A 57,671-nucleotide genomic window follows, 5' to 3' on the forward strand; every position below is an offset into this window, starting at 1 on the left:
CATAGGCTCTGGCCTGCGCCTCTCTCGCCGTGGGGCCGCGGGCGGTCACGGTCAAAACGCGCCCGCCGCTTGCGACAATGTCGCCGTCCCGTTCGCTCGTGCCGGCATGAAAGACATGGGCGCCATTGGCTTCGGCGGCCTCGATCCCGCGAATCACGCCGCCCCTGGCCGGTGTCCCTGGATAACCCTTTGCCGCCATCACCACGGTCAGAGCGGTGTCCTTGCTGAACCGGACCGGGTCCGCCTCCGCCAGCCTTCCCTCGGCGGCATGCAGCATCAGCGAAACCAGGTCACCCTCATATCGGCTCATCAGCACCTGGCATTCGGGGTCGCCGAACCGGCAATTATATTCGACCAGCTTGGGCCCTTCCCCGGTCAACATAAGCCCGCAATAAAGCGTGCCGGTATAGGGCATCCCATCGCGGGCCATCGCTCGGACAGTCGGCTCGATGATCTCGGCAAAGGCCCGTGCTTCCAGTTCCGGCGTCAAAACCGGAGCAGGCGAATAGGCGCCCATTCCTCCCGTGTTCGGGCCCGTGTCCCCATCGCCCACCCGCTTGTGGTCCTGTGCTGACCCAAAGGGAATGATGGTTGTGCCGTCGGTGATGGCGAACAGGCTGACTTCCTCGCCACGCATGAACTCCTCGATCACCACTTCGGCGCCGGCATCGCCAAAACCGCCGCCGAACATATGTTCCAGCGCCGCTGCTGCATCTTGCGCTGTCTCGGCAATCACCACGCCCTTGCCGGCTGCCAGCCCGTCCGCCTTGATCACAACCGGCAGGCCGAACCGGCCGATGTCGGCGAGCGCTTCGGCCTTGCTGCGGTGGCGGGCATAGGCTGCTGTCGGGATGTTTTCCCGGGCGCACAGATCCTTGACGAAGCCCTTGGACCCTTCCAGCTGCGCGGCAGCCTTTGACGGGCCATAGACAGCAAGTCCATGCAAGGCGTCAGCCAGCCCGTCGACCAGCGGTCCCTCGGGTCCGACCACGACGAGACCGATTGCCTCGGCCTCGCAAAAGGCGCGAACCGCAGCATGATCATTGACATTGATCGGCACCAGTTCCGCATGCCGGGCAATGCCGGGGTTGCCCGGCGCGGCGAACAGCGTATCGCACAGCGGTGATTGCGCCAGCTTCCAAGCCAGCGCATGTTCGCGCCCGCCGGATCCGATCAGGAGAATGTTCATTGCCGCAATCCGTCCCGTTTGATGATGTGCCCGATGAAAGCGGGCGGCTGGTAGCGCAGCCGCGCGGCGGGGACAATGCCGCGCCCCTTTCGGTTGGCGAATTGTCGATGGCACTCAAGCGGATGGTTGAGCAGGGGTTCGGCCATGTCAGGGTGCGTGGTGAAATATCCGGCTTCAAGCGGGCAGCGTCAGGCCATGTCTACCTTGCGCTCAAGGATGCTGACGCGCTGATCGACGGCGTTATGTGGAAAGGGCAAGCGGCGCGCATCCCCTTCCGGGCCGAAGACGGTCTGGACGTCATCGCGACCGGAAAGCTCACTACCTATCCCGGTCGCAGCAAATATCAGATCGTCATCGACAGCATGGAACTGGCAGGGGAGGGCGCCTTGCTCGCCTTGCTCGAAAAGACCAAGGCAAGGTTGAAGGCAGAGGGCCTGTTCGATCGCCCACGCAAACGCTGGCCCTACATCCCGCGAGTCATCGGCGTCGTCACCTCGCCAACCGGTGCTGTCATCCGGGACATTCTCCACCGCCTTGCCGACCGGTTCCCGACCCGGGTGCTGATTTGGCCGGTCATGGTGCAGGGTCCCGGCTCGGCCAACCAGATCGCGGAGGCCATTCGCGGATTTGATGCCTTGCCAGCGGAGGGGGCGATTCCGCGTCCGGACCTGGTGATAGTCGCGCGCGGCGGCGGCTCGATAGAGGATCTCTGGTCATTCAACGAGGAAATCGTTGTTCGTGCCGCTGCCGACTGCTCGATTCCCCTGATCTCCGCCGTCGGTCATGAAACCGATACGACCCTGATTGACTTCGCGTCGGACCAGCGAGCGCCGACGCCGACAGCAGCGGCCGAGATGGCGGTGCCGGTTCGTGCTGATCTGGTCGCGACGGTCAACGACCTGTCGGCCCGCGCCGCGCGCGGCTGGGCGCGCATCACGGGGCAGCAACGCGAACGGCTCGACGCCTGCGCCACCCGCCTGCCCGGGCTTGACCGGCTTGTTGCCCCGCATCGCCAACGGCTCGATGACTGGGGTGAACGATTGCCACAGGCGTTGCGCCTGACCCTCGCTCAAGGGGAGCAGCGATTCGCGCGCGCCGCCTCCGCCCTGCGTCCCTCGCTGGTGGAACAGCGTATCATGTCCGGCCGGCAACAGCTTGATGGCTTGTGGCGTCTGGCAATGTCGCTGGATCCGCGCCGTATGCTTGAACGCGGCTATGCGCTTGTCGTGGATGGCAATGGGCATGTGCTGACCAGCGCCGCGAGCGCGCGCGCTGCGGGCAGCTTGTCGCTTACCTTTGCTGATGGCGATGTGCCTGTCATCATTGCTGAAAATGCGTCCGACGCATCGGCGCCTGGCCACTCCGCTCCCTCGCCCCGGCGCCCGCGTGGCAGTGGGGGGGCAGGGGTGCCGGGCCAACCGGGGCTATTCGATTGATCCTGCGGCTGGGCTGCTAGAGCGGCAACATGGTTAGCGCGGCTTGCAATTCCGTGGCGCGATAGCCAAAATCGGCAGTATGTTGATGTCTTCGGCTTCGCGCCTCGCCAAACTTTTTTACCAACCCGGCAGCTATCGCATGCTGTCAGCCGGTGACCATGTCGTTTGCGCCTCCTCTGGCGTGAAGATCCCGCTGGACGAATTGCGTTACTGGTCGGCGGATCGGCAGGAAGCCTATGCCAGCTGTGAACTGGCGGTCCGTGCGTTGACCGGTCGTGGTCCGGCATCGGCCGGGGATTGACCGATGGCTGGAGGACGAGCGGGATTCATGTCCGATATGCGTTCCTCCTCGCTCGCGCTGGGGCTGTTCGGCGTGCCGCTGACGATGGTGCTGGCCAGTTGCATTCCGCCGGTCTCGGCGGCTTCCCCGCCATCTGCGGCCAACCCGGCCACCACGCACTCTGCGCCTCCGCCTGCGCGCCCCCAGGTGCAGCCGGCGATCCATCTTGACAGTGCTGCGATCCGCCAGGGGGATCTGGTGCGCGGTCGCATCGAACCCGCTGACGCCAGCCTTTTGCTCAATGAAGAACGGCTCAGCGTTGCGCCGGATGGTTCGTTCATTTTCGGTCTGGATCGGGACGCGCCCGCCACCGCCGCGCTGGAGTTGCGCGTGGCGGATGTGGTTGTGGCCCGGCGGGATCTGACTGTGGCGCCCGGCAACTGGTCGATCCAGCACGTCAACGCCCCCATGCGCGGCGCGGCACGCAGCAATGCCGAATTTGAAAGCCGTCGTCCCGGCGAATTGGCCCAAATGGCCGCCGCGCGGCGGACTGTGGTGACCAGTGATGGCTGGCGGCAACAGTTTATCTGGCCGGTGCGCGGCCGTATCTCCGGCGTGTTCGGTTCCCAGCGCGTGTATCAGGGCACGCCGGGCAACTATCACAATGGTGTCGATGTTGCCGCCCCCACTGGGACGCCTTTGCTGGCGCCGGCCGACGGCGTCGTCATCCTTGCCGCGACTGAACCCTTCACGCTGGAGGGATATTTGCTGATGATCGATCACGGCAATGGCCTGTCGAGCGTCTTTCTCCACAACAGCCGGCTTGATGTGCGCACCGGGGACAGTGTCCGGCAGGGGCAGGTGTTGGGGGCCGTTGGCATGACCGGTCGGACAACCGGGCCGCACATGCACTGGGCGATGCGCTGGAACGGCCGGAAAATCGACGCGCAACGGGTCGCCGGGCCAATGTAAGCGGGTGCCGCTTGCAGAGAGGCATGGCAAAACCGCTATCACCGCCTTCGTTGCCCGCAAACGGGCCTGCAACTGTCTTGCGCAATAAAATAACACCAATCCGGACATGGTTGTAATCTCAATACCCCGCCTGTCCGATGCTGTGGCAAAACGGCCACAGCTGGTAAAAATGGACCCCCGCCAAGGCCCTTGTCCCTTTACTCCCCCGGCCTGAACGGCCAATCGTGCACGAATCCGGACGACCGCGCTCTGAGCGTGCGCCGTTCAGGGGGAAGTAACCAGACAAAGGAACTGGACTGTGAAGACATCACGCATCGCGCAATTCAAGGCGGGCTCCGCCCCGCTGGTGCTCGGTTTGGCACTCATTGCCTCGCCGGCATTCGCTCAGGATGCGGCCGAAGACGAATCGAATCAGGACATCGTCGTCACCGGCTCGCTCATCACCAACCCGAACCTTGAGCAGGCTCAGCCTGTCACGGTCGTCGGCGCTGAAGAAATTGATCTGCAGCAGTCGAACGTCGCCGAAGAACTGCTGCGCGAACTGCCGGGCGTCACCCCGTCGGTCGGCTCGGCCGTTAACAACGGCAACGGCGGTGCGTCGTTCGTCAACCTTCGTGGTCTCGGCTCGAACCGCAACGTCGTCCTGATTGACGGCTATCGTCTGGCTCCGGCTGAACTGAACGGCCGTTTCGACCTTAACAATATTCCGCTGGCCCTGATCGAGCGCGTCGACCTGCTGACCGGTGGTGCTTCGACCACCTATGGTGCCGACGCTGTTGCCGGTGTTGTCAACTTCGTCACCCGTCGCAACTTCTCGGGTCTCGAAGTCAACCTGTCGAACCAGCTGACCGAAGAAGGCGACGGCCACACCATCCGTGCTGACGTCACCATCGGCGCCAACTTCGACGACGGCCGCGGCAATGCCGTGTTCAGCATTGGCTATCAGCAGTCGGACCCTGTCTATCAGGGCGCTCGTGACTATGGCCGCTTCGGCCTCAGCTCGGCTTCGGGCGGCGGCGGCGGTTCGGGTACGGCTGTGCCTTCGCGCTTCACGCTGGGCACCGGCGGCACCCGTCAGATGCTCGAAGATGGCTCGGCCTTCTCGGGTGTTTCGCTGTACCGCAACTTCAACTTCAACCCGTACAACGTGTATCAAACGCCGTTTGAGCGTTACAACATGTTCGGCGCTGCCAATTATGAAATCAGCGACGCTGTTGAAGTCTACACCCGTGGCATCTTCTCGAAGAACACGGTTGACACCATCATCGCTCCGTCGGGTTCGTTCGGCGTTGCGGTTCAGGTGCCGATCAACAACCCGTTCCTGACCACGGCCATCCGTAACAGCTTCTGTAACGGCAATGGTATCTCGGCTGCCGACTGCGCCGCCGCTGCCAACCCGGCCCTGCGTCCGGGCGATGCCGCCTACCGTCAGGTCACTTCGGCTCTGTTCCGTCGTGCCACCGAAGTGGGTCCGCGTATCAGCGAATACACCACCACCTACTTCGACTATCGCCTCGGCTTCCGTGGCGGCGTGACCGACACGATCAACTGGGATGTCAGCGGTTCGTACGGCCAGTCGGAAAACCTGCAGCAGATCAAGGGTTATACCCTGAACTCGCGCGTTCGTGACAGCTTCCTTGCGTCCAACACCACGAGCTGCTTCAGCGGCACGGCTGCTGGCTGCGTTCCGATCAACTGGTTCGGTCCGGAAGGCAACTCGAGCTGGACGCCTGCGGCTATCGACTTCCTCAATGAAGTTTCGACCGTTCGCACCACTTCGACCCTGGCCCAGGCCCGCGCCACCCTGAATGGTGACTTTGGCGTCGCCAGCCCGTTCGGCAGCGATCCGATCTCCTTCGCCGTTGGTGGTGAGTATCGCGAATATTCGGCTGCTCAGAACTCCGACCTCCTGGCCGCCGGTGGCGACCTTGGTGGTGCAGGTGGTGCGGCTCCGAACATCGACGGTGGTTACAACGTCTATGAAGCCATCGGCGAAGTCATCATCCCGCTGGTCCAGGATCGTCCGTTCTTCCAGGATCTGACCATCGAAGCTGGTATCCGTTACTCGAGCTACAGCATCGACGCGCCGACCAGCCCGTCGTACAACACCACGACCTGGAAGGTCGCTGGTAGCTGGACTCCGGTCGACGGTATCAAGTTCCGCGGTAACTATGCCCGCGCCGTCCGCGCTCCGAACATCGCCGAGCTCTTCTCGCCGGTGAACACGGGCCTGACCAACCTGGCTGACGATCCCTGCGCCGTGTTTGACGACGCCGGTGTCCGCATCCGTGCCAACCCGACCGGTGAACTGCGCGCAGTCTGCTTGGCTCAGGGTGCAACGGCTTCGACCATCGACAGCATCGCCCAGCCGATCGCCGGCCAGGCGAACTCGACGGGTGGTGGTAACCTCAACGTTGGTCCGGAAGTCGGCAAGACATGGACCGTCGGTGCGGTGTTCGAACCCGACTTCGTGCCGGGTCTGACCATGACGGTTGACTACTACAACATCACCATCACGGGTGCGATCACCTCGCCGACCCCGGGTGATGCCATCTCGGCCTGCTTCGGCACCAACCCGACGTCGCCGGCTGCCGGTGCTTCGGCCACCGACGCCTGCCGCATCATCCGTCGTGACCCGCTGACCGGCGGTCTCAACGGTGACCCGAACACGACCCCTGGTCTGTTCCTGTCGCTGTCGAACCTCGGCCGTCTGGAAGCCAGCGGCATTGACTTCCAGCTGAACTACACCCGCGACATCGGCTTCGCCGACCTCAGCGTGGCTGGCGTTCTCAACTGGCAGGAAACCTCTTCCTTCCAGTCGGCTCCTGGTGGTTATGTCCGTGACTGCGTCGGCTACTTCTCGTCGAACTGCGGTCAGCCGACTCCGGAAATCCAGTGGTCGGTCCGCACCACCCTGTCGTTCGAATCGTTCGACGTGTCGCTCCTGTGGCGCCACATCGACGGCACGGTCTACGAAGGTCAGGCTGCTGACTTCGCTGCCCGTGGTTTCGCCGCCAGCGGTCGCGCCCTGTTCAACGGCACGCTGCCGGCTTCGGCTGGTTCGCTCGCCGGCACGCAGGAAAACTTCACCACCATCGGTTCGGCTGATTACTTCGACCTGACCGCTCGCGTGAATGTGAACGACAACCTGACCATCGTTGGCTCGGTCCAGAACCTGTTCAACACTGCTCCGCCGCTGGTGGGTGGTGAAGCCGGTTCGACCTCGTTCAACAGCGGCAACACCTTCCCGTCGACCTACGACTCGCTGGGTCGCCGCTACGTGCTGAGCGCGAAGATCCGCTTCTGATCCTTCGGACCAGAAACGACCACAATCAGGAGGGGCGGACAGCAATGTCCGCCCCTTTTGGCTTGGTTGAGATTTCAAGGCGGAAATGAAACTGACCCGACCGAAAACCGGTCAGCCACAGGCAGCGAAACCTCCTGCCGCACTAGGAAAATGTTGGCCTTCAGCTGACCAAGGCGTGTGGCAGGGTCATCGCAATGCCCGCCCGGTCGGCAACGGCGTGCGCCCAATGTTCGACCTTGTCGATTTCATCACCATGCGCCGCTTCCGCGGCCTGACGCTCGGCGGCTCGGTCCGCTGCTGAAAACCTCTGCCCGGATTTGCTGTGTCGGGTGAAGGCTGGCCCATCCGCCACTTCCGCCGCCACCTGCGCACCCATCGGCAGGGCAAACAGCCTCCCCGTCGCCTCGACAACTTCGGCGGTTCGTCCGGTCAACAGGTCAGAATTCAGCGTCGCCATCTGGGCCGGCCCAAATTGTCCGGCAAAACGATGAAACATCGCATGCTGGGCCAGCCAACCCACGGCTGCCACTTGCAGGTCAGTCAACCGGAAATAGTCTCGGTCCTCAAATCCCAGCTGCACCGCGCCCTCACGCAACAGACCCTCCAGCAATTCACGAACCCACAGCCTGCACCACAAGCCCTTGCGTGCGACGGAAGAGAGGAACTGACGCAGGGGGGCGTGCAGGAGCACCGCCCGACTTTCTGGGCGAAGGGCCATGATTGCCGGGATCAGTCCGTTGACGATGTTCGACGGCTTGATCGCCACCGCATGCGTATCCGGCCAGCGGCGGCCCAGCAAATGCAACGCATCATCAGCCAGCCTGGCAATGTCGGCCCCGCGCATCTCTGCTCTGCGCCGGATACCCACTATGTCATTCAACAACACCGGTTCGGACAGGCTCATCGCAAGGCCGGGCCTGTCCAGTCCTCTGGCCAACAGCGTTGACCCGCAAAAGGCCGAATGAAAAATGAAATGGACCGGGCCCGACAGGTGCCGCGCAGGTTCCGCCAATGCACTGCGCTCGATCCATTCGCCGGGCCGATCACCGACCAGTTCGTCGGTCAGAAACGGCCCTTGGCTGTGCAGTTGCTGGGGAACATGGCGAAACAGAAACCGGTCGCTCGAACGGTCATACCGGTGGGCCAGCCAAGTGGAGTCGGCCAGATCGAACGAAGGTGTACCCGCTGCCATCAGCGCTGCTTGCCGCAGCTTTGCAATACTGGCAAGCCGCTTGGAAACAACGGATCGGAACGATAGAGACACGATATGGCATCCACACCGCCCCCAGCAGCCCTAGAGGCAAACAGCCGCGGCCTTGATGCCATGCGCCGTCAAGCTTTTGCCGAGGCAGCCTCCCATTTTCGTAAGGCACTGGAAGCTGACCCCACGGCCATCGGTCTTTGGGCCAATCTCGCCCATGCCTGCCGCGAAGCCGGGGATCCTGCCGGTGAACAAGCGGCACTGGAATCGGCTCTCGATCTCGACCGCCGCAATATTCCCACGCTGATCAGGCTCGCCCAGTTGCATGAACGGTCGGGCCATGGCCGCGAAGCAATGATCCAGTGGGAAGCGCTCCTGCAACTGGCCAAGGGCATTGACAATCCGTCGTCTGAACTGCTGGCCCTCCTCGACCATGCGCGAAGCTATGTCGATCAGCACAAGGCCACGCTGGAACAGGGGCTTGCGCGGACCCTGCGCCAAAGCATAGCCGACCTTGACCCGACCGCGCGCCGCCGCGCCACCGCCTTTGTCGACCATTCACTGGGATTGCGGCCCATTTACACCAATGAATGCGCCGGCCTGTGCTATCCCTTTTTGCCGGCCGACGAATTTTTCGATGAATCCCATTTCCCCTGGTTCGCCGATCTAGCCGCTGCAACCGATGCCATCCGCGCGGAACTGCGCGCCCTGCTGGCCGATCCGGGCGATGCGCTGCGGCCCTATGTCAAACTCGATACGGGGACGCCGCAAAACAAATGGAGCGCGCTCGACAATCAGCTCGATTGGGGCGCCTGCTTCCTGTGGGAATATGGCCAACCCAACCAGCCGGTGCTTGATCGGTGCCCGGCCACTGCGGCGGCGCTTGCTGCTGTGCCTGCGGCGCACATTCCCGGTCGTGCACCCAGTGCTTTTTTCTCGATCCTCAAACCGCACACCCGCATCCCGCCGCATACCGGCGTCAGCAACACGCGGGCGATCATCCATTTGCCGTTGATCGTTCCTGACCATTGCGGTTTCCGGGTTGGCGGCGAAACGCGGCCCTGGGTGGAGGGTGTGCCCTTCGCCTTTGACGACACCATCGAGCATGAAGCATGGAACGAAAGTGACGAAGTCCGTGCCGTTCTTATCTTCGATGTCTGGAACCCGCATCTCAGCCAGGCAGAGCAAAAGGTCATTGCTGATTATTATGCCACTGTTGATGATCTGGCCAGTTAATCGGGCAGAATCATTGCCTATGGCGCTTTGACTTGTTTCCACGCGGCCGCTGCATTATGGACATCACACACTTGCACCGGAGTCTCCCCATGCGCATCCGCCTGTTGACCTGCCTTGTCCCGGCCATTGCGGCAACATTTGCTGCCGTTTCGCCAGCCGTTGCCACGGCACAGGCCGCACCAGCCACGCCGGCCAATGCCACGCCCGCCGCCCCCGCGACACCGGCCAATCCGGATGATGTCATTCGCTGCCGCAGCATGGAAGTGACTGGCTCGCTCGCCCGCCGAGAACGCGTCTGCAAGACTGTTGGCGAATGGCGCCGTCTCGCTGATCGCGGCAACGACACTGCGCGCGAAATCATCGATCACAGCCGCGGGCGCCCCAGCGGCATGTAACGTTGAATGGCGGGCGTCTCGCCATGCCCGAATCACGCCAAAAAACTGCCATTATGGCAGCGTTTTCAGTCGCTTAGCGGGAACGAATTGCTCGTTCACGCAGGGTCAGCCGCGACAGCCGCTGCCTATCCAACTGGTTTAGATTGAAACTTTGTAACAACTGAACATCGGTTCATGAAATCATGTCACACCAATGTGGCTACTGCGCCACATTGGGTTAAAATATGGCTTCAGATCAAGCCATTACACTTTACTCCTAACATCAGCGAAAGCACGGTCGCCCCAATCTGTTCCGGTAGGGTCAATTTTGCGTGCCCGGTACAGGGGGGAAGCCTAAAAATTAGGGGAACAAGCTGTGAAAATTTCGCGCATTTCTCGTTTCAAGACGGGCGTCGCTCCGCTCGTGCTTGGCGTCGCTCTGCTCGCCACTCCGACGATGGCTCAGGAAGCCCCGGCTGATGAAGAGGAAGCGCCTGCCGCATCCGCTTCGGCCGGCAACAACGACATTGTTGTCACCGGTTCGCGAATCCGTCGTCCGAACCTCGAATCAACCGTGCCGATTACCTCGATCAGCGGTGAATCCTTCATTCAGCAAGGTCAAACCAACATTGGTGACACTCTGAATGATCTGCCACAGCTGCGTAGCACCTTTGCCCAGCAGAACCCCGGTCTGGGTATCGGTATCGCTGGTCTCAATCTTCTCGACCTTCGCGGCTTGGGCACCCAGCGCACGCTGGTGCTGGTGAATGGGCGTCGTCACGTTGCGGCAGACATTCTCGCCAACGCTGTGTCGCCAGATATCAACACCATTCCGAACGATTTGATTGAACGCGTTGACATCGTCACCGGCGGCAACTCGGCCATCTATGGTTCGGACGCCATCGCCGGCGTCGTCAACTTCGTTCTGCGTCGCAGCTATGAAGGGCTGCAACTGCGCGCTTCGGGTGGCATCACCGAACAGGGCTTCGGCGGCAACTATTATGCGTCCGCCATGTGGGGCAAGAATTTCGCTGACGGTCGCGGCAACATCACCCTGCATGGTGAATATGCGCACAGCGAACGTGTTTTCGCTTCGGACGTTGATGCTTTCCGCAGCAACGACAACTTCGGGGTTGTGGACACGGACGGCGGTGCGGGCATCGTCTTCGGTGGTGACGGCGTGCCTGATCGCCGGTTCTTCCGTAACCTCAGCAGCACCACGATCCATTTCGCCGGTCTGATTCCGATCAACCAGCGCAACATTCCGGGTGCCGGTGCCTGTGGCAATGCGACCACGCCCAACAATGGCGCCCCCAACAATCTGGGTGCTGCGTTCAACTGCACGTACATTTTTACACCGGAAGGTCGCCTGATCCAGCAGACTGGCACCCGTTTCGGCACCGGCATCAACAGCGGCATTTATGACAGCAACGGCCAGACCGGTCGTGAAGGCAAGACTGTTTCGGTCCTGCCGTTCACCGAACGCTACAACTTCAACCTGCTGACGCGCTATGAATTCTCGCCGGCGGCCGAAGTGTTCCTTGAAGCCAAGTGGAACCGCGTCAACGCGCTGGGCAACAATGCCGGGCCGTCCTTTGTCCAGGGCACGGGCGGCACGGTTGACTTCCGTGAACGTCCCCGTCTCGACAACCCGTTCCTCAACCCGGCCGATCGTACCACCCTTGCGAACCTCCTTCTCGCATCGGGTTGTCGCTCTGACTTGCTGGTTACCTGCCCGGCTGGCGGGAACCTGACCGCTACCGATATCACCAATATCAACAACGGCAGCTATCGATTCGTTCTTGCGCGCAACCTGCTTGATGTCGGTTTGCGTGATGAGCGGTTCCAGCGTGATACCTGGCGCGTGGTTGGCGGCATCCGCGGCACGTTCAACACTGATTGGTCGTATGAGGTCTCGGCCAACTATGGCCAGTTCCGTGAAGATGTGACGACGAACGGCTTCATTGATCGTCAGCGCTTTGCCTTGGCGATGGATGCCGGTCGCAATCCGAATACCGGTCAGATCCAGTGCCGTTCGCAGTTTGACCCGGCATCGGCGGTCCAACTCGTCGGCTTTGCCGGCTCGGCAGCCACCAATGCTGCCCGTCTGGCTCAGGATATCGCTGCCTGCGTGCCCTACAATCCGTTCGGCACCCAGGACAATTCGGCCTCGGTCGCCTATTTCGCGCGTACCTTCACAGCCAACTCGGGCCTGTCGCAATTTGTCGGTTCCGCCTTCGTTTCGGGCGATACCAGCGGCTTCTTCAACCTCCCGGGCGGCCCTGTCAGCTTTGCTGTCGGCGCTGAATACCGCCGTGAAACGGCGTTCTACCGTCAGGATCCGTTTGTCACCGGTGGTTTCACCAATGGCGTCTCGATCCCTGCCTTTGAACCCCGTGCGTTTGACGTGAAGGAAGCCTATGGCGAATTGCGCGTACCGATCCTTTCGGACGTGCCCTTCTTCCATGAACTGACCCTCAGCGGTGCCGCCCGTCTTGCCAAATATCAGGGCAATGTGGGTACGGTCTGGTCATATAATGGTGGTGTCGACTGGGCTCCGGCCGCAGACATCCGCTTCCGTGCCAACTACAGCCGCGCCGTCCGTGCTCCGAACGTGTCGGAAACCGGCTTCCCGCTGGTGCCGAACTTCTCGAACGGCTTCGTTGACCCGTGCAACCCTGACCGTATTGGCACCGGCCTGCGTCAGCAGAACTGCTTGGCAGATATCGGCGCCGCCAATCTGGCGGGCTTCACCAATATCACCCAGTCGCTGCCGATCGTCAGCGGGTCCAACCCGAACCTGATTTCGGAAGTGTCGGATTCCTACACCATCGGTGTGGTGTTCCAGCCCAGCTTCATTCCCAACTTCAACCTGTCGGTCGACTTCTATGACATCACAGTGAATAACGTTATCGCGAGCATTGCTCCGAATACGTTGGTCAACCTGTGCTACGACACCCCGCGCCCGAACATCTTCTGTGGTCAGTTCGAGCGTTGGGCTGGTCCTGGCACGGGTCCGTTGGGTGAGCAGCCTGGTCGCCTTCTCGGCAACTCGCTGATCAATGCGCCGGTCAACTTCGCCAAACGGGTCCGTCGCGGTATCGACGTCAACTTCAACTACCGCCGCGATCTCGGTTTCGTCGAGTTCAGCACCGATCTGGTCTACACCCACAGCCTGATCAACAGCAACTATCAGGACCCGACCCGCCCGAACTTCGAAACCCGTCTTCTGGGTCAGTTGGGCGATCCGAAGGACGAGTTCCGCTGGGACTTCAACTTCAGCCGTGGACCGGTCACGCTGGGCTATCGTGCGCGTTACATCGGCCCGATGTTCTTCAACGGTTACAACACCCTGTTCCCGTTGAACGGTCTGGATCCGACCGACGTCGATGCCTTCCCCGACACCAAGTTCCCTGCTGTCTGGTATCACGATCTGCGTATCGACTACGAAATTGACCGTGAAGGTGGCAATTCATACCTGCTCTACGCTGGCGTCGACAACGTCCTCGACCGCGGCGTGCCGGCGGGTGCCACCACCGCTACCGGTTCGGGTAGCGCGATCTACTCGTTCCGCGGCCGAACCTTCTTCGCGGGCATTCGCGCCCGCTTCTGACGGGTTTTGCGCGGACAAGAACAGGAAGGGGCCGGAACGAAAGTTCCGGCCCCTTTTGCCTGTCGGTCATGCCGAACGGCTTCAGTCTACCACCATCATCAACGCACCATCGCCCTCATCGACCTTGATCGTAGCACCGTCGGGCACCTCGCCTTTCAGGATCAGGTCGGCAAGCGGGTCCTGCAGATGACGTTGCACTGCACGTTTCAGTGGCCGCGCGCCATAGACCGGGTCATAACCGACCCGCCCCAGCCAGGCCCGGGCGCCATCGCTCAGTTCCAGCCTGATCTTGCGATCGGCGAGCAGCTTTTGCACCCGCTCGACCTGGATATCGACGATGCCGCCCATATGCGCCTGCGCCAGCCGGTGGAACAGGATGATCTCGTCGAGCCGGTTGAGGAATTCGGGGCGGAAATGCCCCCGCACCACATCCATCACCTGCTGCTCGACCTTGTCGACATCCTCATCTTCGCCAAGGCCGGCGATGAACTGGCTGCCGAGGTTGGAGGTGAGCACGATGATCGTGTTGGTGAAATCGACAGTGCGGCCTTGACCATCCGTCAGCCGCCCGTCGTCGAGCACCTGCAACAGGATGTTGAACACATCGCCATGCGCCTTCTCGACCTCGTCGAACAGCACGACCTGATAGGGGCGCCGCCGTACTGCCTCGGTCAGCACGCCACCTTCCTCATAGCCGACATAGCCGGGAGGGGCGCCGATCAGCCGGGCGACGCTGTGCTTTTCCATGAACTCCGACATGTCGATACGGACCATCGCCGTGTCGTCATCGAACAGGAATCCGGCCAACGCCTTTGTCAGCTCGGTCTTGCCGACACCGGTCGGGCCGAGGAACAGGAAACTGCCGAGCGGCCGGTTCGGGTCCTGCAATCCGGCGCGTGAGCGGCGTACCGCCTTGGCAACCGCATCGACCGCATCCTTCTGACCGATCACCCGGCCACCGATGATCTCTTCCATGCGCAGCAGTTTCTCGCGCTCGCCGGTCAACATCCGCTCCATCGGGATGCCGGTCCATTTGGCGACCACGGCGGCAATGTCATCGCCGGTCACTTCCTCGCGCAGCATCGCGCCTGCGGCTGCGCCTGCGGCCTCGGCCAGTTGCTTTTCGAGCTGGGGAATGCTGCCATATTGCAGCTCGCCGGCGCGGGCCAGGTCGCCGCTGCGTTGCGCCTGTTCAAGCGCCACCCGGGCGGCATCCAGTTCGGCCTTCAACGAGGCCTCGCCGGCAATCTTGTCCTTCTCGGCCTGCCAGCGCGTGGTCAGCTCGGCCGATTGCTGCTCCAGATTGGCGAGGTCGGCGCGCAAGGCGTCGAGCCGGTCCTTTGACGGCTGGTCGCTTTCCTTGGCCAGCGCCATTTCCTCGATCTTCAGCTGGATGATCCGCCGGTCGAGGACCTCAATTTCCTCGGGTTTGGATTCCACTTCCATGCGGATGCGGCTGGCCGCCTCGTCCATCAGGTCGATGGCCTTGTCGGGCAGGAAACGGTCGGAGATGTACCGGTTGCTCAGCGTCGCCGCCGCGACAATCGCCCCATCGGTGATGCGCACGCCATGGTGCAGCTCATATTTCTCCTTGAGGCCGCGCAGGATGCTGATCGTGTCCTCGACCGTCGGCTCGCCGACGAATACCGGCTGGAACCGCCGCTGCAACGCCGCGTCCTTCTCGACATATTTGCGATATTCGTCGAGCGTCGTCGCGCCAATGCAGTGCAGTTCACCACGGGCGAGCGCGGGCTTCAACAGGTTGCCGGCGTCCATCGCGCCTTCCCCCTTGCCCGCACCGATCAGCGTGTGCATTTCGTCGATGAACAGGACAACGTCGCCCTCGGCCGCCTTGACCTCGTCAAGCACGCCCTTGAGCCGTTCCTCGAACTCACCGCGATATTTTGCCCCGGCAATCAGCGCGCCCATGTCGAGCGCCATCAGGCGGCGGCCCTTCAACGTGTCGGGCACGTCGCCATTGGCGATGCGCAGCGCCAGTCCCTCGGCAATCGCCGTCTTGCCAACGCCGGGGTCGCCGATCAGCACCGGGTTGTTCTTGGTTCGCCGGGCGAGGATCTGCACGGTGCGGCGGATTTCCTCGTCGCGACCAATGACGGGATCGAGTTTGCCGCTCTCCGCCGCCTCGGTCAGGTCACGGGCATATTTCTTGAGCGCGTCATAGCGGTCCTCGGCGCCCGCCGTATCGGCGGTGCGGCCCTTGCGCAGATCGTTGATCGCGGCGTTGAGTGCTTGGGCGGTCAAGCCTGCTTCGGTCAGGATTTTGGCAACCGCCGTCCCCGACGCCATCAGCATGGCCAGCAGCAACCGCTCGACGGAGACAAAGCTGTCGCCCGCCTTTTCCGCGACCTGCTCAGCCTGATCGAGCAGGCGCACCAGATCATTGTCGACGCCGGGGCTTGCCTGTGCGCCACTGCCGCTTACCGCCGGCACCTTGGCCAGGGCGGCATCGACGCCCGCGAGCGCCATCCTGGCATTGCCGCCAGCCTTGGTGATCAGGCCTGCGGCCATGCCCTGCTCATCGTCAAGCAGTGCCTTGAGCAAATGCTCCGGGCTGATCCGCTGGTGGTTCATGCGGATGGCAATGGTCTGGGCGGCCTGCAGAAAGCCCTTCGCGCGGTCGGTCAGTTTCTCGAGGTTCATGTGTCAGTCCTGTCTTCCTGTCCCCTGCGCCTGCTCATCGAATGTAGGCGCGACTTGCGGCCTAGGTAGTGTTGCATTTGTGCAACACAAGGGGGTGCAGGGCAGTGGCGCGCATCAAAGTCTTCAAAACGTAATCGCCAGGCCACCGAACTGTCGCGGCTTTGGCAGGCTGGCTGTCACATACGGATCCTAGTGCGCTCGCAACCGGGCGGACGCCAACAGGTCGCTCCCGGTCGATTCACTCCAGAACCTGACAGGGGGTCTCCCACATGAAATTGTCGTTCGCATCCTTGCTGCTGACCAGCTGCGCAGCTTTCTCTGTCCCCGCCTATTCCCAGGCCGTTGCCATACCGGCGGACGAAATGGCTGAAGCCGTCACTGATGACATTGTCGTTTTTGGTCGCGGCGAAACCCGGCAAGTTCAGGAAATCAGCGCGCAGGACGTCACCATCCTCGCGCCGGGCACCAGCCCGCTTAAGGCGATTGAGATGTTGCCGGGGGTCAATTTTCAGTCGGCCGATGCGTTCGGCACCTATGAATGGTCGCAGCGCATTTCGATCCGCAGCTTCAACCAGAATCAGCTCGGCTTCAATTTTGATGGCGTGCCGCTTGGTGACGGCAGCTACGGCAATCACAATGGCCTGCACATTTCCCGCGCGATCATCGCCGACAATGTCGGATCGGTCCGCGTGTCACAGGGTGCAGGTTCGCTCGGAACGCAGGCGACCAATAACCTCGGCGGCACGATTGAAACCTTTTCGTCGGACCCGCTGGGGGAAAGCGCCCTGCAAACCAATCTGACCTATGGCAGCAACGAAACACTCAGAGGCTTTGTCCGGGCCGATTTCGGCAGTGACAATGGCGCATCGGGCTATGTCTCTGGTCTGTTGGGCAACAGCGACAAATGGAAGGGTTTCGGCGAGCAGAACCAGCGCCAGGTCAACGCAAAACTGGTCGTGCCAGTTGACAACGTCAATCTTGATGCATGGTACAGCTTCTCCTTCCGCGCGGAGCAGGATTATCAGGATCTCTCGCTCGAACAGATTGGCCGTCTGGGCTATGACTGGGACAATTTCGGCGTCAATCAATATGATCTTGCACTGCGCGTTGCAGATATCGCCAACAACCGTGGTGACACTGGCGCACCGGTCAGTAACGCTGCTGCCGGTACGGTCTATCCCGGTGCCATCATCAGCGTCGATGACGCCTATCTGGATGCCGCCGGTATTCGCCGGGACCATCTCGCCTATGTCGGCGCCCATGGCGACATCGGTTCCAATGGTTCTTTCCTGCTCCGTGGCTATTATCACAACAACAAGGGGCAGGGCCTGTGGGGAACACCCTATGTGCCCAGTCCGTCGGGCGTGCCTTACTCCATCCGCACGACCGAATATGACATGGATCGCACCGGAATTTTCGGTACATTGACCCTGCCCTTGGCCATGACCGAACTCACCGTGGGCGCATGGTATGAGAACAATGATTTTCGTCAGGCTCGCCGCTTCTACGGCCTGACCAGCCGCACGGACATTGGACGGAGCTTTCAGGAGTTCCAGGAAAATCCCTTCTTCACCCAGTGGGAATATGAGTTCAACACCGAGACCCTCCAATATCATGTCGAAGACAAGATTGATCTCGGTGCATTGACGATCAACCTCGGCTGGAAGGGTTTCAGCGTCACCAACACCGCGACGCCTGTTGTTGCCGGCAATCTCGCGTCGGGCACGGTGAAGGTCGAAGACTGGTTCCAGCCGCATGTGGGCTTTGCCTTGGAACTGGGTGCCAATGCTGAACTCTTCGGCGGCTTTACCCAAGTCACCCGCGCTTTCGCTTCGGCGAGCACAACCGGACCCTTCGCGACGACTCAGGCCGGTTTCAATGCCATCCGCACGACATTGAAACCCGAGGAATCGGATACCTATGAAGCCGGCATCCGCTACAATAGCGGTGCGTTCAACGGTGTGCTGGCGGCCTATTATGTCGACTTTCGCAACCGTCTCCTCGGCTTTGCCAGCGGAGCCGGCATCGTCGGCAACCCCGCTGTTCTCCAGAATGTGGGTTCGGTGCGTGCTGTCGGATTTGAAGCGGCTGGTGAAGTACGCCTTGGGGGTGGTTTCCGCCTTTATGCCTCTTATGCCTACAATGACGCGACCTATCGCAACGATGTCCGGAACGCTGCGGGCGTCCTGATTGCCGCGACCAATGGCAAGCGGGTTGTTGACTCGCCCGAACATATGCTCCGTGCAGAGCTTAGCTATGACTCGGATCTGCTGTTTGGCCGGATCGGTGCCAACCATATGTCGGAACGCTTTTTCAACTATGAAAACGACCGGTCGGTTGGCGCCCGTACGATCGTCGATGCAACGTTGGGCGTTCACCTCAGCGACCGGATCGAGTTCCAGTTGAACGTCACCAACCTGTTCGACGAAGAATATGTGGGGACCGTCGGGTCGAACGGCTTTGGTTCGCGCGGCGACAATCAAACCCTGCTCGCTGGCGCCCCGCGCCAGATCTTCGGCACGATCAAGGTCGGCTTCTGATCATGCGGCGTGATGTTTCGCGCCGCGCTGTCATCGCAGGGGCGGCAGCCAGTGCCGCCCTTGCCACTACCCCCTTGGCAGCGGCGCTGCCGGGGGGGCGCGCGCTTGCGGGCGAAGGGCGGGCACTGACCCGCATCGCTTTTGGTTCCTGTGCCCGTCAGGATAAGGATCAGCCCATTTGGGACGTGGTCAATGCCTGGCATCCTGACCTGTTCATCTTTCTTGGTGACAATATCTACGGCGATACCGAGGATATGGCTGTCATGCGGGCCAAATATGACATGCTCGCCGCCAAGCCCGGCTTTCGCACTTTGCGCCGCCAGAGCATGGTGATCGCGACGTGGGACGACCATGATTATGGCGTCAATGACGGTGGCAGCGAATATCCCAAAAAGGTGGAAAGCGCCGCGCTGTTCCTCGATTTTTGGGGTGTGCCGGCCGGGCATGAACGCCGCAGCCATCCCGGCATCTATGGCAGCTACATGTTCGGACCAGAGGGGCGCCGGGTTCAGGTCATCCTGCCTGACAACCGCACCTTCCGAACGCCTTTGCTCGGCTATAGTGTCGAACCTGAGGACAAGGGCGGCTATGTCGTCAACCCAGATCCGCACGCGACGATGCTCGGTCAGGCGCAGTGGGACTGGCTTGAAACCGAACTGCGCCGGCCTGCTGATCTGCGCATTCTTGCCTCGTCGACCCAGGTCCTTCCTGACGCACCGGGTTATGAGGCGTGGATCAACTATCAGGCGGATCACCAGCGGCTGCTGGACCTGATCGATTTTGCTGCGGTCGACAATCTGGTCATCATTTCGGGTGACACCCATTATGCCGAACTGTCGCGGCTAGAGGAGCGTATGCCATATCCGCTCTTTGAACTGACCTCGTCCGGCCTGACCGAAGTCTGGCCGGTTTTTGGTCCCAATCGTCATCGCATGGCGCAGGCTCCATTGGCACCCAATTACGGCCGCCTGACAATCGAATGGGACAGCATCGACCCCAAAATTATCATGGAAGTACAGATGCTTGATGGCAGCATCGCGATCCAGCATGCGGTCCCGTTCAGTGCCCTCAAGCAGGGGGCAGGTCGTTGATTCAGCGGGCTTTTGCTTGCGCCACAAGCCCCGGCGGCATAGCCTGACCCCAACAGCAAATACCCGCTCTGACTGGGTATCACTTTCGGGGGAGAAACGGCCATGCGCCGCTGGTTCAAACGCGTCGGATTCAGTCTCCTCGCGCTGCTCATCATCACCGCCATCGGCCTCGCCGTGTGGGAACCACTGACCGCCCGCGCACCCGCCGCTGTCGCTTATACCCCCACCGACATTCGGATCGCTCGCGACAGCTATGGCGTGCCCCACATCTTTGGCGAGACCGACGCCGACGTCGCCTATGGCGTTGGCTACGCTCATGCCGAGGACGACTTTTCGACGCTGCAAGAGGTGCTCGCCATGACCCGCGGCCGCCTCGGCGCCATGACGGGTGAGGACGGAGCAAAAGTTGATTTCGCTGCCTATGTCATCGACGGTCGCGGTACCACCGATCGGCAATATGACAGCCTGCCCGCTGACGTGAAGTTGCTGTTCACCGCCTATGCCGCCGGTCTCAACCGCTACGCCGATAAACATCCTGAGGAAGTGCGCCTGACGGGCCTCTTCCCTGTGACGCCGCAGGATGTGGTTGCCGGCTTTGTGATTCGCTCGCCCTTTTTCTTTGGGCTCGATGGCGTGCTTGGCAGTTTGGTGGAAGGTAAGCCGCTCCCGCGTGAAGGCGGTCCCGCCATTCCCGGTTTTCCGGCGCCCACGTCCAAAACTGCAGCGTCGACCTTTTTTGATCAAACCCTGTTCGGCAACCGGGAGCAGGCCAATGGTTCAAACGCCTATGCAGTCGCACCTTCGCGCACGACCGATGGGTCGACTTGGCTCGTGTCCAATTCGCATCAGCCCTGGCGCGGGGGTGTTGCTTGGTATGAGTTGGTCGTCCACTCCAATCAGGGTTGGGACTTTGCCGGCGCAAACTTCCCCGGTTCGCCCTATCCTTTTCTGGGCCACAACCGGAACCTTGGCTGGACCAACACCGTCAACCGGCCCGATCTGATCGATATCTACCGGCTGACTATTGATGACAGCGGCTCCCGCTATCGCTTCGACGGGCAATGGCGTGATCTGGAAAGCAAACGCGTCTGGCTTCGCGTGAAATTCGGACCGTTCACCCTGCCTGTACCCCGCACAGTCTATCGCTCGGTCCATGGCCCGGTGATCATCAACGACGAGGGCGCCTTTGCCATCCGTTATGCCGGCATCGACCAGATTGACATGGTCACCCAATATTACCGCATCCAGAAAGCCCAGAGTTTTGATGAGTGGCGCACCGCCATGAGCGGGCAGGGCGTACCGGCGACCAATTTCATCTACGCCGACCGGGAAGGGAATATCGGCCTTTTCTACAACGCCATGATTCCGGATCGCCCGGCCGGCCATGACTGGCGGACGGTTCTGCCCGGAGACAGTAGCCGCAACCTGTGGACCCGCACCTTGGCGTTTGACCGACTGCCGCAACTGGTCAATCCGGGGTCCGGCTACGTCATGAATGCCAACAACACACCGTTTACTGCTGCCGGGCCGGGAGACGAACTGGACCCGGCCGCATTTGACCCACGCATGGGTGTGGAGCTTGACGAAACCAACCGGTCGCTGCGTTCCATCGCGCTGTTTGAAGCCGCCGGACTGATTGACGAGGCAGGCCTCAAGCGCATCAAGTTCGATACCGGCTATGAACGCGCGGGTTATGCCGGTGCCTTCATCAATCGCCTGCTCGCCTTGCGGACTGACGATCCGCAATTGCGGCAGGCCCAGGCCATTCTGGCGCGATGGGACTGGACACTGGATGGCCTAGGGCAGGGTGACGCACTCGCCTTGATGGTGCTCCGTCCTGCGAACCGCGCCCATTATCTGCGCAATGGCGAAGTCCCGGATGCGCTGGCCATCCTCGCTGAATCGGCATCGCACCTCCAGCGCCACTTTGGCACGCTTGATCCGCCGCTCGGCAACGTCCTCCGGTTACGTCAGGGGGAGGGCGCGACCCGCGTCGATCTCCCGCTCGACGGCGGCAATGACACCATCCGGGCCTCGACCCTGTGGGATGTTGACGATGACGGCCGGCTGTCGGTCCGTCACGGCGACAGCTTCCTGATGTTTGTCCGGTGGGATCGCGACGGGACCTTGCGCAGCGAATCCATCCAGCCGTTCGGCGCTGCCACCACCCGCGTCAATTCGCCTCACCACACTGATCAGGCCCGCTTGTTCGTCCAGCATCGCTTGAAACCGGTGCTGTTCGACCGGGCCGCCTTTCTGGCCACCGGTCCACGCTTCTATAGACCTTGAGCGGCAATTTGTTGCTGTTGCAACGGGTCGCGCTTGCCAAGTGCGGCTGTGCCGTCATAAACCCTTCCTATGGCTGCGCCTTCCCCCCGGTCCGTGCGCGCCCTGACCCAGAATATAAGGGATCTGCCTCTATGCGTCTTGTCGCTCTCCGCCTGTCTCTGCTTGCCCTGGCTTCAACTACCATGCTCACCTCGGTGTCGACGGCCACGGCACAGGATCGTTCGACTGCGGCGGCCACTGCGGCGCTGGTCGAAAGGATCAATATTCCATACGAGCGCTTCACGCTCGACAATGGCCTGACGGTCATCGTCCATACTGACCGCAAGGCGCCGGTTGTCGCCGTGTCGGTCTGGTATGATGTGGGATCCAAAGACGAGCCGGCCGGCAGCACAGGCTTCGCGCACCTGTTCGAACATCTCATGTTCAATGGCAGCGAGAATGCGCCGGGAGACATCTTCACCTATCTTCAGGATATGGGCGCCACCGATACCAATGGCACCACCAATCCTGACCGCACCAATTATTTCCAGACTGTCCCGACCGGTGCGCTGGACAGGGCCCTGTTCCTTGAAGCCGACCGCATGGGTCATCTGCTCGGCGCGGTAACGCAGGAAAAGCTCGATAATCAGCGGGGCGTTGTCCAGAACGAAAAGCGTCAGGGCGACAATCAGCCCTTTGGTTTGCTGCGCTACTACATCTTTGAAAATCTGACCCCGCGCGGCCACCCCTATCATCACAGCACAATTGGCTCGATGGCCGATCTCAATGCCGCCAGTCTGGAAACGGTGCACAGCTGGTTCCGCAACAATTATGGGCCCAACAATGCCGTCCTTGTCCTGGCGGGTGACATAGATGCCGCTACCGCCCGTCCGATGGTGGAGCGTTGGTTCGGCGGCATCCCGCGCGGTCCCGATGTGGTCGAACGGCCAATCGAAGTGCCGACGCTGCCAGCCCCGTTGGCCCGGGAAGTGACTGACCAGATTGCCACGACGCGCATTTTCCGCATGTGGGCGGTACCGGGCTGGACCAGTGAAGATTCGCCCACCCTCGAAGCGGCGGCATCGATTCTCGGCGGTTTGTCCTCGTCCCGGCTCGATAATGCGCTGGTGCGTGACGAACAGATTGCTCTCAGCGTTTCGGCCGGTTCCCAGCCTTTTGAGGACATGGGCCTGTTCATCATCTCAGCAGACGTCAAGCCGGGTGTTGACCCGGCGCTGGTCAGTCGGCGGCTGGATGAAATCACCAACCAGTTCCTCACCGAAGGTCCCACGGCTGACGAAGTGCAGCGGGCTGTGATGTCGGGCCTGTCTGGCGAAGTGGATGGACTGGAATCGGTTGGCGGTTTTGGCGGCAAGGCTGTCGCCTTGGCTCAGGGTCAGCTTTACACTGGCGATCCAGCCTTTTTCCGCACCCAAATTCAGCGTTTCGCTGCCTCGACGCCGGAAAGCATCAGGGCAACCGCCCAGCGCTGGCTTTCGCGTCCTGTCTTTTCACTGACCTATCGCCCCGGTCCTCGCACTGACAGCGGTGATGGGCGTGGCGGTGCTGCCGTCGGGGCGGATGCGGCGGTCGCCGCTGCCGTCAGCGGCAACTATTATCGTGCACCGACCAGCGCGACCGAACGTCTGATGGCATCGCCCGGCGGACTGTTGCGCTTTAGCACCCAGCCCGCGCCTGAACCTGTGGCGCCGCCTGCGCAACCGGCGGCCGACCCGGCACCTGCGCGTCCGGCCATCGCTATGCCCGACCTTCGCCCTATCGGCGATCTGGACTTTCCGGAGATTGAACGGGCCACGCTGCGCAACGGCATTCGCGTCTTTTTTGCTCGCCGTTCCGCGGTTCCCGTGATCAGGGCTCTGGTCAGCTTTGATGCAGGCGCCGCGGCCGATCCTCGTGATCGCATGGGTACGCAGACGCTGATGCTCAATCTGATGGAAGAGGGTACGACCAGCCGCGATTCACGGGCGCTGGCGGAGGCCCAGGAACGGATTGGTGCCAATATATCGACCAGCTTTGACAGTGATCGGACCAACGTTGGCCTCTATACACTGTCGACCAATCTTGGTCCGGCGCTTGATTTGCTGGCTGATGTTGTACGCAACCCCGCCTTTGCGCCAACCGAGATAGAAAGGTTGCGCACCCGTCAATTGGCGGGGATCGCCCAGGAACTGAACAGCCCCAATGGCCTTGCCGGGCGGGTGACAGCCCCGACCCTCTATGGGCCCAATCACCCTTATGGGGCGATCGCGGGTTCGGGCACCGTGTCAACCGTGCGCGCTATCACCCGCGACGATCTCGTCAGCTTTCACCAACGCTGGATCAGGCCGGACAACGCCACCATCTATGTGGTGGGCGATACTTCGCTGCGCCAGGTTGTGCGGCAACTGAACCGCAGCTTCGGTGATTGGCGTGCGCCGGCAGTGCCCGCTGGTTCGCGGGACTTTAACGTCCCAATCCCTGAACAGACCCCGCGTATCCTGTTCGTCAATCGTCCCAATTCGCCGCAGTCGGTGGTGATCGCCGCCCAGGTGCTCGGCGTGCGCGGCCGTGACGATCTGCTTGCCCTGCGCGCGGCCAATGATGTGCTGGGCGGTAACTTCCTGTCACGTATCAACATGAACCTGCGCGAGACCAAGGGTTGGTCCTATGGCTCGCGCAGCGCCATCGGTGGCCAGGAAGACAGGGTCAGCTTTCGCGTGATCGCGCCGGTTCAGGCGGACCGGACTGCTGATACGATCCGTGAAATTCAGTCGGATGTAAGCGCCTTTCTGACCGATCGCGGCGTCAGCAGCGAAGAGTTGGCACGCACGGTCAATGGCAGCATCCGCGAATTGCCGGGCGAATTTGAAACGGCCGGTTCGGTGCTTGGCGGCATTCAGGCGATCGTCCAGCTGGGTCGCCCCGATGATTATTATGAACAGCTGGCAGCCCGCTATCGGGCCATGACGCCCGCCGATCTTGACTCTGCGTTGCGCGCGCAGGTTGATCCTGCGCGTTTCGTCTATATTGTCGTGGGCGATGCCACTGTCGTTCAGCCCCAGCTGGCCGGTCTCGGTCTTCCGGTGGAGACTGTCGATCCGGCAACGCTGGGTGGACAATAAGCAGCATTCATCAACTACGCTTTGGAGAGGACTAGAACATGTCGATTGATGGCAAGTGGGACTGCATTACCAAGACCCCGATGGGCGACCAGAAGTCGGTCCTTACCCTGACGACCAATGGCAACACCTTCACCGGCGTCAACGCCGGTGCCATGGGTTCGATGGATATCGAGGAAGGTCAGATTGACGGCAACACCCTCACCTGGAAAATGGAAATGAAGGTGCCGATGCCGATGACACTCAAGGGCACCGCCACGATTGACGGTGACACGCTGACCGGTTCGGTCAATGCCGGGGCCTTTGGCAATATGGCTATGACCGGCACCAAGCAGGCCTGAAGCACCCGCCAAGACCAGTTTGAAAGGCGCCGCTTCCGCATTGTCGGGGGCGGCGCTTTTTTTTCTAAACCGGCCGCGCCAACAGCCGTTCTTTTGCTTGTCCTGTCTCGGGGGACGGGAAAGGAGCAAGCAAGGTGCAGCAGTGGAGGTCCCTCCCTGCGGCCGGGGCGGCGCATGACCGGTGCGCAGTCACGGGCCGCCGAACTGTGTCTGACCATGGTTGTGATAGGGTGCAGACCGATACTGGCCGCGCCCTATCCGCTTTGCCAACCGGCCTGTCCCCTGATGCGGCCGCCCGACCCGGCGCCATGGCACGCCTCATCCTGCGCCGGGTCGGCATTACCCCCTTGCTGTCCCTGCTGGCCGGATCGCTTCTGGTCATTCTCCCCGCTCATCCGGCGAGCGGGCAAACCATGGCAGCCCACGCCCTTGCCCGGGTGGTGGTCCTGCCCCATGCCGTCCGGCTGCAACGGGGACAGGTCACGATCATGCGGCAGGGCCAGCCTGCAACGATCACGCCGCCGGAGTTGTCCCTCCCGGTCGCTCGGCCCTGCCTGATTGATCGGGATCAACTGGTGAATGGCTCCTGTCGCATGGTCATCGTTGATCTTCCCTGATCATCCTGCGTTCCGGCCTTTCTTTGCGCGCCGGGACAGCCTATCTGGCCCGGATGCCGCCGGATCACCCCTCAACTTCCGCGACGCTGCCCAGCGCCGATCCTCCGGCGATGGAGACGCTGCGCCGGTTTCTTCCCTATCTCTGGCCCAAGGGTGAGCCGCGCCAGCGGTTGCGCATAGTCGGTGCAGGCATGCTGGTGCTCGCCTCCAAGGCGGTTCAGCTGTCGATGGGCTTTCTCTACGCGGCGGCCATCAACCGGATGCAGCCCGGCATGGAGCCGTCGGTCGCCCTCGCTATCGGTTTGGTTGTGGCCTATGCGGGCGCCCGCTTTGGTGGAGTGTTGTTCGACAATCTCCGCAATACGGTGTTCGAAAGGGTCGGGCAAAACGCCACGCGTCATCTTGCGGAGACGGTCTTTGCCCATCTGCACCGGCTCAGCCTGCGTTTCCACCTCTCCCGCCGCACCGGGGAAGTCACAAAGATCATCGAACGGGGCACAAAGAGCATCGATGTGATGCTTTACTTCATGCTCTTCAACATCGCCCCGACCGTCATCGAACTCGCTGCGGTGCTGGTCATCTTCACGCTCAAATTCAGTTGGGGGCTGTCATTGGCCACAGCCGCCATGGTCGGCGCCTATCTTATCTTCACCCGCAAGGTCACCGACTGGCGCAATGCCCTGCGCGTCCGGATGAATGATCTCGACACGCTGACCATCGGTCGTTCGGTCGACAGCCTGCTGAATTATGAGACGGTGAAATATTTCGGCGCCGAAGAGCGAGAGGTGGCTCGCTATTCCGCGGCCGTCCGCCGCTATGCCGACGCCGCGGTCAAATCGGAAAACTCGCTCGCCTGGCTCAACATTGGCCAATCCTTGATCACCAATGTGATGATGGCCGGCGCCATGGCCTATACCGTCTGGGGCTGGTCGCGCGGTCAATTTTCGACCGGCGATGTAGTACTGGTCAACACGCTGCTGGCCCAGCTGTTCCGCCCGCTCGACATGCTCGGCATGGTCTACCGTACCATCCGTCAGGGGCTGATCGACATGAGCGCCATGTTCCGCCTGATCGATACACAGGCCGAAATCGCTGACGCGCCCGACGCACGCCCGCTTGCCGTGCGCGGGGCCGAACTGGTCTTCGATGATGTCCGCTTTGCCTATGATCCAGAGCGGGAAATCCTCAAGGGCGTCAGTTTCCGTGTGCCCTCCGGCGGCACCCTTGCCATCGTCGGTCCCTCGGGTTCGGGCAAATCGACCATCGCCCGGCTGTTGTTCCGCTTCTTTGATGTCTCGTCGGGCCGCATCCTGATCGACGGTCAGGATATCCGCACCGTCACCCAGTCCAGCCTGCGTGCAGCCATCGGCATCGTTCCGCAGGACACGGTGCTGTTCAACGACACGATCGGTTACAATATCGCCTATGGCCGCGAAGGGGCGGATGAGGCTGCCGTCCGCGCCGCCGCCCATGGTGCCGCCATCGGCAGCTTCATCGAAAGCCTGCCCGAAGGCTATGCCAGCGAAGTCGGCGAACGCGGCCTGAAACTCTCCGGAGGGGAAAAGCAGCGCGTCGCCATAGCCCGCACCCTGCTCAAAAATCCGCCATTGCTGATCCTTGATGAGGCGACCAGCGCGCTCGATAGCCGCACCGAGACCGAAATCCTCGACACGCTCGAAAGCATCGCCGCCACCCGCACCACCATCACCATCGCCCACCGGCTCTCGACCATCGCCGGGGCGGATCAGATCCTCGTGCTCGATGGCGGCGAAGTGCGCGAAATCGGCACGCATGAAGAGCTGCTGGCAAAAGGCGGCCTCTACGCCGAAATGTGGGCACGTCAGGCGGTTGAGCAGGGTGAGACGGTGGATCCTGCATGACGATAGCCCAAACCGGCGTTGCCGATCCCCATGAAACATTGCACCGCGTCTTTGGTTTCCCCGCCTTTCGCGGGATGCAGCAGGCTGTGGTCGACCGCGTGCTCGCCGGGCGGCATACGCTCGCTGTCATGCCGACGGGCGCGGGCAAGTCGCTGACCTATCAGTTGCCGGCAGTCACCTTGCCCGGCACCGTCGTCGTCATCTCGCCGCTGATCGCGCTGATGCATGATCAGTTGCGCAGCGCTGAAGCGGTCGGCATCCGCGCCGCCACATTGACCAGTGTCGATACCAACCGGGCGGAGACGGTCGACCGGCTGCTCGCGGGGGAGCTTGACTTGCTCTACGTTGCGCCCGAACGCGCCTCGCAACCCGGCTTCCGCGATCTCATCGCCCAGGTGCAACTCGCCCTGTTCGCCATTGATGAGGCGCATTGCGTCAGCGAATGGGGGCATGATTTCCGGCCCGATTACCGCCTGTTGCGGCCGCTGCTCGATCATTTCCCCGACACGCCGCGCCTCGCACTGACGGCAACGGCGGATGCGCACACCCGCGCCGATGTGCTGACCCAGCTCGGCATAGCGCAGGACGGCCTGATCGTAGCCGGGTTTGATCGACCCAACATCCAATACACTATCCATCCCCGTCAGGGGATGACCCAGCAGATTGCCGATGTCGTCGCCCGCATTCCCGGCCCCGGCATCATCTATGCCCAGACCCGCGATGGCACCGAACGGCTTGCGGCCTCGCTCGCCCGCTCGGGCCGCCCGGTGCGCATCTACCACGCCGGCCTTACCCCGGAACAGCGTGCCGCCAATCAGGCTGCCTTTGTTGCCTCCGAAGACATGGTGATGGTCGCCACCATCGCCTTTGGCATGGGCATCGACAAGCCCGACGTGCGCTTTGTCGCCCATGCCGGCCTGCCCAAATCGATCGAGGCCTATTATCAGGAAACCGGGCGCGCGGGGCGGGACGGTGATCCGTCAGAGGCCATCATGTTCTGGGGCGCGGAGGATTTCTCCCGCGCCCGGCAGCGCCTTTCCGAAGTGCCGGAGGAACGCCGCGCCGGGGACCGGGCAAGGCTCAACGCCCTCGCCGCGCTGGTGGAATCGCCCGGCTGCCGTCGCGCCATCCTGCTCCGCCACTTTGGCGAAAGCCCGCCCGCTGAGTGCGGCAACTGCGACAATTGCCTCAACCCTCCGCAACGCATCGACGCCTCGGTCCTGGCACAAAAGCTGCTGTCCGCCGTCTATCGCACGGGTCAAAATTACGGCATCGGCCACATCGTCAATGTTTTGACCGGCGCCGATGATGCCAGGGTGCGGGATCGTGGCCATGACCGCCTCTCGGTCCATGGCATTGTCAACGCCGCGGAGGCACCGCTGCTCCGCCCCCTTGTCCGCACCCTGATGGCACAGGATGTGCTGGCCGAAACCGAGCATAAGGGCTTGGCATTCGGGCCTGCCGCCCGACCGGTGCTAAAGGGGGAGGCACCCGTTCTGCTGGCGATCCAGCCCAAACGCGAACGGCGCCGTCGCGGCAGCGCGGCGGGCGCCACGCCCAATCCGGTCGGCAATCCGCTGTTCGAGGCCTTGCGCGCCCGCCGCCGCGAGCTGGCTGAGGAGATTGGGGTGCCACCCTATGTCATCTTCCACGACAGCGTGTTGCGCGACATGGCCGGCCTCAAGCCGCAGACCCTCTCCGCCTTGGGCGAACTCCCGGGCGTTGGCGCGCGCAAGCTGGAGGCCTATGGCGACGCCTTCCTGACGGTCATACGGCAGGCCGGCTGACCTGCCTTCTTTGCGGCTACGACTGGCGCCCGGCTTTCAGCTTATGCCCTGGTCTGATGCGGTGCTTGACCGTTCGGGCGATATGATAGCTCAGCTGTGGCAACTGCCGTACAACTGTCATCCGGTGCGCTTTCCACGCTTCCTGCAACAGCTTGCACCGGAAGGTAAGCGTATCGGCGCGCAATTGCACCATCAGCGCGCGCGCGCGCAACTCAGGCTCACCAATCAACTGGGTTTCCCTCAGGATCAGCCGCGCGACCAGACTCTTGATGCGCTTCATGCGCGTGTCGGTCATGCTCGCGGCATGGCGACGGTAGAGGTACAGATCCTGATGGACCGGGGTCATGGTGAACTGCCGCGCAGCCCGCAGCCAGAAGTCATAGTCTTCCGCCCCGCTCAGCGTCTCGTCATAGCCGCCCAGTGCCCGGGTGACCTCGCGCCGGTACAGGAAGGCGGCGCCGACAGGATTGGTGAACAGCCTCTCCTCGGGATTGGCCGGGGGCTGATAGCGGATGAAGCGGCCCTGGGCATCAATCACCGTATAACCGGCATAGACAATGTCGCTGTCCGGCTTGGACTTCAGCGCCTCGACCAGCGTAGCCAGCATGTTCGGGCGCAGCATGTTGTCGTCGCTGGTCCAGCTGTGCAGATGACCGACGGCTTCGGCAAAACCTCGGTTAAGGGCTGCCGGCAATCCTGCATTCGGCTGGGTGACGATTCGGATTCGGCAATCGCGCTTGGCCATCGCGGCCAGGATGCGGGGTGAACGGTCTGTCGATCCATCATCAACACAGATCAGCTCAAAGTCGGTAAAACTCTGACGCAAAACGGAATTGATGGCTGACTTCAAATAGGTCTGGCCGTTGTAAACGGGCATGACGATCGAAACGCTTGGCCGCCAGGGCATGTCCGGTCCTCAGTCTAGCGATATCCCCTCTGTGCCCTTCATAGCATGGACGATTGTCTATTCCGTAAATTCCGAGTCTCACTTAAGGACATCGTCACTTTGAAGGGATCGCATTCCGATGTTCCGAACGATCGATACGCATTTCCTCGCCGCGCCGCAGATCAGTGTGGACGATGTCGCCGCCGCCGCCACACTGGGGGTGACACTCATTGTCAACAACCGCCCCGATGGTGAGGAACCCGGCGCCCCTCAGGGGGAGGATATTGCCGCCGCCGCCGCGGCGCATGGCATTGCCTATGTTGCCATACCAGTGACCCATGCCGGCTTCAGCCATCCACAGATTGACGCGCTCGCCGCGGCGATGGAGCAGGCGGGAGATGGCACCATCCTTGCCTATTGCCGCTCCGGTACCCGCTCGACAAACCTGTGGGCGCTGACCCGTGCCCGGCTTGGTGACAATGTGGATGATCTTTGCGCCAAGGCGGCGGCCGGCGGCTATGATCTCTCTGGGATCCGGCCGACGCTGGATGCGCTGGCTGCGGGAGCGCAATGAGCCTCGACGCGTTTTTCCCCCGGTTACTGGCACTCGCGCCCGAACTGCTGCCGCTGATCGGTTCGCTGATCGCCATCCTGCTGCTCGCCCGGACCGCGCGGTGGATGGGTTTGGGCACAGAGTATCGCCGCATCCGCGATGAAGACCACGCCATCCGTCTCGCCGAAGAGGCCGAGTGCGGCTTTGGCGGTGTCGCCGCCGATGTCGACGCCGCCGGCTATGGCGCGATTGTCCGCAATGCCGCCGGGTCCATGATGCTGGTGCGCATCCACGGCAACCGCTATGTCGCCCGCCGACTGGACCGTAGCTTCACGACCCGGCTTGACCGCAACCGCCTCCACCTCGTCAGCAGCGAACCCACGTTCGGCAGCGTCGATCTCGACTTCGGTGATCAGGCCGGCGTTATCGCCAGCCGCATGCGGACCCTTGCCTGATGCCCACCCTGCCCAACCCCATCGACTATGCCGTCCCTGGCTTTGTCCTGCTTGTCCTGTTTGAAATGTGGTTGTCGCGCCGTCGGGACCGCTCCGCCTATGAACCGCGCGATACGCTTACCTCGCTCGGCCTGGGTCTCGGCAGCACTGTCGCCGGCCTCGCCACAGGAGCGGTCGTCGTAGCGCTGGCCTTTGCCGTCAGCCGCCATGCCATCTTCAATATCGGTTGGCAGTGGTGGGCCTGGGCTGCCTGCTTTGTGCTCGATGACCTCGCCTATTACTGGTTCCACCGCACCGCGCATCGCGTTCGCTGGTTCTGGGCCAGCCATGTCATCCACCACAGCAGCCAGCATTACAATCTGTCGACCGCCCTCAGACAGACATGGACCGGCTTTTTCAGCCTCGCTTTCGTCTTTCGCCTGCCGCTGTTCCTTATCGGCTTTGAACCGGCGATGGTCTTCTTCTGCGCCGGGCTCAACCTCATCTACCAGTTCTGGATCCACACCGAAGCGATCCGCCGCCTGCCCCGCTGGGTAGAGGCGGTGATGAACACACCGTCGCATCACCGCGTCCATCACGGCGTCAATCCGCGCTATCTCGACACCAACTATGCCGGCGTCTTCATCATCTGGGACCGCCTGTTCGGCACCTTCACGCCCGAGCGGGATGATGACCCTGTCCGTTATGGCATCATCAAGCAGCTGGGAAGTTTCAACATCCTGTGGGCGGCCTTCCACGAATGGGTTGGCATCGCCCGCGATGTCTGGTCGGCGCCATGGCGCGCCAAACTCGGCTACATCGTCATGCCCCCCGGCTGGAGCCATGATGGCAGCCGCGACACCAGCGACAGCATAAAGGCCCGCTGGCAGGAGCGGCAGCCACCGGCTCCGGGCCAACAGGATTGACGCATCTCCCGGCTTGCACTCCTCGCTAATGACATCCATGTAAGCGGCGAGTGACCGCTGAAGCGGCAGACCGGGAGAGTGAAGCGTGGATCAGTTTGACATCATCGTCGTCGGTGGCGGTTCGGGCGGCAGTGCCGTCGCTGGTCGCCTGTCGGAAGATCCCGCGCTCAGCGTCTGCCTTCTCGAAGCTGGTGGAGACAATAACAAGGTCACGGTCAAGACGCCGGGGCTCATGCCGTTCATCGGCGAAAAATCGAACTGGCGCTACGAAACCGTGCCGCAACCCGGACTCAATGGCCGCACCGGCTATCAACCGCGCGGCAAGGGGCTCGGCGGTTCCTCGGCGATAAACGCCATGCTTTATGTGCGGGGCAACCGCTTTGATTATGACCAGTGGGCCAGCCTGGGCGCGTCCGGCTGGAGCTATGATGATGTGCTGCCTTACTTCAAGCGGTCTGAAGGCAATTGCCGTGGCGCTGACGAGTATCATGGCGGTGATGGCCCGCTGAGTGTCAGCGATCAGCATTGGTCGAACCCCACCAGCAACCGCTTCATCGAAAGCGCTGCCTCGCTGCAACTGCCACACAATGCCGATTTCAACGGCGCCACGCAGGATGGTTTCGGTCTTTACCAGACCACCCAGCGCAACGGGGAACGCTGGTCAGCCTCACGCGCTTATGTCGACCCGGCACGCTCGCGGCCCAATTTCACCGTCCGCACCGGGGTATCGGTGGACCGCTTGCTGATCGAACAGGGCAGGGTGACGGGCGTTGTCGTCCGCCGCGGTCGCGACACACAGGTCCTGCGCGCCCGCGCCGGTGTGATCCTTGCGGCCGGTGCGTTCAACACGCCGCAATTGATGATGCTCTCTGGCCTCGGTCCGGCGGCGCATCTCGCTTCGGTCGGCGTCTCACCGCTGGTCGATTTGCCTGGCGTCGGCGAAAATCTCCAGGACCATATCGACTATGTGGTCAGCTATCAGACCGAGTCAAAGGATGCGATTGGCGACTCCCTCGCCGGCACTTTCCGCATGGCAAAGGCGATCATCGAACATCGTTTTCGCCGCACCGGCATCATGACGACGCCCTATGCCGAAGCCGGCGGTTTCTGGCGCACCACATCCGACGCACCGGCACCCGATGTCCAATATCATTTCGTCCCGGCGATGCTGGAGGATCATGGCCGGGAAAAGGTGAAGGGCCATGGCTACAGCTGCCACACCTGTGTGCTGCGTCCCGAAAGCCGGGGCACTGTCCGCCTGCGCAGCAGTGACCCCGCGGCCGCGCCGCTGATTGACCCGGCCTTTTTCAGTGACGAACGCGATCTTGCGGTTATGCGTGCCGGGGTGCGGTTCCTCGATCGGATCATGACGTCGCCGCCGCTCAGCGACTATAATCCGGTCAATCGCCATCCCGTCGACATGCGGGATGATGCTGCGCTTGATCATGAAATCCGCAGCCGCGCCGACACTGTCTATCACCCGGTCGGCACCTGCCGCATGGGCAGTGACGATGGCGCGGTGGTTGATCCGACGCTCAAGGTTCGCGGTCTCGAGGGACTGTGGATTGCCGATGCCAGCATCATGCCACGGCTTGTCAGTGGCAACACCAATGCCCCCAGCATCATGATCGGTGAACGCGCTGCCGATTTTGTGAAGATGGCCCTGCGGGCCTGACAGCAGGGCGTCCTGGTCCCCGTTTCACCGCCGTCTGTCCGCCGATTCCGCTCCCGGGAATCGCTCGGGATGAGGTCTGTCGTGCTGGTCACTGTGGCGAATCAGCCCTCAGACCCGCGGAGTAGATTCGGCTGATCCGGGCTCCTGATCCGACATATTATGTCGGCAATTCCGCCCAGAACGTCCTTTTCGCACGTGCAGCAAATGGCGGAATATCGGGATTTTGGGCATTTGATTGGCTGCCGCTCACCCGGATCACGGACAAAAAAACGGGCCGGAGGCGCATGACGCTCTCCGACCCAGCCTTCCGGGCTCTCCCCTCCCGAAACTCGTGATGATCTTATGGCGCGCTTCGTGGCGTTAGAAAAGAGAAAAATTACACCCAGATGAACAGGGACGCAGCGCGTCCGGCGAAACCCGCGCAATTCCTACCGTTTCACTATTGATATGATTGCAAAAAATGGCCGGAGCGAAATGCGCTCCGGCCAGTGGGTTCGCAGGAGGAACCTGGGTGGGGACCGCTCCCGCCTTCCCGGGAAGGGAGAGGAGAGGGAGGGTGGCAACGGTCCCGAGAGGGTCTGCCTGGGGGTGGCGTCTCTTGTTTGTATCCGGCCGGGCCCCCCGACCCGGCCGGACATGTCGGTCAATAGTTGTAAGCCCGCTCGCCATGGTCGGTGAGGTCGAGACCTTCGCGCTCGCCCTCTTCGGTCGGGCGCAGACCAATGGTCAGCTTGGCGGCATAGAGGGCGATAGCTGTGCCGATTGCAGCCCAGATGACCGTGGTCCCAACCGCATAGAGCTGGATGAGCAGCTGTTCGCCGATCGCTTTGCTGCCATCTCCCGGGCCGCCGAACTGGGGTGCAAAGACCACAGCCGTGCCGAGCGCGCCGACGATGCCGCCTACGCCGTGGATGCCAAAGGCATCGAGCGCATCGTCATACTTCAGCTTGGTCTTGAGCCAGGTGACGGCATAGTAGCAGATCACTGAAGAGACGGCGCCGAGGATGATGGCTCCGAACGGTCCGCTGTTGCCGGCAGCCGGGGTTACCGCGACGAGCCCGGCGATGATGCCCGAACAAAAGCCCAGAGCCGAACCCTTGTGGCCATTGACGCGCTCGGTCAGCATCCAGAACAAGCCCCCGGCAGCGGTCGCCACAAAGGTATTGATCATCGCCAGACCGGCCGAGCCATTGGCTTCCAGTGCAGAGCCGGCGTTGAAACCGAACCAGCCCACCCACAGCAGACCGGTGCCCACCAATGTCAGCGTCAGCGAGTGCGGAGGCATGATTTCCTTGCCATAGCCGATGCGCTTGCCAAGGATGACCGCGGCCACCAGTGCGGACACGCCGGCATTGATGTGGACGACCGTTCCGCCGGCAAAGTCCAGTGCGCCCATCTCGAAGAACAGGCCGCCACCGGCCCACACCATGTGGGCAATCGGGAAATAGACGATGGTCAGCCAGATTGCCGTGAACAGCATGACAGCCGAAAATTTGATGCGTTCAACCATCGATCCCAGAACCAGTGCTGCCGTGATTGCCGCAAAGGTCATCTGGAAACTGATGAACACATACTCAGGGATTTCGACGCCCTCAGAGAAGGTCGCGGCCTGGCTTGACGCATCCACGCCAGCCAGGAACCATTTACCCCAGCTGATATAGGCATTTCCTTCGGGGCCAAAGGCCAGGCCATAGCCGTACATCACCCAGATGATCATGGCGAGACAGGCGACAGCGCCCACCTGCGTCATGACCGACAGCATGTTCTTGGTCCGGGCCAGGCCGCCATAGAAAAGCGCCAGTCCGGGCAGGATCATGAGCAGGACAAGAACCGTGGACGTCATCATCCAGGCCGTGTCGCCCTTGTCTACCGTGGCGACAACTGCTTCTGCCGCTGCCGGAGCAGCTGCGGCAGCAGCGTCTGTGGCGGTCGCAGCGACAGCCTCCGCCGCCTCCTGCGCCCAGGCGCCGACGCTGGTGGCCAGCGCCGCTGCGGCGCCTCCCCAGGCGGCGGTTCGTGCGAGCAATCGCTGCATTCCCCTTGTTCCTTTCTTGTCGCTTGTCGCGATGGCGTTGCTATTTTCGGTCACAGCGCGGCCTCCCCGGTTTCGCCGGTGCGGATGCGCACCGCTTCGGCGACGTCGAGGACAAATATCTTGCCGTCGCCGATGTTGCCGGTTCCGGCAGCCTGCTGGATCGTCTCGACCGCACGAGCGGCGATGTCGGTGTCGCAAACCAGTTCAATCTTCACCTTGGGCACCATGTTGGTGGCATATTCGGCACCGCGGTAAATTTCGGTCTGGCCCTTTTGGCGGCCGAACCCCTTGACCTCGGAAACAGTCATGCCGGTGACGCCCAATTGGGTCAGCGCCTCGCGGACCTCGTCGAGCTTGAACGGTTTGATGATGGCGATGATAAGTCGCATGCGCCCCCCCTTGCAGTTGTGTGGCATGATCATGCCTCGCAAGGAGCGTGCCAGTTCAGGATTCCGGTCGCTTTGGCGAGTCTTGTACCTTTTACGGGTAGTGCGCGCCCGTTTTTCGTGCGTTGCCGGAATGATGCTGCCCGAATTTCAGGCACATGCCTGGCTCATGCCCGGGCACTGGGCGGCCGTTCCCCGATCAGGGCGTCAATCGCGCCCAGACGGGCAGATGGTCTGAAGCCACGGCGGCTGTGGCGCTGTGATGCACGGCGCATTGTTCTACGCTGATGTCCGGGGAAATGATGATGCGGTCCAGCTGTGCAACCGGCCGCCGGGCATGGAAACTGCGACCTGGCGCCAACACTTCATGGCTGCCGGCAAATTCGCGCAGCGCACCGCCGACCGGGGACCATTCGTTGAGATCCCCCATCATCACTGTCGGGCAGGGAGCCGGACAGGCCCGCAGATGGGCCAGTATGGCACGGATCTGGTGACGCCGGCGGATGCCTGACAGGTCCAGGTGCATACCAACCACGCGTAACCGGCGGGCTCCGGCTTGCAGCTCGACGCAGATCGCGCCCCGTGGCTCAAGCGTGGGCAACGGGACCGCCTCGGCGCCCAGCACCTCCAGCCCCTTGCGGACCAGCATGGCATTGCCGTGCCAGCCGATGCTGTCTGGCCGGGTGTTGAGCGGTACGGCCCGCCAGGGACTTTCATCAATCAGGCCCAGGGGCAGGGCGGTGATGCGCCGGCCAAAGCGCCGGTCGGCTTCCTGCAGGGCGATCACATCCGCGTCGATCTCATGCAGCACGCGCATGATCCGCTCGGGGTCGCGCCGCCGGTCGAGGCCCACCGCCTTGCGGATGTTGTAACTGGCAAAGGTCAGCGCAGCGCCGCCGTCCGGATTGCCCGCCGACATGGCTTACCAGTCGGCTCCGGCGGCAATTGCCTCGGCTTCGCCGGGACGGTCTGGACGGCCCAAAGCGGCGTTACGGTGCGGAAACCGCCCGAACCGCTTGATGACCTCAAAATGCCTTTGCGCATAATCACTTAGGTCAGGACGACCAAGGTCACCTATGTGCTTTAGTGCCTCTAGCTGGTCCTCTATCCGCTCGCTGTGTTCAAACGGCAGATAACAAAACAACCTCTCATCCACTGACAGTCCGTGATCGAATCCGGCGGCAACAATGCCCCGCGCAATGGCCAGTGCCAGTGCATCCGTGGCAAAGGCCTCCGCATTGCCGCGATGGACGTTGCGCGGCACCTGATCGAACAGGATCACAGCCGCCAGCGCTGTCTGCGCGTCACCCAGAAAATGCTCCGGCAGCCGATGGCGCAGGGCCTCCCTCCAAGGTTCAAACTGCGCAACCTCGGCATCAAATGCTGGTCCTCCTTTGAACCAGTGACTCTGATCATGATCGACAAACCAGAAACCCAGCAACCGTTCGAACCAGTTCGCTGGCACTGTAAAGGCTGCCGCATCGCCCCAGTCCTGCGGGTCTCCGCTCACGCGGCCGTTCCGCCGACAGTGATCCCGTCGATCAACAGCGTCGGCTGACCGACTCCGGCCGGCACGCTCTGCCCGCCCTTGCCGCACATGCCAATGCCTTCGTCGATCGCCATGTCGTTGCCAATTCCCGTTACCCGCGTCAACACACTCGGTCCGTCACCGATCAGGGTTGCGCCCTTTACGGGAGCGATCTTCTTTCCGTTCTTCACCCGCCACGCTTCGGTACAGGAGAATGTGAACTTGCCCGAGACGATGTCCACCTGCCCACCACCAAAGCTGGTGGCATAAATGCCATCCTTGATCCGCGACAACAGTTCTTCCGGGTCATCTTTGCCGCCGCGCATAAAGGTATTGGTCATACGAGGCATTGGCGCGTGGGCAAAGCTCTCGCGCCGGCCATTGCCGGTCGGTTCGACGCCCATCAGTCGGGCATTCAGCCGGTCCTGCATATAGCCTTTCAGGATTCCATCCTCGATCAGCACTGTCTCGCTTGTCGGTGTGCCCTCATCGTCGATGCTCAGCGATCCGCGGCGACCGCCCGATACAGGGGAGGCGAGGCTGCCGTCATCAATCACTGTCACGCCCGGCGCCGCCACCCTCTGGCCGATGCGGCCGGAAAAGGCGCTGGTGCCCTTGCGGTTGAAATCACCTTCGAGGCCGTGGCCGACTGCTTCATGCAGAAGCACGCCGGGCCAGCCAGGGCCCAGCAGCACCGTCATTTCTCCCGCCGGTGCATCGACCGAGGCGAGGTTGGTCAGTGCCTGCTTCAGTGCCTCGTCAATTGCTCTGTTCCAGGTGGCCGGCTCGAGCAGATCATCATAGAGACGCCGCCCGCCAATGCCGAATGACCCGCTTTCGCGCCGGCCATTTTCCTCGGCGACGATGCTCACATTCAACCTGACCAGCGGGCGGACGTCGTTGGCGGTAAAGCCATCCGCCCGGACAATCTCGATCACCGACCAGCTGCCAACAAGACTCACTGAAACCTGCACGACACGGGGGTCACGCGCCCGAGCTGCTGAATCGATCATCTGGCATAGTGTCACCTTGTCGGTAAACGGCACCAGATCGAGCGGATTGGCATCGGTGTACAGGTGCCGGTTGGTGCGCGGCGGTGGCGCGGTATGCGCTTGCTTCGCCGGATCGATCAGCCGCAAAGTCGCCATCGATCGGCGGATTGCTGCCGCACTGATTTCGCCAGCATGGGCAAATCCGGTCATCTCTCCAGAAACCGCCCTCAGGCCAAAGCCACTGTCTGTCGAATAATCTGCTGTCTTGAGTTGCCCGTCGTCAAAGCCCAGCGATTCGCTCACCCGATATTGCAGGTAAAGCTCTCCGTCTTCCGCTGCAGCTAGCGCCTCCGCAGTGAGGTGCCGCGCATCGTCAGGATCAAGTAGGCCCGGACGATAAAGAAGGGAGCGTGTATCGGAATGCAGTGTCATGCCGATCATATAGTCGGCCAGTGGGCCATTGCGATAGGGGCGCTTGTGCTTAAACGGTGCAATCAGGCTTTTGCTGTATGCGCCCTGTCATGCCCGTCATCGGAGATTACGCTTTGGCCAAGATCGGCAGGGCCACCGGCAAGGATAAAGCGGCGGTCGCAATAACCACAATCAGCGTAGCCGATCGCCGAATCAATCTGCAGCCACACCCGCGGGTGACCTAACGCGGTCCCGGCGACATCACTGGCGCCCATGCACGCGACACGTGGAGAGTTGGTGCGGGATGTTTCAGGTGGTTGAGTCATGGCACGAAGCGATTAGCAGTGCCGGCCGCCACCTGCAATGGCGGCGTCTATTGTGACTATTGATAATCGACTGTCAGTGAAAAACTTCCGGAATAGCTGCCTTCGGCCTGGTTTCCAGCCACCGCCAATACGCCCCCGACGCCAATGACCGACTCGCCGTTGGCGTCAAACTGGCGCGTAGTGGGTCCATCAATCATCAACGACGATATTGTGAGGGTCCCTCCGCTTCCATTGGTCAAGGTCGCACCGCCATCATGGCTGATGGAATAAGTCCTGTTGGGCGTGCCGGATGCAAGAAATTGAGCGGGATGATGGTTCCCACCTGCGCCGCTCACACCACCGCTGACGGATCGACCACTGCCGTCCGCTGCAATCGTAACCTGACCGGCGATTGAGCCGCGTGAAATTGTGCCGAAGTCAAGATCAGCAGTGTTGACCGCGCTGATCTGTTGCAGGACTTCGGCCCGGGCTGTCGCAGTCGCGGTGGCTTGATCTTCGACAAATGCGGTGGAAGCCAACAGCAGGCCGGTAAATCCCGTCAGCATGTTCTAACTCCTGGGTCGCGCTGAACCTGATCGAGCGCAGTCCCGTCAAAAGCCTCATCCAATGAGCAGACCATGATTGTCATAGCTGTGGCTCCAAAGCACGACATGCGGCATCGTTGGCATTTCACCGAGCCACTATCACCTTAGCAAGGTGACCTGAAACTTTAGATACATGGTTAAGTGAATGATCAATCGGTAGAATCTTCGGTCCTGCTGCGGACCTGCCAATCTACAGATAATTGAGAGTGATTACGAAAGTCCCGGCATAAGTGCCAGCCGCCTGATTGGCATTCACCGCCAGCCGTCCACCAATGGGGAAGTTAAAGATGCCAGTTGTCGAAGCAATGCGGAAGCGCAGCGGGGTTGTGGTCAAGATGGCTGTAGGCGTCGACCCGATCTCAAACTGGCTAAGCGTCATGGGCGCGCCAGGACCGGTCAGCTGGATGCTATTCGCAGAGACTGATATGTCGACCTGGCGATTGAAGGTGCCCAGTCCCGCAAATCGCGCGGGCTGATGATTTGCGCCGACTAGTGTGATTGAGCCAGTGGCCGTGCGGGTTCCATTTGGGAGGACTCGCACAACTCCGCCAGTTGCACCGGGCACAAAATCGCCAAACTCCAGATCCTGGACCCGAAAGAAGGATAGCGGCCGCAAGATGATCGCTTCGGATCGTGCAGCCTCGCTATCGCCAGCTGTTTGCGCTTGCGCAGGGGCAGCCAGTGCGAATGGAACGAACACTGACGCCATCGCGGCGCTGATCGACATTGAGACATGTCGCATAAATGGCAAAAGGCTGGTCCCCATGCTTCCGTTCTAACTGCCATCACTTGCGATACCGTACACTGGCATGGTTACTAGGGTATTTACCGACTTTTGGCTTTGGCTATGCCCCTTCAGGGATTAAGCGATCAAAATGAGCGATCAAATTGCAATCCGTATCGATGGCCTTTCGAAGACATATGAAGGTGGCAAGCGGGCCCTGGACAATGTCAGCCTTTCTGTGCCTCGCGGCATGATCTATGGTTTGCTGGGTCCCAATGGTGCCGGCAAGTCGACGCTGATCAACATTCTCTCAGGCATGGTTCGCAAGTCGGGCGGCAGGGCCAGTATCTGGGGATTCGATATTGACGAGCACCCACGCAACGCCAAGGCATCGATTGGCATCGTCCCGCAGGAGATAGTCTTCGACCCCTTTTTCACACCCTTAGAGACGCTGGAAATCGTTGCCGGCCTCTATGGTGTGCCTAAGGGCAAGCGCCGCAGTATGGAACTGCTGCGCGCCGTCGGCCTAGAGGACAAGGCCAATGCCTATGCCCGTACCCTGTCAGGGGGCATGAAGCGCCGCCTGCTGGTGGCTAAGGCGATGGTCCATTCCCCACCGATCATCGTCCTTGATGAGCCGACCGCCGGCGTTGACATCGAATTGCGCCAGCAATTGTGGGATTATGTCCGCTTGCTCAACCGGCAGGGTGTCACAGTTGTCCTCACCACCCACTATCTCGAAGAAGCCGAGGAACTGTGTGACCGCATCGCCATCATCAACCATGGCAAGGTCATTACCGATCAGCCGACCCGGGAACTCGTCGGCATGGCGCGGGAAAAGGCGGTGGTGCTGACGCTCGGCGAAGATGTTGCGACGCTGCCGCACCACGCCAGCTTCGAAAAGGTCGAACAGACCGCTCCCCGGGAAATCACCATCAGCTACAACAAGGACCGCGCCAACGCTGGGGACGTGCTGGCGGCTGCCCAGTCGGCGGGCCTCAGCATCATAGACGTGTCGACTCGTGAGGCTGATCTTGAGGATGTGTTCGTCCAGCTGACCAGTTCTGCCAAGGCCGTCCCAACGTGAGTCTGTCCATCGGAGGGCTCAGGTGACTGGCCACGACGTCATCATCATCGGCTCCGGCGCGGCAGGTCTCACGGCTGCGCTGACGTTGGCCGAACGGCACAAGGTGCTGGTGCTTGCCAAGGGCGCGTTGAGTGATGGTTCGACAGCATGGGCACAGGGCGGCATCGCTGCGGTGCTGGACGCCGGGGACACGTTCGAAAGCCATATCGAGGACACGATGGTGGCCGGTGCGGGCCTCAACCAACGTGATGTGGTCGAATTTGTTGTCGAAAACGCGCCTGCCGCCATCGAGCGGCTGGCTGAACTTGGTGTGCCGTTCAATGCCGGGGAGGAAGGAAATAACCTGAGCCTTGGCGAACGGTGGCACCTGACCCGCGAAGGCGGCCACAGCCACCGCCGCATCGTCCATGTCGATGACGCGACCGGCGCGGCGGTGCAGCGGGCACTGGAAAAGGCGGCGGCAGCCAACCCCAATATCACGCTCAAACCTGACATGGTTGTCGTCGACCTGATTACCGGAAGGCATCAGGAACACTATAGCGGCGCCGGCCATGTCTGGGGCGTCTATGCTTATGACCGCGCCACGCAAAAGGTTGAGGCGTTCACCGCTCGCGCCACCATCCTCGCTACCGGCGGGGCAGGACGGACCTATCTCTTCTCGACCGCCCCACGCGGCGCGACCGGGGACGGCATCGCCATGGCCTGGCGGGCGGGAGCGCGCGTCGCCAACATGGAATTCATGCAATTCCACCCGACCTGTCTCTACAATCTCGAGGTCAAGAATTTCCTGATTACAGAGGCGGTTCGCGGTGAGGGCGGCCAGCTGAAACTGCCGACCACCGGCGAGCGTTTCATGCCACGCTTTGACCCGCGTGAGGAATTGGCCCCGCGTGATGTTGTCGCCCGCGCCATCGACCACGAGATCAAGCGGCTGGGCCTTGATTATGTGCATCTCGACATCAGCCACAAACCTGCCGACTTTGTGAAACAGCATTTCCCGAACATCCATGACAAGCTGCTCGGGCTCGGCATCGACATCACCAAACAGCCGATCCCCGTGGTCCCCGCCCAGCATTATACGTGCGGCGGCGTGGTGGTGGACAAGGCAGGCCGGACAGACCTGCCGGGCCTCTATGCGGCTGGCGAAGTGACCATGTCGGGCCTGCACGGCGCCAACCGTCTCGCTTCCAACTCCCTCCTCGAATGCTTTGTTTACGGCGAAGCGGCCGCGCGGGACATCATCGCCAATTTCACCAGTCTCCCCGAACCACCGCCGATCCGACCGTGGGATGAAAGCCGCGTTACCGAAACGGACGAGGAAGTTATCGTCCAGCACAATTGGCGCGAAATCCGCCGCTTCATGTGGGACTATGTCGGCATTGTCCGCACCACCAAGCGGCTTGAACGGGCGATGCACCGCGTCAATTTGCTGGCGCAGGAAGTCGACGATTATTACGGCCACTTCCGCGTCACGCCCGACCTGATCGAGCTCAGAAACCTGCTCGAAGTCGCCCGCCTCATCGTTCGCAGCGCGCTGGCCCGCAAGGAAAGCCGGGGCCTGCACTATACTACCGACTATCCCATGACCCTGCCCGAGGCGCGCGATACGGTGCTTGTTCCTTAAACCCCCAACCCTTCGTTCAGGAAGCGTTCTGCCACCGCAGCGTGCCAGGCCGCGCCGCGGGCCATGACGCTGTCGTCGAGGACCATGTGGTTCGAGTGGAGGCCGCAGCATGCACGCCAATCGTCCCCTTCGTGGCTCGCGCCGAGGAAGAACATCGCGCCCGGCACCTTTTCGAGGACATAGCTGAAATCTTCGGCACCCATGACAGGGGCGTCCATCAGGCGCCATGAGGCTGCGCCAAAGGTATCGCGTACCACGTTGGCCCCGAAGCGCACGGCCCGGTCATCGCACACCGTCACGGGAAAGCCCTCGATAATCTCAATCTCTCCGGTGCAGCCATGGGCGGCGGCAATGGCGGGCACCAGCTGGCGTAACTCCCTGGCGACAGCCGCGCGCTGATGCGCCGAAAGGGTACGGATCGTCCCCTCCATATGCGCGACTTCGGGGATGATATTGTTGGTCGTCCCCGCGACGATCTTGGCGATGGTCACCACGGCGGGATCGAACACCGAGACGCGCCGCGTCACCATCATCTGGATGGCAGAGACAATGGCGCAGGCGACCGGGATCGGATCGACCGCGTCATGCGGCATGGAGGCATGGCCGCCCGCGCCCCGGACGGCAATCTTGATCACATCGGATGAGGCCATTAGCGGCCCGCCGCGCCCGGCAAACAGGCCATGCGGCGCGTTGGGCATGACGTGGAGGGCAAAGGCTGCGTCGGGCAGCGGGCTGATGATGCCATCATCAAGCATATAGCGCGCGCCATGATGCCCCTCCTCACCCGGCTGGAACATGAACTGGATGGTGCCCGACAGCTGGTCACGACGGGCACAGAGCAGCTTGGCCGCGCCGACCAGCATGGCGACATGTGTGTCATGGCCACAGGCATGCATCGCGCCGTGCGTCTCGCTGGCATAATCAAGGCCGGTTTCCTCGATCAGCGGCAGCGCGTCCATGTCCCCGCGCAGTAGCACGGTGCGGCCATTGCCGCCGCCGCCACAGCGCAGCGTCGCGACAATGCCGGTGGTCGACGGCCCTTCGGCCAGTTCAAGCGGCAGGCCGGCGAGCGCCGCCTTGATCTTGTCTCGCGTTTTCGGGTTGTGCAGGCCCAGTTCGGGCTCACGGTGAATGGCGCGGCGCAGCGCCACAAGATCAGGCAGCAAAGCCTCTGCTTCGGCAACAAGGGGGGCGGGCTGCACGGTCATCTCTCACTCCAGGGGTCGCTTGTCTTGCGCAGCATGATGGCTGGTGCAGCAGGGCTTGTCGAGAGACTGGCTGTGGGGGTGAATCAGCGCACTTTGTAAAGGTTGGTGATCGTCAATGTGCCCGGTGGCGGTTACGCATCAATCAAATGTTCGATGGCCCGCAACAAGGCGTCGCGGCCAGCAATGCCGGGCAAGGAGGGCCAAGCGGGGCGTGAGCGACCAATGGTGATCCAGGCACCAATGCTCATGGTCAGGATTGCGAGGGCGCGGCCTCGACAGGTAGTCCCATCAAGCTCTGGCCTGATTGCGCCGAGCAAGGCGGCATAATGATCGGTAATCCAGTGATACCAGCCGCTTTGCCGGGCGAGCAATTCGGCATTGTCGACGTAGTGAGCGAAGGATTGCAGTGCGACGCGATCACTTTCGCTGACGACATAGTCGAGATGCAGTTCGCACAGCATCAGCAGGCGCTGGCGCGGATCATGTCCTGGTTCGAGTAGAACACGCTCCGCCGAGAGGTAGAAGCCACTAAAGATATGGTCGAAGATCGCGTCGAACATGCTTTCGCGCGTCGGAAAATGGTGGCGAAGCGCGCTTTGCGTAATGCCGACGCGGCGTGCCACGGCGTCTTGCGAAATGGCGTGGATGCCAACCTCGTCGATCATCGACTGTACCTCGGCCATGATTCGCCGCCGGGTCCGCCCACCCTTTGATTCGCGTTCGATGTCCAATGCCTCGGTGACTGCCACGCCTGTGCTCCTGTCGCGCGATAGGTGCGTTGATTGGCGTCCATGCTAGCCTTTCAGCGGACCACTTGTCACGATAATTAAAACCACTTGTTAAGTGGTAAAATTGGGCTACTCTGTCTGCAAGAGAGATGAGGAGAGAGCGATGTCCTTGAACGTGCAGAACATCACACCAGTGATTGGCGCCGAGGTTTCCGGGATTGATCTGGCCAAGATTGACGATCTGACCGCCGTCACCCTGCGTAAGTTGCTGGCGGATCGCGGCGTGCTGGTATTTCGGGAGCAACAGCTTGACCATGCGGCGCACAAGCGCGCTGCAGCCTGTTTCGGCACGGGTGAATTGCACCACCACCCCTTGGCAGCGACGGCGGGCGGTGCCGATCCGGCGGTTTTGCCGATCAGGACAACAGCACAATCAGCCTATGCTGCGGGCGATGGCTGGCACACCGATGTGTCCTGCGACACAACGCCGATCCGCGCATCATTGCTGTATATGCACCAAGTGCCTGACTGCGGCGGCGGTGATACTGTGTTCGCCAGCATGACCGAAGCCCATGCCCTGTTGTCCGAGCCAGTGAAGGAACTGATCGGCAAGTTGCGTGCGGTGCACGACGGGGCGCTGCCCTGGCGGCAGGGTTATGGCAAGGAGCCGCCAGTCGGCACCGCCTATAATCGCAACGCTCACCCGATGGTGATTGTCCACCCTGACAATGGCAAGCCGTTGTTGTGGGTCAATCGCGGATTCACCACGCATATCGAGGGTCTCAGCAGGTTGGAAAGCCGGGCGTTGTTGGAAATGCTGTTCCAGCACATTGAATCGACGCCCCGCATTCAGTGCCGGGTGCGGTGGGACGCCCAGACGCTGGTTATCTGGGATAACATCGCGACCCAGCATCACGCCGTGTGGGACTATTTCCCCCATACCCGCCATGCCGAACGCGTGTCGGTTATCGGCGGCTCGTTACAGGCGGCTTGATTGGCACTCGCGCAAGGTGGCCAGCGCAGCCCCTACCTGCTGCTAGGCTTTTTCCTGTTGTTACATGTACTCAATCAGGTTGATCGTAATCTGATTGCAGGATTTGGACCGGAAATCGTGCGCGATCTGGGCCTCAGTCGCACCCAGTTTGGTATCGTAGCGGGTATCGCCTTTACCGCGTTTTACGCGGTAACGGCTCTGGCGGCGGGCGTTCTGGCAGACCGCTTTGGCCGGGTGCGGATATTGGCGCTAGGTCTGGCCACATGGAGTGCATTCACGGCCCTGTCAGGTCTGGCGCGGGGCTTTCTCTCTCTGGTCGCCATGCGACCACTGGTCGCCACGGGCGAGGCGACGCTTATCCCGGCGGCGACAGCTATCCTGTCTGAACGATTTTCGCCGCAACGGCGGGCGTCAGCTATCGGCATCTTTTTCATGGGCGTGCCGCTGGGCGTAGGAGCCAGCTTTTTTCTGGCGGGGCAGCTCGGCCCGATACTAGGCTGGCGCGGCGTTTTTGTCTTGCTAGGCCTGCTGGGCCTGATCTTGGTGCTGGCCCTGAAGCTGCTGGTTGATGAAAATGCCACATCGCGCTCCCTTTCGGATGCAACACAAGATGAGGCACAGCCGTCCCCGTCACGATCGGCTACTGCCGTCCTGGCTGATCTGGGCCGAGAATTGCGGACCAATGCCGACCTGCGGCTTGCCATATTGGGGTCGGTCCTCATGCATGTCTATTTGGCAGGCGGGCCGTTTGTGAAGATTTGGCTGTTGGAAGAGCGCGGCTTTGATGGCAATGGCATTGCCATGACCTATGGTCTTGCGTTGCTTGTTTTCGGCGTAATCGGCGCGGTCGCTGGGGGCACTTTGGCAGACCTTTATGCAAAGCGGTTTCCTGGCGGTAGAGCGATGTTCCTGGCGCTCTTTGTCACCGCGCTGGCGCCGCTGATCATGGCGTTCCGCTTGGCCGATGCTGGATCGATCCTGTTTTACGTCGGAATGGGAGCCGGTATCCTGTTCTTTTCGTCTTTTTATGGGCCGGCGTTTGCAGTGATGCAGTCGGTATCGCCAGCGCGGCTCCATGCCTCAGTCACGGGGCTGGCGATGCTGCTTGTCAACGTATTGGCGCTCGGCATCGGCGGCGTCCTCATCGGCGTTGTCAGCGATGTATTGGTGGCACAAGGCCGCCATGATGCTCTGAGCCTGCCGCTGATCATTGCCGACATAATCTCGCTGCTCACTATATTTTGCTTCGCCCGGATCGGTTGGCGCGAATGGCGCAACAGCGCGCAATCAGTGGCTGGGGCGTGAAACAGTCGGCCGGGGATGTGAGGCGCGTCTGAGCGGTTGAGCCTGCTTAGCGCTTGCGCGCCTTTCGCGCCGCGTAGCGCGCGTCGCGTTCGGCCTTTTTCTCGGCTTCGCTCTTGTTGGCGTTGATTTCGCGCGCGGCTGCATCCTGTTCTGCAGCTTCCTTGGCGGCGGCCTTTTCAGCCTTGGCGGCTTCGATAGCGAGGCGGCGTTCTTCGCGCTTGGCAGCGGCGGCTTCTTCGCGGCGGGCTTGCGCTTCGCGGCGGGCGGCGATGGTGGCTTCGTCCATCACCGGCTTGGCTTGGAATTTGCTGAGGGCCTTCAGCCGCGCCTCTTTTGCGAGGGCGGTGCGTTCCTGAAAGCTGGGGTCTTTGTAGCTCGCCATAAAGGGGATCAAGTCTCGTCTATGCGTGGACACGCGGGGTGCGGGGCCGCTGGGGGATCAGGCAGAAACGACAATGCGGGCGACCATGTTCCAGGCCGCCCGCATTGTCGTTTATTCGGGCTTATGCAGCCTGAAGGTTGACCGCGCTGGTCTTGCCGCGCTGGTCGGTTTCCAGCTCGTACGAAACGCGCTGGTTCTTGTCGAGCGTACGCATTCCGGCGCGTTCAACGGCCGAGATGTGAACGAAAGCGTCGTTGCCGCCATCTTCAGGCGCAATAAAGCCATAGCCCTTGTCGGCATTGAAGAATTTTACGGTTCCGGTGATCATGTTGGGTATCCTTTGTCCCAAGTAATGACGGGCATGCGCCAACGCGACGCATCCCGGCTTCGGCAGACTGGAAAGGGACAAAGGGGGGCAAAAGAGTCGCCCGATATCCGTCGCACAGGACGTCAGCGCGTCATGCTATACGCCAACTCGCGGCCAATAGCAAAAACGCTTGCGCCGGGCGGGCCACAGGCCAGCAATGCGGCCCGACCGGCTGGCATGCGAGGGTTTCTATTCAGCGCCCACCGAACAATTGTCGCCCGGCGAGATCAAGCATGATTTCCTCGCTGCCGCCGCCGATCGCGTTGACGCGCACTTCGCGATAGATGCGCTCCACCTTGCTGCCGGTGATATAGCTGGCACCGCCGAGAACTTGCGCAGCTTCGCGGGCGACATGTTCGAGCATCTGCGTTGCCTGCACCTTGAGCATGGCGAAGTCGGCCGGGCGGTCGCGGCCTTCCTTGACCTGCCAGGCGCACAGATCGACCCACGCCTGTGTCGCGTCGATGCGCTGTGCCATGCCGGCGAGCTTGATGCGGATCGCCTGATGCCCGACCAGCGTCTTGCCAAAGGTTTCGCGTTGCTGGGCCCAGTCTACCGCTTCGGCCAGGCAGACGCGGGCATAGGCACAGCATCCCATCGCCATGCCGAGCCGTTCGCTGTTGAAATTGCGCATGATGCCGATGAAGCCGCCATTTTCCGGGCCGATCAGGTTGGCGGCGGGGACACGGACGTCCTGAAAATAGATGGCCGCCGTGTCACTGCACCGCCAGCCCATCTTGTCCAGCCGGGTGCGGGAAACGCCGGGTGCATCCATGTCGATGAGCAGCAGCGAGACGCCGGCCGCTCCGGGGCCACCGGTCCGTACGGCGCAGGTCAGCCAGTCGGCACGCATGCCGCTGGTGATGAACATCTTGGTGCCGTTGACGATATAATCGTCGCCATCGCGGACGGCGCTGGTCTTGAGGTTGGCGACGTCCGATCCGCCCGATGGCTCGGTAATGCCCAGCGCGATGATCTTTTCCCCCGCCAGCACGGGCGGTGCGATGCGGCGTTTTTGTTCCTCGCGGCCCAGTGCCAGCACCGGCGGCAGGCCGATGCCATGGGTCATCAGCGAGGCACCCAGCCCACCCGCGCCGACTGCCGCCAGTTCCTCGGTCAGGATCAGGCCGTGGAAAATATCGAACCCTTCGCTGTGCCCGCCATATTCTTCCGGATAGCGCAGGCCGAGGATGCCGGCGTCAGCGGCCTTGCGGTGAAGATCGCGCGGCAACTCGCCATCGCGTTCCCACTGGTCGATGAAGGGTGCGATTTCGCGCTCGACAAAACGGCGGACGCTCATTGCAAGCGCTTCATGCGTTTCGTTGTAAAAAGGGGAGCGGGCGCGCCAGTCATCGAAATGGGTCATCTCTCTCCCTCATCGCGCCTGTCCTATGGCGTTCCTCTCGTGTTCACGAGTGACAGGATAAGGCGGTAAGAGGCAAGCCGCGACTTGTGGCAGCGGGTGAAATCTGGCTGATCGACGGCGTGTTGCAACGTTCTGTCGCGCATCAGGACTCGTTCGTCGCAATATGGGTGCAGTGGGCGCCGCTGTGGCGGCATGGCAAGGGCGGGGGTAAGGCAGGGCGTGATGGGTAAACGGGGTATCCGCATGGGTGATGGTCGATCGATAAGGGTCTGGGCCTTGGCTGCGGCTACTCTGGCGCTGGCGGCCTGTGCAGGTACCGTGCCGGAGCCACGCACGACAGCCAATGGCCCGGGTGATAGGCCTTGGTCTCCAAGCGGGCTGCCCTTGCCACAGGCGCGTCCGCCCGCGACGGTACCGGCCCGTATCGATCCCGGCATCAACCGCCCGCCGCCGGGGCTGGAGCCTGTCATCCACGAGATCTGGCGCACCTTTCCCGGTCGCACCGGCATCGCTATCCGCAGGATCGATGGCAATTGGTCGCTGGCACGCCGTGGCGACGAGTTTTTTCCCCAGCAGAGCGTTTCCAAGACCTGGGTAGCCATGGCTGCGCTCGATGCACTCGACCGGGGTCAGATTGCCTTGACCGACAGGGTCAGGATTACCCCGGACGACCTGACTCTGTTCCATCAACCCTTGGCAGGGCGGGTCCAGCGCGAAGGCAATGTCGAAATGACCGTGGCCGAGCTGCTCGAAACCGCGATTACCGGCAGTGACAATACGGCCAACGACAGCCTGCTCCGCCATATCGGCGGGCCGGATGTTGTGCGCCGCTATGTGGAGCGCCATTCTCTGGGCCGCATCCGCTTTGGTCCGGGCGAGCGTCTGTTGCAGAGCCGGATTGCCGGGCTTGAATGGCAGCAGCGCTATTCGGTCGCCCGCAATTTCCAGGTGGCGCGTGAACAGGTGCCGATGTCGGTTCGGCGCATGGCGCTTGAACGCTATGTTGCAGATCCCGATGATGGTGCCAGCCCGCTGGCGATTGTCGATGCGCTGACGCGGTTGGCGCGCGGGGAATTGCTGTCGCCTGCCTCCACCCGGCTGATGATCGAGACAATGGGCCGCACCCGCAGCGGGCCGCAACGTTTGCGGGCTGGCGTGCCAGCCGGCTGGTCAGTGGCGCACAAGACAGGGACGGGTCAGGAACTGGCCGGTACAGCCACCGGTTATAATGATATTGGCATTCTGACAGCGCCGGATGGCACGCGCTATGCCGTGGCTGTGATGCTCGCCAGCACCACCGCTTCCATCCCGCAGCGCATGGCGATGATGCAATCAGTCAGCCGGGCGGTTGCCACCTATCACGGTCAGTGAAGGGCCGGAACAGCACCGTTGCCTCGGTGCTTGCCCCCCGCGCGGCTTCGCGCTAGGGGAAAGGCCAATAGTCCGGCCGCTCCGTGAAGGGGCGGCCCTTTTTATGCAGGAGAACGGGCATGGCCCAGCCGCTGATGCCGCACGCGACCGCCGCCTGGCTGGTCGACAATACCGGCCTTACCTTTCAGCAGATCGCGGACTTCTGTGGCCTGCACATCCTTGAGGTCCAGGCGATTGCCGACGATACCGCCGGCACCAAGCTGACCGGCCGCGACCCGGTTCGCGCCCACGAATTGACGATGGACGAGATCGAAAAGGGTCAGGCCAACCCCGCATACCGCCTGCAGATGATCAAGGGTCCGGAACAGGTCCGCCGCACCAAGGGGCCGCGCTACACACCGGTGTCCAAGCGGCAGGACAAGCCCGATGGCATTGCCTGGCTGATCCGCCACCATCCGGAAATTTCGGATGCTGCGATCGGCAAGCTGATCGGCACGACCCGCACGACCATCGAGGCGATCCGCGACCGCAGCCACTGGAACATCGCCAACATCGTGCCCAAGGACCCGGTAACACTCGGCCTGTGCTCGCAGCGTGAGCTCGACGCACTGGTTGCCAAGGCGGCCAAGAAGGCGGGTATCGCCGCCCCTGTCGATTCGCGTCTTGATGGTGATCGCGCCGCTCTGATCGAAGAGCTGAAGGCTGAGCGCACCGCTGCCCACGCCGCGGCCGAAGCCGCTGCCGCGGCAGAAGCCGCCGCCAGCGAGGGCGATGACTGACGGTCATGACAGCGGGCGACACAGGCGGCTCCGGCCACAGCGGCGCAGCCGCGCGGGCTGATGCCGCGCTCGCCGGGCAGGTCGCGTCGCCTGACGCATCGCTGACCGCTGACGATGGCCTGATTGCCACCAGCGCCGCCGGTTTGACCTATCCCTGGGGCAAGGCCGCGCCCGGCAAGGGCGAGCTGCTCCAGGTGTCGGAGAGCGTCCATTGGGCCCGCATCCCGATGCCAGGATCGCTCGGGCACATTAACAGCTGGCTGATCGAGGATGGCGATGATGCCGTCCCCGCCTATGTCGCGGTCGATACCGGGCTCATGCTGCAGGATTGCAGTGATGCATGGAAGGCGCTGTTTGCTGGCGCACTGGCTGACAAACGGTTGAGCCGGGTGGTCTGCACGCACCTCCATCCCGACCATATTGGCCTCGCCGGCTGGCTGGCAAAGCGCTTTTCAGCGCCGATCCTGATGACCCGCGGTGAATGGCTACAGGCGCGGTACATGATCGCCGATGTGCGCGACGAGCAACCTGCCGAGGTCACGGTCATGCAGCGTGGCTGTGGCTGGGACGACGAAGCCATAGAGGCAGCCAAGGCCGCCGGCTGGAGCCGCTTCGGCCGGATGGTTGCCCGCCTGCCTTTTGGATACCAGCGGCTGATTGATGGTCAGCGACTGAGCATTGGCAAGGGCGAATGGCGGATTGTTACTGGTTCGGGCCACAGCCCTGAACATGCCTGTCTGCTCAATGAGGCGGAAGGCGTACTGATTTCCGGCGACCAGGTGCTGCCTCGCATCAGTTCCAACGTCTCGTCCAATGCCGGGGAGCCTGACGCTAATCCGCTCGGCGAATGGCTGGCGTCGATCGACAAGTTGTTGCGGCTGCCGGCTGACCTGTTGGTCTGTCCGGCGCATGGCGAACCTTTCCGCGGCCTGCACACGCGCCTGATTGCATTGCGCGACGAGCATCATGAACGGCTTGATGCTGTGGCAGCGGCGCTGGCCGAAGCCCCGCGCAGGGTGATCGATTGCTTTGGCCTGTTGTTCCGGCGCGAAATCGGGGCTGATCATATCGGTCTGGCGACCGGTGAGACGCTGGCTCACCTGCGCTATCTGGAACAGGCGGGACGGGTCCGCCGCGAAGATCGCGACGGCGTATGGTGGTGGACAGCAGCCTGACTATTCTCCGGCGGGGACCAGTTCGATCACATCGACGATGCTTTCGAAAGCCGGGCGCGGCATAACAAGGCGCCAGCGGTTCGGGCCAATGCGTTCGATCAACCCGGCCACATCGCGCTGCGGGTCCGAGCCATAATCGAGCGCACGCACCTCATCCCCCAGCATTAGCGTGCCCAGAAAAATCTTTTGCCGGTCATCATCATCAAAAATCAGGCCAACCTGGCGTTGAGAGCCGGTCAGTTTGGTGAAGCTGAAAATATCCTGTTCGGCTTCGACCCGGCAGCGGAAACGGGGATAAGCGACATAGCTGAGCCCCTGCGCCGACTGGGCACCGACCTTGATCGTCCGGCACAGATAGTCGCCGGGTGGGAGGTGCGGATTGGGCAGCGCCGCGTCGGGCGCCAGCAGCGCGCCTTCGGCAGCGACGGCCGCACCATGGCCACCGGCCCGCGCGCTAGCCAGCGCATCGCGCCAGGCGGTCCACCAGCCGCGAATGCGCTGCCGGTCCGCTTCGGTCGCCACATCGTGCCAGTCGTCAGTGCCGATCGCTTCCTGACGGCTGATACTGCCAGTGGGTGCATCGATCATCGCACAGCCGGGTAACACGATGAGCAAGCTGGCCGACATTATCGAAGCAACAAGGCGTCTGTGTCGCATAGAGCGTGAAAAGCGATGGGGCATCGACGACCTCTCCGGCCCTAACGGGCCTTGTTGGGCAGCCAGCCTATTGCGCGGTCCAGCCCCCGTCCATCGAAACATTGGTCCCGGTCATGCCGCTTCCCGAGTCACTTGCCAGATAAAGCGCCATCGACGCGACCTGTTCCACGGTGACGAACTGCTTGGTCGGCTGGGCGGCAAGCAGAACGTCGTTCATCACCTGCTGGCGGGTCAGGCCGCGCGCCTTCATCGTGTCAGGAATCTGGTTTTCGACTAGCGGGGTCCAGACATAGCCGGGGCTGATCGCGTTGACGGTGATGCCATCGCGCGCGACCTCAAGCGCGACGGTCTTGGTCAGGCCGGCGATGCCGTGCTTGGCGGCGACATAGGCTGCCTTGTTGGGGCTGGCGACAAGGCTGTGAGCCGAGGCGGTATTGATGATGCGACCCCATCCCTTGGCCTTCATCCCCGGCACGGCAAGGCGGATGGTGTGGAAAGCCGCGGTCAGGTTGAGCGCGATGATCCTGTCCCATTTGTCGACCGGAAATTCATCGATCGGGGCGACATGCTGCATCCCGGCATTGTTGACGAGGATGTCGATGCTGCCAAATTGGGCCAAGGCTTCGCCCATCATGGCTTCAATTGCGGTCGCGTCAGTCAGATCGTGCGTCGATACCGTGGTCTGCGGTGCGCCGAGGGCCACGAGCGCCGCCCGCTCGGCTTCGATCGCGGCGGCGTCGCCAAAGCCGTTGACAATGATGTTCGCCCCTTGCGCGGCATAGGCTTTGGCAATGGCTAGACCAATGCCGCTGGTTGATCCGGTGATGAGGGCGGTTTTTCCGGAGAGGCCAAGGGTCATCATGACTATCCTTTGATTGGGGTGCGGGGCATTTGAGATGTGGCGCGGGAGAGGGCCGTATAGCCATGCCTTTCCCCAGTGACCGCTATCAGTCAATCAGTGGTGATGATCATGGTTCATTTTGCAGGCCTGGTGGGTTATGCCAGCGCAGGACCACCAGAAAGGCCGAGCCAATGCGCCTAGACGATTTTGACCCCAGCTCGAACACCCGTGACCTCGGCACCAGCGGCGGTGGCGGGTTCAGCGTGGGTGGCGGTGGTGGTGGCGGTCTTGGCGGCATACTCTTTGCCCTGCTGCCCATGCTCTTCGGTCGCAAGATGGGCTGTGGTACCATCGTGTTGATCGGTGGAGCCCTGCTTTTGTTCAGCATGATGTCCGGTGGTGGTGGTCAGATGGTGGCAGGCGATGCCGCTTCAGGAACCGGCGCGCCTGCGGCCAGTGGTGGACAGGCATGCGACACCGAAGCTGAACTTTTTTCATGCCGTGTGCTCAGTTCCACCGAACAGGTGTGGGGACAGATATTCCAGGGCGAGGGTGAGAGATATCCGCCGCCGACCCTCAATTTCTATACGCGGGAAAATCAGTCGGGCTGTGGTGCGGCACAGGCAGCGATGGGGCCTTTTTATTGCCCGGCCGATCAGGGCATCTATCTCGACACTGATTTCTTCAACGACTTGCGGACCCAATATGGGGCAGCAGGCGATGCGGCCCAAGCCTATGTCATCGCGCATGAAGTCGGGCACCATATCCAGACGGTGACTGGTATTTCCCGTCAGGTCCGGGAGGCACAAAGCCGTGCCGGCGAAGCCGAAGCCAATCAATGGCAAGTGCGCATGGAGTTACAGGCAGATTGCTATGCCGGGGTATGGGCGGCAACCGCCCGGACGCCATCGGGCCAGCCTGTGATCGAACCCGGTGATGTCGAGGAAGCCATGACTGCTGCCCATGCGATCGGCGACGATACGCTGATGCGCGGCGCCGGACGGACACCGGTGGAAAGCATGTTCACCCACGGCAGCAGCGAACAGCGGATGCGTTGGCTCAAGCGAGGTCTCGATACTGGTGACTGGCGTCAGTGCGACACGTTCAACGGACGGGTCTGATTAGGGTTCGGGCCTGAACGGCCGTGCAGGGGAACAGAAGGGAATGTGGGGCATCATTACCGGCCTGCCCGAAGAGGCCGATGCCTTTGCCCCTGATCTGGGCAAGCGCAGCCAACATGGCACCATCGCCTTGCGTCAGTTGGAGTGGCGCGGCCTATCTGTGACATTGGCCTGTGGCGGCATCGGCAAGGTGGCGGCAGCGACGGCAGCGACCCTTTTGGCCAGTCACGTCGGAGCGACACGATTGATGGTGATCGGCACGGCCGGGGCTCTTCTCGCGACGGATGGCGCGCCGCTGTGGTTACGGGGCGCAATACAGCATGATTATGGCGCAGCCCGGCCCGACCGCTTTGCCCATTATGAGGCCGGAGAATGGCCGCTGGGCCCCGACGGTGCCTCCGGCCTGATCGCCATGCCCCAGCCTGCGGGGCTGGGCCTAGGCGAGGCGGTGATTGCCAGCGGCGATTGCTTCGTCGAATGCGGGACGCGCGCCGGGCTGATCCGCGATGCGCTGGGCGCCACGCTGGTGGATATGGAAACGGCGGCGGTGGCGCAGGTGGCGGACATCCTTGGTCTGCCCTGGTGCGCGATCAAGGCCGCGACCGATGAAGCTAATGCCGCCAGCGCCGGCGACTTCCACGCCAATCTCGCCGTGGCGGCACGGCGCGCGGCCGAGGCGGCGGAGCGGGCGGTGCGGCTGATGGCTGGTTGAATGGGCACGGGCAGTTTATCCATGCGGTGATAAAGCGGCCCGTGACGAGTTCATCGCTCGGTATTTTCCGTTTCTGTCAACGCTGAGCCATCAAAGCGGAGCAAGTCGCCGGGCTGGCACTCCAGCGCCAGGCAGATGGCATTGAGGGTAGAAAAGCGGATTGCCTTGGCCTTGCCGGTCTTGAGGATCGACAGGTTGGCCAGGGTGATGTCCACCTTTTCGCTCAGTTCGGTCAATGTCATGCGGCGTTGCCACAGCAGGTCGTCCAGATTGACGCGGATTGCCATCACACGGTTCCTTCCAGCTCATCGCGCATCGCCGCGCCTTCACGGAATACCTGAGCGAGGATGAAGAGCATCAGCGCGGCCAGCCAGCCGGTGAGGCTGAAGGTCCATTCGAAGGGACTGGCACCATCACCTGCGCTGAAATCGGCCCACATTGCCACCGCGCCATAGGCCAGATCGAGCAGGTTGATACCGATCAGCGCCCAAGCGATGGTTCGCAACCTATCGGCGTTGACCAGACTGAGGGCGTTGCCGCCCGGGACCGAGTCGATCATCGCGATCAGTCGCGTGAACAGAA

General features: G+C 62.0%; 49 protein-coding genes (2 of these 49 cut by a window edge). 28 read left to right on the forward strand and 21 right to left on the reverse strand.

The annotated features are described in order from the left end of the window. Window positions 1-1,189: the 5' portion of a phosphoribosylamine--glycine ligase gene (gene purD / locus GV829_RS06535; RefSeq protein ID WP_169945078.1), read on the reverse strand. The gene continues 89 nt to the left of window position 1, outside the view; only the first 1,189 of its 1,278 coding nucleotides appear in the window; the start codon lies at window positions 1,187-1,189; its stop codon lies off the left edge, out of view. Between purD and xseA the strand changes: the two genes are divergently transcribed. The 4 genes from xseA (at window position 1,189) to GV829_RS06555 (ending at window position 7,184) form a co-directional block, all read left to right on the forward strand. Beyond that, window positions 1,189-2,625, forward strand: coding sequence for an exodeoxyribonuclease VII large subunit (gene xseA, locus GV829_RS06540; RefSeq protein ID WP_169945080.1), 1,437 nt, complete (start codon window positions 1,189-1,191; stop codon window positions 2,623-2,625). The genes purD and xseA overlap by 1 nt on opposite strands. A gap of 79 nt (window positions 2,626-2,704) precedes the next feature. Next, on the forward strand, window positions 2,705-2,926 hold the full coding sequence (locus GV829_RS06545) for a DUF2093 domain-containing protein (RefSeq protein WP_169945082.1): 222 nt from the start codon (window positions 2,705-2,707) through the stop codon (window positions 2,924-2,926). A 27-nt stretch (window positions 2,927-2,953) separates the two neighbouring features. After that, window positions 2,954-3,877 (forward strand): M23 family metallopeptidase, encoded by a 924-nt coding sequence (locus GV829_RS06550; protein WP_246203092.1) that lies wholly within the window; start codon window positions 2,954-2,956, stop codon window positions 3,875-3,877. Window positions 3,878-4,175: 298 nt separating this feature from the next. Next, on the forward strand, window positions 4,176-7,184 hold the full coding sequence (locus GV829_RS06555) for a TonB-dependent receptor domain-containing protein (RefSeq protein WP_169945084.1): 3,009 nt from the start codon (window positions 4,176-4,178) through the stop codon (window positions 7,182-7,184). A 160-nt stretch (window positions 7,185-7,344) separates the two neighbouring features. On the opposite strand, the gene GV829_RS06560 is transcribed toward GV829_RS06555, so the two are convergent. After that, window positions 7,345-8,376, reverse strand: a complete 1,032-nt coding sequence (locus GV829_RS06560) for a hypothetical protein (RefSeq protein WP_246203093.1) — start codon at window positions 8,374-8,376, stop codon at window positions 7,345-7,347. Window positions 8,377-8,451: 75 nt separating this feature from the next. Between GV829_RS06560 and GV829_RS06565 the strand changes: the two genes are divergently transcribed. The 3 genes from GV829_RS06565 to GV829_RS06575 all read left to right on the forward strand — a co-directional run bounded on the left by GV829_RS06565 (window position 8,452) and on the right by GV829_RS06575 (window position 13,608). Beyond that, complete coding sequence (locus GV829_RS06565; protein ID WP_169945086.1) at window positions 8,452-9,621, forward strand: aspartyl/asparaginyl beta-hydroxylase domain-containing protein; 1,170 nt, start codon at window positions 8,452-8,454, stop codon at window positions 9,619-9,621. Between the two features lie 89 nt (window positions 9,622-9,710). Next, window positions 9,711-10,016: a hypothetical protein gene (locus tag GV829_RS06570; RefSeq protein ID WP_169945088.1), complete on the forward strand. Its 306-nt coding sequence runs from the start codon at window positions 9,711-9,713 to the stop codon at window positions 10,014-10,016. A gap of 355 nt (window positions 10,017-10,371) precedes the next feature. Further along, the gene (locus GV829_RS06575) at window positions 10,372-13,608 is read left to right on the forward strand and encodes a TonB-dependent receptor domain-containing protein (RefSeq protein WP_169945090.1); all 3,237 of its coding nucleotides are present in this window, start codon (window positions 10,372-10,374) and stop codon (window positions 13,606-13,608) included. Window positions 13,609-13,689: 81 nt separating this feature from the next. Here the strand turns inward: GV829_RS06575 and clpB are convergent, their stop codons facing one another. Next, window positions 13,690-16,269: an ATP-dependent chaperone ClpB gene (gene clpB / locus GV829_RS06580; RefSeq protein ID WP_169945092.1), complete on the reverse strand. Its 2,580-nt coding sequence runs from the start codon at window positions 16,267-16,269 to the stop codon at window positions 13,690-13,692. A gap of 269 nt (window positions 16,270-16,538) precedes the next feature. Here clpB and GV829_RS06585 point away from each other — a divergent pair, with 269 nt between their 5' ends. From GV829_RS06585 to recQ, 8 genes are all read left to right on the forward strand, one after another. Next, entirely contained in the window at window positions 16,539-18,809 is a 2,271-nt protein-coding gene (locus GV829_RS06585) for a TonB-dependent receptor domain-containing protein (RefSeq protein WP_169945095.1), read from the forward strand. A 2-nt stretch (window positions 18,810-18,811) separates the two neighbouring features. Next, window positions 18,812-19,900, forward strand: a complete 1,089-nt coding sequence (locus GV829_RS06590; protein ID WP_169945097.1) for an alkaline phosphatase D family protein — start codon at window positions 18,812-18,814, stop codon at window positions 19,898-19,900. A 102-nt stretch (window positions 19,901-20,002) separates the two neighbouring features. Continuing rightward, window positions 20,003-22,189: an acylase gene (locus GV829_RS06595; protein ID WP_169945099.1), complete on the forward strand. Its 2,187-nt coding sequence runs from the start codon at window positions 20,003-20,005 to the stop codon at window positions 22,187-22,189. 182 nt (window positions 22,190-22,371) lie between these two features. Beyond that, on the forward strand, window positions 22,372-25,290 hold the full coding sequence (locus GV829_RS06600) for a M16 family metallopeptidase (protein ID WP_246203094.1): 2,919 nt from the start codon (window positions 22,372-22,374) through the stop codon (window positions 25,288-25,290). A gap of 38 nt (window positions 25,291-25,328) precedes the next feature. After that, a complete protein-coding gene (locus tag GV829_RS06605; RefSeq protein WP_169945104.1) occupies window positions 25,329-25,628 on the forward strand; it encodes a hypothetical protein in 300 nt (99 codons plus the stop codon). 230 nt (window positions 25,629-25,858) lie between these two features. Beyond that, on the forward strand, window positions 25,859-26,245 hold the full coding sequence (locus GV829_RS06610) for a hypothetical protein (RefSeq protein WP_169945106.1): 387 nt from the start codon (window positions 25,859-25,861) through the stop codon (window positions 26,243-26,245). A gap of 53 nt (window positions 26,246-26,298) precedes the next feature. Further along, window positions 26,299-28,125, forward strand: coding sequence for an ABCB family ABC transporter ATP-binding protein/permease (locus GV829_RS06615; protein ID WP_169945108.1), 1,827 nt, complete (start codon window positions 26,299-26,301; stop codon window positions 28,123-28,125). Next, on the forward strand, window positions 28,122-29,912 hold the full coding sequence (recQ, locus tag GV829_RS06620) for a DNA helicase RecQ (protein WP_169945110.1): 1,791 nt from the start codon (window positions 28,122-28,124) through the stop codon (window positions 29,910-29,912). Before GV829_RS06615 ends, recQ begins: the two co-directional genes overlap by 4 nt. Window positions 29,913-29,928: 16 nt before the next feature. Here recQ and GV829_RS06625 read toward each other — a convergent pair whose 3' ends face one another. Beyond that, window positions 29,929-30,819 (reverse strand): glycosyltransferase family 2 protein, encoded by an 891-nt coding sequence (locus GV829_RS06625; RefSeq protein WP_281356191.1) that lies wholly within the window; start codon window positions 30,817-30,819, stop codon window positions 29,929-29,931. Window positions 30,820-30,937: 118 nt separating this feature from the next. On the opposite strand from GV829_RS06625, the gene GV829_RS06630 reads away from it, so the two are divergent. The 4 genes from GV829_RS06630 (at window position 30,938) to GV829_RS06645 (ending at window position 34,386) form a co-directional block, all read left to right on the forward strand. Further along, window positions 30,938-31,372: a protein tyrosine phosphatase family protein gene (locus tag GV829_RS06630; protein WP_169945114.1), complete on the forward strand. Its 435-nt coding sequence runs from the start codon at window positions 30,938-30,940 to the stop codon at window positions 31,370-31,372. Next, on the forward strand, window positions 31,369-31,806 hold the full coding sequence (locus GV829_RS06635) for a hypothetical protein (RefSeq protein ID WP_169945116.1): 438 nt from the start codon (window positions 31,369-31,371) through the stop codon (window positions 31,804-31,806). The genes GV829_RS06630 and GV829_RS06635 overlap by 4 nt, the downstream gene beginning before the upstream one ends. Further along, window positions 31,806-32,711: a sterol desaturase family protein gene (locus GV829_RS06640; protein WP_169945118.1), complete on the forward strand. Its 906-nt coding sequence runs from the start codon at window positions 31,806-31,808 to the stop codon at window positions 32,709-32,711. The genes GV829_RS06635 and GV829_RS06640 overlap by 1 nt, the downstream gene beginning before the upstream one ends. Before the next feature lie 85 nt (window positions 32,712-32,796). Beyond that, on the forward strand, window positions 32,797-34,386 hold the full coding sequence (locus GV829_RS06645) for a GMC family oxidoreductase (protein ID WP_169945120.1): 1,590 nt from the start codon (window positions 32,797-32,799) through the stop codon (window positions 34,384-34,386). Between the two features lie 643 nt (window positions 34,387-35,029). Here the strand turns inward: GV829_RS06645 and GV829_RS06650 are convergent. The 8 genes from GV829_RS06650 to GV829_RS06685 form a co-directional block, all read right to left on the reverse strand. Further along, a complete protein-coding gene (locus GV829_RS06650) occupies window positions 35,030-36,421 on the reverse strand; it encodes an ammonium transporter (RefSeq protein WP_169945122.1) in 1,392 nt (463 codons plus the stop codon). Between the two features lie 50 nt (window positions 36,422-36,471). Next, window positions 36,472-36,810: a P-II family nitrogen regulator gene (locus GV829_RS06655; RefSeq protein WP_169945125.1), complete on the reverse strand. Its 339-nt coding sequence runs from the start codon at window positions 36,808-36,810 to the stop codon at window positions 36,472-36,474. Between the two features lie 196 nt (window positions 36,811-37,006). Next, window positions 37,007-37,726, reverse strand: coding sequence for an endonuclease/exonuclease/phosphatase family protein (locus tag GV829_RS06660; RefSeq protein ID WP_169945128.1), 720 nt, complete (start codon window positions 37,724-37,726; stop codon window positions 37,007-37,009). A gap of 3 nt (window positions 37,727-37,729) precedes the next feature. After that, window positions 37,730-38,317 (reverse strand): DUF924 family protein, encoded by a 588-nt coding sequence (locus GV829_RS06665; RefSeq protein WP_246203095.1) that lies wholly within the window; start codon window positions 38,315-38,317, stop codon window positions 37,730-37,732. Next, the gene (tldD, locus tag GV829_RS06670; RefSeq protein WP_169945130.1) at window positions 38,314-39,759 is read right to left on the reverse strand and encodes a metalloprotease TldD; all 1,446 of its coding nucleotides are present in this window, start codon (window positions 39,757-39,759) and stop codon (window positions 38,314-38,316) included. The genes GV829_RS06665 and tldD overlap by 4 nt, the downstream gene beginning before the upstream one ends. 62 nt (window positions 39,760-39,821) lie before the next feature. Beyond that, window positions 39,822-40,064, reverse strand: coding sequence for a zinc-finger domain-containing protein (locus GV829_RS06675; protein ID WP_169945132.1), 243 nt, complete (start codon window positions 40,062-40,064; stop codon window positions 39,822-39,824). Between the two features lie 56 nt (window positions 40,065-40,120). After that, window positions 40,121-40,609 (reverse strand): DUF4402 domain-containing protein, encoded by a 489-nt coding sequence (locus tag GV829_RS06680; protein ID WP_169945134.1) that lies wholly within the window; start codon window positions 40,607-40,609, stop codon window positions 40,121-40,123. Window positions 40,610-40,838: 229 nt separating this feature from the next. Then, entirely contained in the window at window positions 40,839-41,375 is a 537-nt protein-coding gene (locus tag GV829_RS06685) for a DUF4402 domain-containing protein (protein ID WP_246203096.1), read from the reverse strand. A 148-nt stretch (window positions 41,376-41,523) separates the two neighbouring features. Here GV829_RS06685 and GV829_RS06690 point away from each other — a divergent pair, with 148 nt between their 5' ends. Beyond that, window positions 41,524-42,459, forward strand: coding sequence for an ABC transporter ATP-binding protein (locus GV829_RS06690; protein WP_169945138.1), 936 nt, complete (start codon window positions 41,524-41,526; stop codon window positions 42,457-42,459). 22 nt (window positions 42,460-42,481) lie between these two features. Next, window positions 42,482-44,083 carry an L-aspartate oxidase gene (nadB, locus tag GV829_RS06695; RefSeq protein ID WP_169945140.1) on the forward strand — a complete coding sequence of 534 codons (1,602 nt, stop codon included), beginning with the start codon at window positions 42,482-42,484 and terminating at the stop codon, window positions 44,081-44,083. Here nadB and GV829_RS06700 read toward each other — a convergent pair. Next, window positions 44,080-45,291, reverse strand: coding sequence for a M20 metallopeptidase family protein (locus GV829_RS06700; protein ID WP_169945141.1), 1,212 nt, complete (start codon window positions 45,289-45,291; stop codon window positions 44,080-44,082). The two genes, nadB and GV829_RS06700, sit on opposite strands and share 4 nt — an antisense overlap. 131 nt (window positions 45,292-45,422) lie before the next feature. Further along, window positions 45,423-46,040: a TetR/AcrR family transcriptional regulator gene (locus tag GV829_RS06705; protein ID WP_169945143.1), complete on the reverse strand. Its 618-nt coding sequence runs from the start codon at window positions 46,038-46,040 to the stop codon at window positions 45,423-45,425. Window positions 46,041-46,182: 142 nt separating this feature from the next. On the opposite strand from GV829_RS06705, the gene GV829_RS06710 reads away from it, so the two are divergent. Continuing rightward, entirely contained in the window at window positions 46,183-47,013 is an 831-nt protein-coding gene (locus GV829_RS06710; protein WP_169945145.1) for a TauD/TfdA dioxygenase family protein, read from the forward strand. Beyond that, window positions 47,014-48,318 carry an MFS transporter gene (locus tag GV829_RS06715; RefSeq protein WP_169945147.1) on the forward strand — a complete coding sequence of 435 codons (1,305 nt, stop codon included), beginning with the start codon at window positions 47,014-47,016 and terminating at the stop codon, window positions 48,316-48,318. 46 nt (window positions 48,319-48,364) lie between these two features. Here GV829_RS06715 and GV829_RS06720 read toward each other — a convergent pair whose 3' ends face one another. The 3 genes from GV829_RS06720 to GV829_RS06730 all read right to left on the reverse strand — a co-directional run bounded on the left by GV829_RS06720 (window position 48,365) and on the right by GV829_RS06730 (window position 50,433). Then, window positions 48,365-48,700 carry a DUF6481 family protein gene (locus GV829_RS06720; protein ID WP_169945150.1) on the reverse strand — a complete coding sequence of 112 codons (336 nt, stop codon included), beginning with the start codon at window positions 48,698-48,700 and terminating at the stop codon, window positions 48,365-48,367. Window positions 48,701-48,821: 121 nt separating this feature from the next. Further along, window positions 48,822-49,028 carry a cold-shock protein gene (locus tag GV829_RS06725; RefSeq protein ID WP_169945152.1) on the reverse strand — a complete coding sequence of 69 codons (207 nt, stop codon included), beginning with the start codon at window positions 49,026-49,028 and terminating at the stop codon, window positions 48,822-48,824. 232 nt (window positions 49,029-49,260) lie between these two features. Continuing rightward, window positions 49,261-50,433, reverse strand: a complete 1,173-nt coding sequence (locus tag GV829_RS06730; protein WP_169945154.1) for an acyl-CoA dehydrogenase family protein — start codon at window positions 50,431-50,433, stop codon at window positions 49,261-49,263. 222 nt (window positions 50,434-50,655) lie between these two features. On the opposite strand from GV829_RS06730, the gene bla reads away from it, so the two are divergent. From bla to GV829_RS06745, 3 genes are all read left to right on the forward strand, one after another. Continuing rightward, entirely contained in the window at window positions 50,656-51,804 is a 1,149-nt protein-coding gene (gene bla, locus GV829_RS06735; RefSeq protein ID WP_246203097.1) for a class A beta-lactamase, read from the forward strand. A 119-nt stretch (window positions 51,805-51,923) separates the two neighbouring features. After that, entirely contained in the window at window positions 51,924-52,583 is a 660-nt protein-coding gene (locus GV829_RS06740; RefSeq protein WP_425505443.1) for a cell cycle transcriptional regulator TrcR, read from the forward strand. A gap of 5 nt (window positions 52,584-52,588) precedes the next feature. After that, window positions 52,589-53,758, forward strand: a complete 1,170-nt coding sequence (locus GV829_RS06745; protein WP_169945157.1) for an MBL fold metallo-hydrolase — start codon at window positions 52,589-52,591, stop codon at window positions 53,756-53,758. Here GV829_RS06745 and GV829_RS06750 read toward each other — a convergent pair whose 3' ends face one another. Both GV829_RS06750 and GV829_RS06755 read right to left on the reverse strand, forming a co-directional pair. Continuing rightward, on the reverse strand, window positions 53,759-54,385 hold the full coding sequence (locus tag GV829_RS06750) for a DUF4893 domain-containing protein (protein ID WP_246203098.1): 627 nt from the start codon (window positions 54,383-54,385) through the stop codon (window positions 53,759-53,761). 97 nt (window positions 54,386-54,482) lie between these two features. Continuing rightward, window positions 54,483-55,274, reverse strand: a complete 792-nt coding sequence (locus tag GV829_RS06755; RefSeq protein ID WP_169948046.1) for a 3-hydroxybutyrate dehydrogenase — start codon at window positions 55,272-55,274, stop codon at window positions 54,483-54,485. A gap of 173 nt (window positions 55,275-55,447) precedes the next feature. On the opposite strand from GV829_RS06755, the gene ypfJ reads away from it, so the two are divergent. Together ypfJ and GV829_RS06765 are read left to right on the forward strand one after the other, a co-directional pair. Continuing rightward, complete coding sequence (ypfJ, locus tag GV829_RS06760) at window positions 55,448-56,377, forward strand: KPN_02809 family neutral zinc metallopeptidase (protein WP_169945161.1); 930 nt, start codon at window positions 55,448-55,450, stop codon at window positions 56,375-56,377. A gap of 43 nt (window positions 56,378-56,420) precedes the next feature. Further along, on the forward strand, window positions 56,421-57,089 hold the full coding sequence (locus GV829_RS06765; protein WP_169945163.1) for a phosphorylase family protein: 669 nt from the start codon (window positions 56,421-56,423) through the stop codon (window positions 57,087-57,089). Between the two features lie 50 nt (window positions 57,090-57,139). Here the strand turns inward: GV829_RS06765 and GV829_RS06770 are convergent, their stop codons facing one another. After that, the gene (locus GV829_RS06770; protein WP_169945165.1) at window positions 57,140-57,376 is read right to left on the reverse strand and encodes a helix-turn-helix domain-containing protein; all 237 of its coding nucleotides are present in this window, start codon (window positions 57,374-57,376) and stop codon (window positions 57,140-57,142) included. Beyond that, window positions 57,376-57,671 carry the 3' portion of a DUF2975 domain-containing protein gene (locus tag GV829_RS06775; RefSeq protein WP_169945167.1) on the reverse strand. It continues 220 nt past the right edge of the window, so the window shows 296 of its 516 coding nt (coding positions 221-516); the start codon falls outside the window, past its right edge; it ends in the stop codon at window positions 57,376-57,378. The genes GV829_RS06770 and GV829_RS06775 overlap by 1 nt, the downstream gene beginning before the upstream one ends.

Source organism: Sphingomonas lacunae, assembly GCF_012979535.1.
Lineage (GTDB): Bacteria > Pseudomonadota > Alphaproteobacteria > Sphingomonadales > Sphingomonadaceae > Sphingopyxis > Sphingopyxis lacunae.

Excerpts from the sequence above, each read along its gene's own strand:
- GV829_RS06545 (WP_169945082.1), top strand. The coding sequence starts at position 2,705 with ATGTTGATGTCTTCGGCTTCGCGCCTCGCCAAACTTTTTTACCAACCC.
- GV829_RS06550 (WP_246203092.1), top strand. The coding sequence starts at position 2,954 with ATGTCCGATATGCGTTCCTCCTCGCTCGCGCTGGGGCTGTTCGGCGTG.
- GV829_RS06560 (WP_246203093.1), bottom strand. The coding sequence starts at position 8,376 with ATGGCAGCGGGTACACCTTCGTTCGATCTGGCCGACTCCACTTGGCTG.
- GV829_RS06565 (WP_169945086.1), top strand. The coding sequence starts at position 8,452 with ATGGCATCCACACCGCCCCCAGCAGCCCTAGAGGCAAACAGCCGCGGC.
- GV829_RS06570 (WP_169945088.1), top strand. The coding sequence starts at position 9,711 with ATGCGCATCCGCCTGTTGACCTGCCTTGTCCCGGCCATTGCGGCAACA.
- clpB (WP_169945092.1), bottom strand. The coding sequence starts at position 16,269 with ATGAACCTCGAGAAACTGACCGACCGCGCGAAGGGCTTTCTGCAGGCC.
- GV829_RS06585 (WP_169945095.1), top strand. The coding sequence starts at position 16,539 with ATGAAATTGTCGTTCGCATCCTTGCTGCTGACCAGCTGCGCAGCTTTC.
- GV829_RS06590 (WP_169945097.1), top strand. The coding sequence starts at position 18,812 with ATGCGGCGTGATGTTTCGCGCCGCGCTGTCATCGCAGGGGCGGCAGCC.
- GV829_RS06595 (WP_169945099.1), top strand. The coding sequence starts at position 20,003 with ATGCGCCGCTGGTTCAAACGCGTCGGATTCAGTCTCCTCGCGCTGCTC.
- GV829_RS06600 (WP_246203094.1), top strand. The coding sequence starts at position 22,372 with ATGCTCACCTCGGTGTCGACGGCCACGGCACAGGATCGTTCGACTGCG.
- GV829_RS06605 (WP_169945104.1), top strand. The coding sequence starts at position 25,329 with ATGTCGATTGATGGCAAGTGGGACTGCATTACCAAGACCCCGATGGGC.
- GV829_RS06615 (WP_169945108.1), top strand. The coding sequence starts at position 26,299 with ATGCCGCCGGATCACCCCTCAACTTCCGCGACGCTGCCCAGCGCCGAT.
- recQ (WP_169945110.1), top strand. The coding sequence starts at position 28,122 with ATGACGATAGCCCAAACCGGCGTTGCCGATCCCCATGAAACATTGCAC.
- GV829_RS06625 (WP_281356191.1), bottom strand. The coding sequence starts at position 30,819 with ATGCCCTGGCGGCCAAGCGTTTCGATCGTCATGCCCGTTTACAACGGC.
- GV829_RS06630 (WP_169945114.1), top strand. The coding sequence starts at position 30,938 with ATGTTCCGAACGATCGATACGCATTTCCTCGCCGCGCCGCAGATCAGT.
- GV829_RS06635 (WP_169945116.1), top strand. The coding sequence starts at position 31,369 with ATGAGCCTCGACGCGTTTTTCCCCCGGTTACTGGCACTCGCGCCCGAA.
- GV829_RS06640 (WP_169945118.1), top strand. The coding sequence starts at position 31,806 with ATGCCCACCCTGCCCAACCCCATCGACTATGCCGTCCCTGGCTTTGTC.
- GV829_RS06650 (WP_169945122.1), bottom strand. The coding sequence starts at position 36,421 with ATGCAGCGATTGCTCGCACGAACCGCCGCCTGGGGAGGCGCCGCAGCG.
- GV829_RS06655 (WP_169945125.1), bottom strand. The coding sequence starts at position 36,810 with ATGCGACTTATCATCGCCATCATCAAACCGTTCAAGCTCGACGAGGTC.
- GV829_RS06660 (WP_169945128.1), bottom strand. The coding sequence starts at position 37,726 with ATGTCGGCGGGCAATCCGGACGGCGGCGCTGCGCTGACCTTTGCCAGT.
- tldD (WP_169945130.1), bottom strand. The coding sequence starts at position 39,759 with ATGACACTGCATTCCGATACACGCTCCCTTCTTTATCGTCCGGGCCTA.
- GV829_RS06675 (WP_169945132.1), bottom strand. The coding sequence starts at position 40,064 with ATGACTCAACCACCTGAAACATCCCGCACCAACTCTCCACGTGTCGCG.
- GV829_RS06680 (WP_169945134.1), bottom strand. The coding sequence starts at position 40,609 with ATGCTGACGGGATTTACCGGCCTGCTGTTGGCTTCCACCGCATTTGTC.
- GV829_RS06685 (WP_246203096.1), bottom strand. The coding sequence starts at position 41,375 with ATGTCGATCAGCGCCGCGATGGCGTCAGTGTTCGTTCCATTCGCACTG.
- GV829_RS06690 (WP_169945138.1), top strand. The coding sequence starts at position 41,524 with ATGAGCGATCAAATTGCAATCCGTATCGATGGCCTTTCGAAGACATAT.
- GV829_RS06700 (WP_169945141.1), bottom strand. The coding sequence starts at position 45,291 with ATGACCGTGCAGCCCGCCCCCCTTGTTGCCGAAGCAGAGGCTTTGCTG.
- GV829_RS06710 (WP_169945145.1), top strand. The coding sequence starts at position 46,183 with ATGTCCTTGAACGTGCAGAACATCACACCAGTGATTGGCGCCGAGGTT.
- GV829_RS06720 (WP_169945150.1), bottom strand. The coding sequence starts at position 48,700 with ATGGCGAGCTACAAAGACCCCAGCTTTCAGGAACGCACCGCCCTCGCA.
- GV829_RS06725 (WP_169945152.1), bottom strand. The coding sequence starts at position 49,028 with ATGATCACCGGAACCGTAAAATTCTTCAATGCCGACAAGGGCTATGGC.
- GV829_RS06730 (WP_169945154.1), bottom strand. The coding sequence starts at position 50,433 with ATGACCCATTTCGATGACTGGCGCGCCCGCTCCCCTTTTTACAACGAA.
- bla (WP_246203097.1), top strand. The coding sequence starts at position 50,656 with ATGGGTAAACGGGGTATCCGCATGGGTGATGGTCGATCGATAAGGGTC.
- GV829_RS06740 (WP_425505443.1), top strand. The coding sequence starts at position 51,924 with ATGGCCCAGCCGCTGATGCCGCACGCGACCGCCGCCTGGCTGGTCGAC.
- GV829_RS06745 (WP_169945157.1), top strand. The coding sequence starts at position 52,589 with ATGACAGCGGGCGACACAGGCGGCTCCGGCCACAGCGGCGCAGCCGCG.
- GV829_RS06750 (WP_246203098.1), bottom strand. The coding sequence starts at position 54,385 with ATGTCGGCCAGCTTGCTCATCGTGTTACCCGGCTGTGCGATGATCGAT.
- GV829_RS06755 (WP_169948046.1), bottom strand. The coding sequence starts at position 55,274 with ATGACCCTTGGCCTCTCCGGAAAAACCGCCCTCATCACCGGATCAACC.
- ypfJ (WP_169945161.1), top strand. The coding sequence starts at position 55,448 with ATGCGCCTAGACGATTTTGACCCCAGCTCGAACACCCGTGACCTCGGC.
- GV829_RS06765 (WP_169945163.1), top strand. The coding sequence starts at position 56,421 with ATGTGGGGCATCATTACCGGCCTGCCCGAAGAGGCCGATGCCTTTGCC.
- GV829_RS06770 (WP_169945165.1), bottom strand. The coding sequence starts at position 57,376 with ATGGCAATCCGCGTCAATCTGGACGACCTGCTGTGGCAACGCCGCATG.